The organism is Streptomyces sp. NPDC058464, assembly GCF_042721035.1.
In the GTDB taxonomy this organism is placed as follows: Bacteria; Actinomycetota; Actinomycetes; order Streptomycetales; family Streptomycetaceae; genus Streptomyces.
Genome location: NZ_JBHXMA010000007.1, coordinates 1 through 57671 on the forward strand (window position 1 = coordinate 1; position 57671 = coordinate 57671).

The 57671-nt window shown below is 70.9% G+C and carries 47 protein-coding genes and 4 pseudogenes; 27 read left to right on the forward strand and 24 right to left on the reverse strand.

The window, feature by feature from the left end; translation table 11 throughout:
* The 3 genes and pseudogenes from ACFWPQ_RS11655 to ACFWPQ_RS11665 all read left to right on the forward strand — a co-directional run.
* Window positions 1-507, forward strand: a 507-nt coding sequence (locus ACFWPQ_RS11655; RefSeq protein WP_384032343.1) for a DNA-directed RNA polymerase subunit alpha C-terminal domain-containing protein, incomplete at its 5' end; no start/stop codon positions are given.
* 238 nt (window positions 508-745) lie between these two features.
* Window positions 746-1390: a hypothetical protein gene (locus ACFWPQ_RS11660; protein WP_384032345.1), complete on the forward strand. Its 645-nt coding sequence runs from the start codon at window positions 746-748 to the stop codon at window positions 1388-1390.
* A gap of 488 nt (window positions 1391-1878) precedes the next feature.
* Window positions 1879-1980: pseudogene (locus ACFWPQ_RS11665) on the forward strand (DNA-binding protein); the annotation flags it as partial.
* A 240-nt stretch (window positions 1981-2220) separates the two neighbouring features.
* On the opposite strand, the gene ACFWPQ_RS11670 reads toward ACFWPQ_RS11665, so the two are convergent.
* The 6 genes and pseudogenes from ACFWPQ_RS11670 to ACFWPQ_RS11695 all read right to left on the reverse strand — a co-directional run.
* On the reverse strand, window positions 2221-3138 hold the full coding sequence (locus ACFWPQ_RS11670; protein WP_384032347.1) for a hypothetical protein: 918 nt from the start codon (window positions 3136-3138) through the stop codon (window positions 2221-2223).
* Between the two features lie 200 nt (window positions 3139-3338).
* A complete protein-coding gene (locus ACFWPQ_RS11675; RefSeq protein WP_384032349.1) occupies window positions 3339-3743 on the reverse strand; it encodes a hypothetical protein in 405 nt (134 codons plus the stop codon).
* Window positions 3744-3897: 154 nt separating this feature from the next.
* Window positions 3898-4629: a hypothetical protein gene (locus tag ACFWPQ_RS11680; protein ID WP_384032351.1), complete on the reverse strand. Its 732-nt coding sequence runs from the start codon at window positions 4627-4629 to the stop codon at window positions 3898-3900.
* Between the two features lie 274 nt (window positions 4630-4903).
* On the reverse strand, window positions 4904-6385 hold the full coding sequence (locus tag ACFWPQ_RS11685; RefSeq protein WP_384032353.1) for a multicopper oxidase family protein: 1482 nt from the start codon (window positions 6383-6385) through the stop codon (window positions 4904-4906).
* A gap of 291 nt (window positions 6386-6676) precedes the next feature.
* Window positions 6677-7104 (reverse strand): annotated as a pseudogene (locus tag ACFWPQ_RS11690) (DoxX family protein).
* Between the two features lie 477 nt (window positions 7105-7581).
* Window positions 7582-8598: pseudogene (locus tag ACFWPQ_RS11695) on the reverse strand (Ku protein); the annotation flags it as partial.
* Between the two features lie 128 nt (window positions 8599-8726).
* Here ACFWPQ_RS11695 and ACFWPQ_RS11700 point away from each other — a divergent pair.
* The 5 genes from ACFWPQ_RS11700 (at window position 8727) to ACFWPQ_RS11720 (ending at window position 15340) form a co-directional block, all read left to right on the forward strand.
* Complete coding sequence (locus ACFWPQ_RS11700) at window positions 8727-9890, forward strand: tyrosine-type recombinase/integrase (RefSeq protein ID WP_384032355.1); 1164 nt, start codon at window positions 8727-8729, stop codon at window positions 9888-9890.
* Window positions 9887-12373, forward strand: coding sequence for a hypothetical protein (locus ACFWPQ_RS11705; protein WP_384032357.1), 2487 nt, complete (start codon window positions 9887-9889; stop codon window positions 12371-12373). The genes ACFWPQ_RS11700 and ACFWPQ_RS11705 overlap by 4 nt, the downstream gene beginning before the upstream one ends.
* A gap of 20 nt (window positions 12374-12393) precedes the next feature.
* The gene (locus ACFWPQ_RS11710) at window positions 12394-12903 is read left to right on the forward strand and encodes a DUF6262 family protein (protein ID WP_384032359.1); all 510 of its coding nucleotides are present in this window, start codon (window positions 12394-12396) and stop codon (window positions 12901-12903) included.
* A gap of 94 nt (window positions 12904-12997) precedes the next feature.
* Window positions 12998-14044: a Ku protein gene (locus ACFWPQ_RS11715; protein ID WP_384032362.1), complete on the forward strand. Its 1047-nt coding sequence runs from the start codon at window positions 12998-13000 to the stop codon at window positions 14042-14044.
* A gap of 111 nt (window positions 14045-14155) precedes the next feature.
* On the forward strand, window positions 14156-15340 hold the full coding sequence (locus ACFWPQ_RS11720) for a serine hydrolase domain-containing protein (protein ID WP_384032363.1): 1185 nt from the start codon (window positions 14156-14158) through the stop codon (window positions 15338-15340).
* 282 nt (window positions 15341-15622) lie between these two features.
* Here ACFWPQ_RS11720 and ACFWPQ_RS11725 read toward each other — a convergent pair.
* Window positions 15623-15901 (reverse strand): annotated as a pseudogene (locus tag ACFWPQ_RS11725) (Ku protein); the annotation flags it as partial.
* Between ACFWPQ_RS11725 and ligD the strand changes: the two are divergent.
* Entirely contained in the window at window positions 15800-16681 is an 882-nt protein-coding gene (ligD, locus tag ACFWPQ_RS11730) for a non-homologous end-joining DNA ligase (protein WP_384032365.1), read from the forward strand. The pseudogene ACFWPQ_RS11725 and the gene ligD sit on opposite strands and share 102 nt — an antisense overlap.
* A gap of 66 nt (window positions 16682-16747) precedes the next feature.
* Here the strand turns inward: ligD and ACFWPQ_RS11735 are convergent, their stop codons facing one another.
* Window positions 16748-17551 carry a nuclease-related domain-containing protein gene (locus tag ACFWPQ_RS11735; RefSeq protein ID WP_384032366.1) on the reverse strand — a complete coding sequence of 268 codons (804 nt, stop codon included), beginning with the start codon at window positions 17549-17551 and terminating at the stop codon, window positions 16748-16750.
* A gap of 101 nt (window positions 17552-17652) precedes the next feature.
* Here ACFWPQ_RS11735 and ACFWPQ_RS11740 point away from each other — a divergent pair, with 101 nt between their 5' ends.
* The 7 genes from ACFWPQ_RS11740 to ACFWPQ_RS11770 all read left to right on the forward strand — a co-directional run bounded on the left by ACFWPQ_RS11740 (window position 17653) and on the right by ACFWPQ_RS11770 (window position 24937).
* Window positions 17653-18159 (forward strand): protein phosphatase, encoded by a 507-nt coding sequence (locus tag ACFWPQ_RS11740; protein ID WP_361290138.1) that lies wholly within the window; start codon window positions 17653-17655, stop codon window positions 18157-18159.
* 109 nt (window positions 18160-18268) lie between these two features.
* Window positions 18269-19021, forward strand: coding sequence for a hypothetical protein (locus tag ACFWPQ_RS11745; RefSeq protein ID WP_384032368.1), 753 nt, complete (start codon window positions 18269-18271; stop codon window positions 19019-19021).
* Complete coding sequence (locus ACFWPQ_RS11750) at window positions 19018-20253, forward strand: ATP-binding protein (protein WP_384032370.1); 1236 nt, start codon at window positions 19018-19020, stop codon at window positions 20251-20253. The genes ACFWPQ_RS11745 and ACFWPQ_RS11750 overlap by 4 nt, the downstream gene beginning before the upstream one ends.
* 231 nt (window positions 20254-20484) lie before the next feature.
* The gene (locus ACFWPQ_RS11755) at window positions 20485-20982 is read left to right on the forward strand and encodes an SH3 domain-containing protein (protein WP_384032372.1); all 498 of its coding nucleotides are present in this window, start codon (window positions 20485-20487) and stop codon (window positions 20980-20982) included.
* 43 nt (window positions 20983-21025) lie between these two features.
* Window positions 21026-22387 (forward strand): FtsW/RodA/SpoVE family cell cycle protein, encoded by a 1362-nt coding sequence (locus tag ACFWPQ_RS11760; protein ID WP_384032374.1) that lies wholly within the window; start codon window positions 21026-21028, stop codon window positions 22385-22387.
* A complete protein-coding gene (locus tag ACFWPQ_RS11765) occupies window positions 22384-23874 on the forward strand; it encodes a penicillin-binding transpeptidase domain-containing protein (protein WP_384032376.1) in 1491 nt (496 codons plus the stop codon). The genes ACFWPQ_RS11760 and ACFWPQ_RS11765 overlap by 4 nt, the downstream gene beginning before the upstream one ends.
* Window positions 23875-23998: 124 nt before the next feature.
* The gene (locus tag ACFWPQ_RS11770) at window positions 23999-24937 is read left to right on the forward strand and encodes a diiron oxygenase (protein ID WP_384032378.1); all 939 of its coding nucleotides are present in this window, start codon (window positions 23999-24001) and stop codon (window positions 24935-24937) included.
* 75 nt (window positions 24938-25012) lie between these two features.
* On the opposite strand, the gene ACFWPQ_RS11775 is transcribed toward ACFWPQ_RS11770, so the two are convergent.
* The 10 genes from ACFWPQ_RS11775 to ACFWPQ_RS11820 all read right to left on the reverse strand — a co-directional run bounded on the left by ACFWPQ_RS11775 (window position 25013) and on the right by ACFWPQ_RS11820 (window position 34967).
* Window positions 25013-26155 carry an NlpC/P60 family protein gene (locus ACFWPQ_RS11775; protein ID WP_384032380.1) on the reverse strand — a complete coding sequence of 381 codons (1143 nt, stop codon included), beginning with the start codon at window positions 26153-26155 and terminating at the stop codon, window positions 25013-25015.
* Window positions 26156-26294: 139 nt separating this feature from the next.
* Window positions 26295-26669: a hypothetical protein gene (locus ACFWPQ_RS11780; RefSeq protein ID WP_384032382.1), complete on the reverse strand. Its 375-nt coding sequence runs from the start codon at window positions 26667-26669 to the stop codon at window positions 26295-26297.
* Between the two features lie 10 nt (window positions 26670-26679).
* The gene (locus tag ACFWPQ_RS11785) at window positions 26680-27333 is read right to left on the reverse strand and encodes a TetR/AcrR family transcriptional regulator (protein WP_384032384.1); all 654 of its coding nucleotides are present in this window, start codon (window positions 27331-27333) and stop codon (window positions 26680-26682) included.
* A gap of 646 nt (window positions 27334-27979) precedes the next feature.
* Window positions 27980-28576 carry a ferredoxin gene (locus ACFWPQ_RS11790; protein WP_384032386.1) on the reverse strand — a complete coding sequence of 199 codons (597 nt, stop codon included), beginning with the start codon at window positions 28574-28576 and terminating at the stop codon, window positions 27980-27982.
* A gap of 69 nt (window positions 28577-28645) precedes the next feature.
* Window positions 28646-29074 (reverse strand): DUF3592 domain-containing protein, encoded by a 429-nt coding sequence (locus ACFWPQ_RS11795; protein WP_384032388.1) that lies wholly within the window; start codon window positions 29072-29074, stop codon window positions 28646-28648.
* A gap of 161 nt (window positions 29075-29235) precedes the next feature.
* Complete coding sequence (locus ACFWPQ_RS11800) at window positions 29236-30489, reverse strand: styrene monooxygenase/indole monooxygenase family protein (RefSeq protein WP_384032390.1); 1254 nt, start codon at window positions 30487-30489, stop codon at window positions 29236-29238.
* A gap of 42 nt (window positions 30490-30531) precedes the next feature.
* Complete coding sequence (locus ACFWPQ_RS11805; RefSeq protein ID WP_384032392.1) at window positions 30532-31167, reverse strand: ATP/GTP-binding protein; 636 nt, start codon at window positions 31165-31167, stop codon at window positions 30532-30534.
* Window positions 31148-31570, reverse strand: coding sequence for a DUF742 domain-containing protein (locus ACFWPQ_RS11810; protein ID WP_217561068.1), 423 nt, complete (start codon window positions 31568-31570; stop codon window positions 31148-31150). Before ACFWPQ_RS11810 ends, ACFWPQ_RS11805 begins: the two co-directional genes overlap by 20 nt.
* Complete coding sequence (locus ACFWPQ_RS11815) at window positions 31567-32070, reverse strand: roadblock/LC7 domain-containing protein (protein ID WP_361290102.1); 504 nt, start codon at window positions 32068-32070, stop codon at window positions 31567-31569. The genes ACFWPQ_RS11810 and ACFWPQ_RS11815 overlap by 4 nt, the downstream gene beginning before the upstream one ends.
* A complete protein-coding gene (locus ACFWPQ_RS11820; RefSeq protein WP_384032394.1) occupies window positions 32067-34967 on the reverse strand; it encodes a nitrate- and nitrite sensing domain-containing protein in 2901 nt (966 codons plus the stop codon). The genes ACFWPQ_RS11815 and ACFWPQ_RS11820 overlap by 4 nt, the downstream gene beginning before the upstream one ends.
* A 396-nt stretch (window positions 34968-35363) precedes the next feature.
* Here ACFWPQ_RS11820 and ACFWPQ_RS11825 point away from each other — a divergent pair, with 396 nt between their 5' ends.
* Window positions 35364-36152 carry a hypothetical protein gene (locus ACFWPQ_RS11825; protein ID WP_384032396.1) on the forward strand — a complete coding sequence of 263 codons (789 nt, stop codon included), beginning with the start codon at window positions 35364-35366 and terminating at the stop codon, window positions 36150-36152.
* A gap of 48 nt (window positions 36153-36200) precedes the next feature.
* On the opposite strand, the gene ACFWPQ_RS11830 is transcribed toward ACFWPQ_RS11825, so the two are convergent.
* Window positions 36201-36692 carry a MarR family winged helix-turn-helix transcriptional regulator gene (locus tag ACFWPQ_RS11830; RefSeq protein WP_384032398.1) on the reverse strand — a complete coding sequence of 164 codons (492 nt, stop codon included), beginning with the start codon at window positions 36690-36692 and terminating at the stop codon, window positions 36201-36203.
* Window positions 36693-36970: 278 nt separating this feature from the next.
* On the opposite strand from ACFWPQ_RS11830, the gene ACFWPQ_RS11835 reads away from it, so the two are divergent.
* On the forward strand, window positions 36971-37786 hold the full coding sequence (locus tag ACFWPQ_RS11835; RefSeq protein WP_384032400.1) for a lysozyme: 816 nt from the start codon (window positions 36971-36973) through the stop codon (window positions 37784-37786).
* A gap of 74 nt (window positions 37787-37860) precedes the next feature.
* Here ACFWPQ_RS11835 and lon read toward each other — a convergent pair whose 3' ends face one another.
* Window positions 37861-40281, reverse strand: a complete 2421-nt coding sequence (gene lon, locus ACFWPQ_RS11840; protein ID WP_384032402.1) for an endopeptidase La — start codon at window positions 40279-40281, stop codon at window positions 37861-37863.
* Window positions 40282-40465: 184 nt separating this feature from the next.
* Here lon and ACFWPQ_RS11845 point away from each other — a divergent pair, with 184 nt between their 5' ends.
* Complete coding sequence (locus ACFWPQ_RS11845) at window positions 40466-41269, forward strand: GNAT family N-acetyltransferase (protein ID WP_384032404.1); 804 nt, start codon at window positions 40466-40468, stop codon at window positions 41267-41269.
* A 393-nt stretch (window positions 41270-41662) separates the two neighbouring features.
* Window positions 41663-43198 (forward strand): sulfatase, encoded by a 1536-nt coding sequence (locus ACFWPQ_RS11850; protein ID WP_384032406.1) that lies wholly within the window; start codon window positions 41663-41665, stop codon window positions 43196-43198.
* A gap of 4 nt (window positions 43199-43202) precedes the next feature.
* Here the strand turns inward: ACFWPQ_RS11850 and ACFWPQ_RS11855 are convergent, their stop codons facing one another.
* Window positions 43203-44048 carry a rhomboid-like protein gene (locus tag ACFWPQ_RS11855; protein ID WP_384032408.1) on the reverse strand — a complete coding sequence of 282 codons (846 nt, stop codon included), beginning with the start codon at window positions 44046-44048 and terminating at the stop codon, window positions 43203-43205.
* A gap of 245 nt (window positions 44049-44293) precedes the next feature.
* On the opposite strand from ACFWPQ_RS11855, the gene ACFWPQ_RS11860 reads away from it, so the two are divergent.
* The 5 genes from ACFWPQ_RS11860 to ACFWPQ_RS11880 all read left to right on the forward strand — a co-directional run bounded on the left by ACFWPQ_RS11860 (window position 44294) and on the right by ACFWPQ_RS11880 (window position 51423).
* Window positions 44294-45010, forward strand: coding sequence for a spermidine synthase (locus tag ACFWPQ_RS11860; RefSeq protein WP_384032410.1), 717 nt, complete (start codon window positions 44294-44296; stop codon window positions 45008-45010).
* A 110-nt stretch (window positions 45011-45120) separates the two neighbouring features.
* Window positions 45121-45861, forward strand: coding sequence for a response regulator transcription factor (locus ACFWPQ_RS11865; protein WP_089098810.1), 741 nt, complete (start codon window positions 45121-45123; stop codon window positions 45859-45861).
* The gene (locus tag ACFWPQ_RS11870; protein WP_384032412.1) at window positions 45858-46967 is read left to right on the forward strand and encodes an ATP-binding protein; all 1110 of its coding nucleotides are present in this window, start codon (window positions 45858-45860) and stop codon (window positions 46965-46967) included. The genes ACFWPQ_RS11865 and ACFWPQ_RS11870 overlap by 4 nt, the downstream gene beginning before the upstream one ends.
* Window positions 46968-47293: 326 nt before the next feature.
* Window positions 47294-51121 (forward strand): multifunctional oxoglutarate decarboxylase/oxoglutarate dehydrogenase thiamine pyrophosphate-binding subunit/dihydrolipoyllysine-residue succinyltransferase subunit, encoded by a 3828-nt coding sequence (locus ACFWPQ_RS11875; protein WP_384032414.1) that lies wholly within the window; start codon window positions 47294-47296, stop codon window positions 51119-51121.
* Window positions 51122-51243: 122 nt separating this feature from the next.
* Window positions 51244-51423, forward strand: coding sequence for a DUF6104 family protein (locus ACFWPQ_RS11880; RefSeq protein WP_023586593.1), 180 nt, complete (start codon window positions 51244-51246; stop codon window positions 51421-51423).
* A 102-nt stretch (window positions 51424-51525) separates the two neighbouring features.
* On the opposite strand, the gene ACFWPQ_RS11885 is transcribed toward ACFWPQ_RS11880, so the two are convergent.
* On the reverse strand, window positions 51526-52320 hold the full coding sequence (locus tag ACFWPQ_RS11885; RefSeq protein ID WP_384032416.1) for a hypothetical protein: 795 nt from the start codon (window positions 52318-52320) through the stop codon (window positions 51526-51528).
* Window positions 52321-52533: 213 nt separating this feature from the next.
* On the opposite strand from ACFWPQ_RS11885, the gene ACFWPQ_RS11890 reads away from it, so the two are divergent.
* Together ACFWPQ_RS11890 and ACFWPQ_RS11895 are read left to right on the forward strand one after the other, a co-directional pair.
* A complete protein-coding gene (locus tag ACFWPQ_RS11890; RefSeq protein WP_384032418.1) occupies window positions 52534-53451 on the forward strand; it encodes a DUF4097 domain-containing protein in 918 nt (305 codons plus the stop codon).
* A gap of 1 nt (window position 53452) precedes the next feature.
* Window positions 53453-54580, forward strand: coding sequence for a helix-turn-helix transcriptional regulator (locus ACFWPQ_RS11895; RefSeq protein WP_384032420.1), 1128 nt, complete (start codon window positions 53453-53455; stop codon window positions 54578-54580).
* Between the two features lie 42 nt (window positions 54581-54622).
* Here the strand turns inward: ACFWPQ_RS11895 and ACFWPQ_RS11900 are convergent, their stop codons facing one another.
* Both ACFWPQ_RS11900 and ACFWPQ_RS11905 read right to left on the reverse strand, forming a co-directional pair.
* Window positions 54623-55588 carry a zinc-binding dehydrogenase gene (locus ACFWPQ_RS11900; RefSeq protein WP_384032422.1) on the reverse strand — a complete coding sequence of 322 codons (966 nt, stop codon included), beginning with the start codon at window positions 55586-55588 and terminating at the stop codon, window positions 54623-54625.
* 288 nt (window positions 55589-55876) lie between these two features.
* Complete coding sequence (locus tag ACFWPQ_RS11905; protein ID WP_384032424.1) at window positions 55877-57109, reverse strand: NADP-dependent malic enzyme; 1233 nt, start codon at window positions 57107-57109, stop codon at window positions 55877-55879.
* Window positions 57110-57671: the final 562 nt, after the last annotated feature.

A 57671-nucleotide genomic window follows, 5' to 3' on the forward strand; every position in this document is an offset into this window, starting at 1 on the left:
CTCAAGGTCACGTACAAGGTCGAGGCGACCCGTGTCGAGCAGCGCACCGACTTCGACAAGCTGATCGTCGACGTCGAGACCAAGCAGGCGATGCGCCCCCGTGACGCCATGGCCTCCGCCGGCAAGACCCTGGTCGAGCTGTTCGGTCTCGCCCGCGAACTGAACATCGACGCCGAGGGCATCGACATGGGCCCGTCCCCGACGGACACCGCCCTCGCCGCCGACCTCGCCCTGCCGATCGAGGAGCTGGAACTCACGGTCCGCTCCTACAACTGCCTCAAGCGCGAAGGCGTCCACTCCGTGGGCGAACTCCTGGCACGCTCCGAGGCCGACCTCCTCGACATCCGCAACTTCGGTGCGAAGTCCATCGACGAGGTCAAGGAAAAGCTCGCCGCCATGGGCCTGGGACTCAGGGACAGCCCGCCCGGATTCAACCCGACCGCCGCCGCGGACAGCTTCGGCGCCGACGACGCGGACGCCGGGTTCGTGGAGACGGAGCAATACTGAACGGTGCGCCGCACCGGTCGATCAGTCCTGGCCGTCTCCCGAGGACGGTGACGGGCCGGGACCGTCGCTGAGACTGGGCGGCAGGAACTGGGCGTGGTTGGGGAACGTGACGGTACGACGCCGGAAGCGGGCAGATGATCGGCGTCATCACCGCCTACTGCAAGGGCATGAGGAAGTGCCCCAACTGGATGAACCAGTCCGCCGCCGAGTTCAGGCGCTGAACAGGGAGACACCCGCAATGACGCCGTGGGAAGTGGCCGTGGCACAGGCCGATGTGACCGGCCATGTGATCCTCTACACGCAGGCACCGATCGTGAAGAAGATGCGCGTCCGCGGCGTCCTCCCGGGCCCCGGCGGGACGCCGGCCGTGCGGATCGCGCTCGGCCGGCGGAAGGCGACCGTCACCGATCTCCTCACCATCTACGAGATCCCGCTCTTCCGGCAGGACGAGGTGCTGCTCCCGTGGGAAGCGGTCAGCCGCGTACGGCACGAGGCGGGTGAGGTGCGGTTCCACTCCGGTGGTCAGGTGGACCACGTCTTCGACGCTCCGCTGATCAGGCTCTCGGAGGAGGTGCCTGGCGAGGAGGTGCCGGAGGACCGGGCGTACACGCTGCTGACCGCGCTGAACTGCCCGGTTCCGGGCTATGAGGAGCGGGAGAAGGCTGAGTCACTGCTGGTCGGCTTTCTGTACCTGAGCGAGGGCCGGATGCGGCTGTACGTACGCCATCAGGGAGACCCCGACGTCGTGGCCTGTGACGTCCGGCTCGCGGAGGCAGGGCCGGCCGTGATCGCGGAGGTTTTCTCCCGCTCGCAGGAGCGGGAGCTCTTCGAGGAGCCGGAGGACGATCCGCACTGCACGGCCGTGCTGGACCTGACGCACTGAGCAGACCGACGACGAATACCGCCAGCGCATCCGGAGGCACCGTCCCAGCTCACTGCTGCCGCTGATCGCCGCGTCGGCGGCCCGCTACGGCACACCCGCGCGGCCGCAGCCCTGGATGACAAACCCGTCGATGAAGTACACGCCCTGGGCTCTGGCTGACGCGGCCCGCGTCTGCCTGGCCTACGGCACCGAGTACCAGCGCTCCGACGCCACCGAGCGTGACCTGCTGGAGATCCTGGCTGCGTACTCCAGCCTGAAGGAACCCACCCTGCACGGCACGGACGAACCCACCGTCCGCCTGCGGGACTTCATGATGCGCCTGGGAGGCGAGCAGGGAGCCTGGCAGGCCCCGGAGTTCAACAGTCTCGCCCGTACCGCGGCGCTGTACCTGCACACCCCGTCCCCCGAACGCCGGCAACCCCGCTGCATGGTCCCGGGCTGGGACACCGAGGTGTTCGGCTGCCCGCTGCCCGACTACGTCGGCACGCGCCACCGCCCTCGCCGCCCCCGGCCCCGTCACGATCCTCACCTCGGACCCCGAAGACCTGGCCGCGCTGTGCGGCGGACACGCCACCGTGATCAAGATCTGACCCGGCCCCGCACGATCGAACAGCGCCCTTCGGTCCGGCCGCTGCTCACCCGGGGCGGATGCTTCGCGAGCGGAGTTCCGGTGAGTGCGGGAGACAGGGCGAATTCCGATAGTCCACCGCCACTACCTGCCCACACATCGAAAAGCCGCATCTCGGGCTGAAGCTCATGACTCCACACGACGGCCGCCCGTACCGACGACGGGGTCGGCTGCGGCCTCCACGCAAAGGTCCAAGACCCGGTCAGTCTGCTCCGGGGCCGTCGAGATGGACCGTCGGCTGGTCCCAGTCGGCCAGGATCCTGTCGTCGATGCGTTCGAGCACCGCGGAGCCGAAGAGCGCGACCGCCATGCGCACCGTGCGGGCGTCGTACGCCTCCGACGCCGGCCGCGTCGCCGGGTTCAGGTCCGCGAACCGTTCACGTGCCATGTGGAGCACCAGCTCCCCTTTGGCGGTTCTGGCGGGCAGACGTCGCGGAAGGATCGAGTCGCTCGGATTCGACGCGGCATCCAGCGTGAACGCGCCGATGAGCAGCGCCAGCACGGCTCGGACCCAGGCGTGGTCGAGGAGCAGTAGGGTCACCACCGGCACCGCCACCGCCGCGGCAGCCGTCGACCACCGGCCCCGGTGCCGCTGCCCGCCATCGCCGTCGCCGTCGCCGCCGCCGCCGGGAAGGAGTTCCCCCGGCTGCCGCGCGTAGTCTTCGCTGATCAACCGGGCCTCCGCCGCACGCGCAAGGCCCACGGGGTCCGGCAGGTCCCACAAGTAGTGGCCCCGCCGGCCGACGGAGTGGGCCCGGCTCTGTGCCGCCGCGGTCCACAGTTCGCGTTCGAAGTCGTCGGCGTCCTCGGGCAACCGGCCGCGGGCGACCCAGCGCTGCGGGCCGGGCCCGTCGGGCGGCAACCGGCGCAGCGCCCCGTCGGCCACCAGCCTGCCCACCACCCCCTGCTTCGCCGAGCTGGGGCCCGAGCTGATCAGACAGCCCAACTCCACCGGACCGAGCCGTTCCACGGCATCCGGTTCGACGACCGCGCTGCGGCGGTCCTCTGCCACGAACGCCTCCAGCCGGGCGTCTTCGGCATGCGCGCGCCCAATGCCGTCGATCGACATGGCGGTCACCGCGATCACCAGATAGCCGGCGAGTATGAGCCAGTCCGTCATGCGGGTCAGTATCCCCGGCCCGATGCCTGCCCAGTCCGCTCACTCACGACGAGCCACGGCCAACGCCAACGCCAACTTTCGAATCCTGCCGGGGGCACTTCGTGTGAAGTGCCCCCGGCAGACCCGGGACCGGCCAGCAAGGCACCCAGGCCACTTCAGACAAAGGGGCGGGCGGCCACACACCGAACTGCAACGGGCGGCTAACCCGCGGAGCAGAGGCCGTCGTTCGGGCAGAACACAACCCCCGTGTAGTTGTAGCCGGACCGTATGGCCACTGGATTCGGGTCGGGGGGAATGTTGACGTATGAACCCGCGTCAGCTGTGGCGTTGAAGTGGACCGTCGTCCCGATGGGGAAGCTCGCAGTGCAGGTGCCGGTCGGGTCGGGGGCCGGGTCACCGCCGTACGGATCCCACGCCGTAGTGTGGCAGTTGATCCCGGCGGGGTTGCTGGTGATGGTTCCGCCACCCCAACCGTCACTGACGTACGCGTTCAGTTGTGCGTTGGTCCGAGCCTGAGCCGGGGCGGCGAAGCCGATCGAGGCGGTCGTGGCGAGTGCGGCGATGGCTCCGATCGCACGCCAGGCGCGGTTTCTGTACCTGTTCATGGGCGGCCCCTCTGATCGAACCGACCCCCTGTGACTAGGCTATTCGCCCCCTTGGAGACCCACAAACCGGGCAGGTTCGCCGTCACCGTCGTGGCGATCCGGCGCTGACCGCGCTGGTGGAGGGACCGCCGGCAGAGGACGTGTCGGAGCGCAGTCACTGTCCGGGGATCGTCGCCCTCTCGTCCTGCCGACCGCGAACTCGGGCGAGCAGACGGTCGATGGCGGGGCGGAGGGGCGCGGACTGCGCGATGGACGCCCAGGTCTCCGTGTCCACGGGTCGGCCGCCGTCCCTCTGGATACCGTCCGCCAGGCGAGCGAGGTCGTCCTGATGGAGTGTGCCGTTGACGAAGAGGTAGGCGGCGCAGTCCACCTCTCGCGCCCGTCGTACGAAGCTGTCCGAGGACGTCGCCGAAATGTGGCCGGACTCGTCGAGGGCGTACGCGGCGAAGACGCCGATCCTGACGCCGTCGGGCCGTGCCACGAGGACGGCCAGTGGCTCGCCCAGCCCGCTGTCGGGATGGCGTTCCACCTGGTCGCCTTCGGATCGTGCGGCTTCGACGGCGTCGACGACCCGGTTCTCGAAGACAGTTATCTCCACGGCGTGCACCGCGGGGTCCCGGTCTGCGGCCGGGTCGAGTTGCTTGAGGACGTTCAACATGGCCTGGGCCTGATCGGTCTGCCCGGATCGGGCTTGTTCGGCCGCCTGCCTGCGCAGTTCCGACATCGTGAACTCCCAGTCGCCGATGCGCACGCTCTCGATGGTGCGACCGCTCACGGCCATCAGCAGAAACAGGGCGCCGATCAGGACCAAGGTGGTGCTGCCCGCCTGGTTCGCGGAGATGAAGACGGCTACTACGCCGGCCCCGGCGAACAGGCTCCCGGCCACGCCGGCCGCAGGCCGCTCCCACCTGTCGTCCAGAGGCCCCAGGCGAACAGGGCGTGCCCCGCCTTGCGCCCCTGTCGAACTTCCGATTCCTCTCGGCATGCGTGGATCCTATGATCCGGATTCCCGACCGGGCTCACTTCTTCCCCAACTCCCCACTGCACTCAGGTGTATCGGGCGTACGCCATCGGACGAGGACGCCATGGCCGGCGTGTCGGAGTCGGGGCCTTCGCGGTGGGCGACCGGGGTGGGCGACTGGCAGGGGCCCGCGCGGTGGTCACTTGCCGGGCGCGTCTCCGTGGGGCGCGACGATGTTCAGGACGGCCATCATCCCCATGTCCTCGTGGTTGAGGATGTGGCAGTGGACCACGGTCTTCCCGGTGAAGTCGGTGTAGTGCATCCGGATGACCGCCTTGCCGCGCACGGGCACGTCGATGGTGTCGTACCAGCCGTGGGCGGGGTCCTGGGGCTTCCCGTCGATGCTCATCAGCTGGAAGTCGTTGGTGTGGATGTGAAAGGAGTGGATCTCGTCGGAGTCGTTGCGGATGGTCCACTCCTCGACGGTGTCGAGGATGCCGGTGAAGTCGGTCCGGTGCGGGTCGTAGAGCCGGCCGTCGATGTAGAACTTCGTGCCCGCCTTGTTCTCCGTGAGGACGACGGTCCTGCGGGCCGCGATCTTCGCGTTGCCCAGGTCCTCGTGCGGGGCGATGCCGGTCGGCAGGGTGGCGGGGCGCACGGGCGTGCCGCCGGTGACGACGGTGGCGAGGTCGACCTGGGGGAACTTGTTCCCGGCCGGGCCGGTGTCGTACGCGAGGGTCTCCAGACGCGTCGTGCCGGGCCTGCCGCCCTGGACCAGGACGTCGAACCGCGCCCCGGCCGCGAGCACGAGCGTGTCCTGGTCGTACGCCGTGCGGACGGGGATGCCGTCCTGGGCGATCACGCGGAAGCGGGAGCCGGGGAGGTGGAGCTTGTAGTAGATGTTGGCGCCGATGTTGGCCAGCCGCCAGAGCTGGGTCTCCCCCGGCCGGATGCCGATCACCGGGTTCTGCTGGCCGTTGACGGTGCGGTTGGTGGGATCCCCGATCTTGAGGGGGTGCGTCTTGATCGAGTCGCCCTCGACCTGGAAGTCCTTGAGCGCGATCGTGTGCTCGGTGATGCCGCGCAGGGAGGGGGGCAGGTGCTGCTGGAGGCCCTCGACGACGATGATCCCCGACTCGCCGCCCGCGACCTGCTGCGCGGACATCATGTCCGCGTGCGAGTGGTACCAGAACGTGCCGGTCGGATGGTTGAACGGCAACCGGTACGAGTAGTGGTACGACTGGTTGTACTTGATGGCGACGAAGACGTCGTCGGAGGGGCTGTGCGGGGAGACGTGCAGACCGTGCGTGTGCACGTTGGTGTCTTCGTCGACACGGTTGGTCATGGTCAGGTCGATGCGGTCGCCGGGCCGCACGCGCAGCGTGGGCGGCATGTACGCCCCGTTGTAGGTGGTGGCGTACAGCCGGCGGTCGCCGACCCGCACCTTACGGTGTTCCACCACGATGGCGGCCTTGAGGAGGCCGTCGTGGCTGACCAGCTCCGGCGGGTCCTGCAGCCGCGGTCCGGCCGCGGGACGGTCGCCGGCCTCCGGCGCGGGCCGCCGGGTGCCGTGGGCGTCTCCGGCCGGTGTCAGGTTCCCGCAACCGGCCAGCCAGCCGGTGGTGAGGAGCAGGCCGGCGACCGGCAGGGCCAGCGAGGAACGGAGGCGGGACCGGGTCACGTCTCGGGGCACATCTCTCCCAGGGAAACCGAGCGACCGGACGGCGGTGCCACGCCCGGCGGGGCAGGGCAGGGCCGAGGCCATGGCGGTCGGCCGACCGGAATGTAGGAGAAATGTAGGAGGAACGGGCTCCGCCGCCGGGCGTGCCACGCGCGTCGGGCGGCGGCAACCGCGCCCGTCGGCCGGGCTTCCACACGGATGGCGGCAGTCCCGGCACCCAGGTCCTCAAATGCGTGGATACGCCGATATACAGGTACGCAGATTCGCCGATACGCACGTGCGCGGCAACCCTCAGATGCTCAGCGCGATCGCGGCACCGATGCCGCCCAGCCCGAGCGCGACGGCGGCGGCGGGCCAGCCGCCGTCGCGCCAGGGGAAGAACCGGTCGAGGGACAGTCGGCCCGAGCCGATGGCGGCGAGCGCGAGCACGACGACGCAGATGGCGACGCTGTACTCGACCCCGTTGTCCGGATCCACAGGCCGTTGGCACCGCTCGCGGTCGCCATGGCGTTGATCATCACGCCGATGATGGCCGCGGCCGCCAGCGGAGTGAACAGACCGACGGCAAGACCGAGGCCACCGGCGAGTTCGGAGAGACCGCCGATCGCGGCGAAGACCTTGCCCGGGTGGTAGCCGAGGGCGTCGAAGCTTCTGCCGGTGGCCGCCAGGCCCGGCCCGCCGAAGAGGCCGAACAGCTTCTGCGCACCGTGGCCGGCCATCAGCAGCCCGAAGGTCAGCCTGATCAGCAGCAGCCCGCACTCACCGGCGGACAGCAGGGGACGCGGACCGGCGGCATGCGTCCCGCCCGGCGGGCCCGAGGCGGTCCTGGCCCGATCGGGGGGCCTGCGGTCCTCCGCCGCGGGAGCCGCGGGGGCGCGTACCTGGGTCAGGGACAGGAGGTGAGTTCTGCCGAAGGGGTGGAAATGCAGTGCACGCATGACAATGCCTTCACGGGTGGGGACAAGCCGGTCTGTCTGCCCGCCGTGCGGCGGGCCCTCCCCCTCACCCAGCATTGCGCCATCCCCTCGCCATATCCAACGACATGTTGAAATATGCACTATTTCGATCGGCGATAACCGACCGGCCGAGGGAGCACGGTGCAGCTCGAAGCCGGGGATCGCCACGCGCGGTGATGAACCGTCAGGCGGGCGGGGAAGCGCACCCGTTGCAGGCCCGCGACACCCGGCAGGAGGCCTTCACGCGGAGCGTTTGCGAGCCGCCGCCGTCTTCTTGACCGGCGTCTTCCTGGCCGCCGCCCCCTTCTCCGCCGCCCCCTTCTCCGCCGACGTCTTCGCCGTCGACTTCCTGGCCGTGGACTTCCTGGCCGCGGACCTCTCCGCCGCAGCCTTCGCGGTCGCCGTCTTCACGGCCCCCGACTTCTTGGGCGAGGCCGCCGGCCTCTTCACCGCCGGCTTCCTGGCCACCGTCCCCTTCGCCGCCGCCCCGGCCGCAGCAGCCCCCCGCCGCTTGCCGCTCGCGCCCGGCAGCGACGCGACCTCGGCGCCCTCCGCCCTCTCGGCGCCCTCCGTCCCCTCCGCGCCCTCCCCCCTCGACTCCTTCGCCGCCCGCACGCTCTTCTCCAGGGCCGCCATCAGGTCGAGGACCTTGCCGCCCGCCGCCGGTTCGGGGGCCTCCGGCGGGGTCTCGCCGGCCGCCTTCGCGGCGATGACCTCCTCCAGGGCCTCTCGATACTCGTCGTGCAGGTCCTTCAGGTCGACCTCGCCGAGGGTGTCCATCAGGGCGTCCGCGAGGTCGAGTTCCTTGTCCCGGACGGTGACGTCGATGTCCGGGGCGACCCCCTCGGGGGCGCGGACCTCGTCCGGCCAGAGCAGGCCGTGCATGGCGATGGCGTCGCCGACCACCCGGAGCATGCCGAGGCGCTCGCGGCCGCGCAGCGCGTACTTCGCGATGGCCACCTTGTGGCTGCGCTTCAGGGCCTCCCGCAGGAGGACGTACGGTTTCGCCGCCGGGGCGCCCGAGGCCGCCAGGTAGTACGCCGCGTCCATCTGGAGCGGGTCGATCCGCTCGGCGGGGACGAACGCGACGATCTCGATCGTGCGGGCGGTGGGGATGGGCAGGTGGGACAGGTCCTCGTCGGTGATCGGGACGATCGTGCCGTCGGCGTCCTCGTACCCCTTGCCGATCTCCGACTGGGTGACCTCACGGTCCTCCAGCTCGCAGAACTTGCGGTAGCGGATGCGGCCGTTGTTCTCCGGGGGTTCCGAATATGTGGCGTGACGTAGCAGCGCCCTTCCTCGTTGAGCCTGCTGCGACGGTTCTCTGGGGGTGTTGCTCCGTGGTGGACCGTTGCAGCCTGTCCATGGAGCAAGGAGATCATCGGGTGCGTGCCTTTCCGGTCCGAATGCCGTCCGGTACTGCGTACTGGACAGTGGTCGATACCGAAATGCAGGTGGTGAACGAAGCCGACCGGTACTTGCTGGGTCTCAGGTTGAGCAGGGACCGCGCCGAGTCGACGACGAAGGCGTACGCCGGAGCGATCGCGCTGTTCCTGCGCTGGTGTACGGCGACGGGACGAGACTGGCACACGGCTGCCCGCGATTTGAGCTCCTTCATCCTCTGGCTGAAGTGGCAGCCGGCCGGGACGGAGGGGCAGGCGACAGTCGTGCCGGGGCCCGGCGGGAGGCCCGCACGGGAAGCACGTCGGATCAATGGCGTGCTCACAGCGGTTCGCGGATTTCTGGCTCACGCGGTGACGGAGCGGGAAGTCCCCGGCTGGGTGCTGGAGCAGCTCTACCAGCTCGGGGACAGCTTGGACCTCCCCCTTCAGGCACAGTCGGAAGACGGCAGACTCCGCTATCGACTCCAGGCTCAGCATCGCCTCCCGGAGACGGAGAGGGCTGTGGACCGGGCCAGCGACGCAGAGATCGTGGCAATGTTCCGGGCCTGTCGCTCGGCGCGGGACAGGTTGCTGATCCTGCTGCTGGCCCGAGTGGGGCTTCGCCGCGGGCAGGCGGCGGGCCTGCGCCGCAGCGACGCCCACCTGCTCGTGGACTCGACCACCCTGGGATGCCGTCTGGAAGGCGCCCACCTGCATGTCGTACGGCGACAGAACCCGAACAACGCCTGGTCGAAGTCGCGGCGTCCGGTAGTGCTGCCCGTGGACTTCCTGGTGGTGCAGGCGTTCGACCAGTACGTCCTGGAGCGGCACGAACGGCTCGGGACGGCAGGCAGTGATTTCCTGCTCGTGAACCTCTTTCGCGAGCCCTTGGGGTCGCCCATCACACCGGACGCGATCGGCGAGACCGTGGAGGCCCTGACTCGCCGCGCCGGGCTGGACCGGAAGGTCACCCCGCACATGATGCGGCACGCTTTCGCCAGCAATATCGCGGACTCCGGCGGGTCGTTGGACGAGATCCAGTCTCTCCTGGGCCATAAGAACCCGGACTCGGCTCGTCCTTACCTGCACCCCGCGCAGTCCCGGCTCCGCGAGGCGATCAGCCGTGTTCCCTCACCGAGGGATCTGGGCGGGGAGTCAGGTCGATGACGCTCAGCGTGGTCCGTCGCCAGTCCTTCGGGCAGGAGGCGGAAGACGGTGGTGCCGCAGACCTGTGGGCAGCGGTTGATCCGGAGTTCCTGGCCGTCTTCGGCTGGTCGCTGGACACCGGCGTGCTGTTCTTCCCCGCAGACCATCCGCTGTTGGGCACGCCGCTGTGCCGGGTAGAGGGCTGCGTGCAGACCAGCGTCGCCAGGCAGTTGTGCTCCGGCTGCCGGTTGCGGTGGAAGCAGGCCGGGGAGCCCCCGCTGGAGGAGTTCGCCGAGATGGACCGCGGCAACTGGCGGCAGGTCGGGGTCGAGGACTGCTCCGTGTCCGGATGCCAACGGCCATTCTCTTCCTGGCGACGGCCGTTGTGCTCGACTCACCTCACGCAATTCAAGCGCCGGGATGTGACGCTGGAGGAGTTCCTCACCCTCGGCGACGTAATCGCGCTGCCCGCTTTCGGCCCCTGTGAAGTCGCCGCCTGCCACCGGTACAGGGACGGCTTGTCTCCGTACTGTCACGCCCACCGGGAGCGCTGGAGGAAGGCAGTCGCCCGTGGCCTGAGCGAGGACGACGAGAAGGGATGGCGGCGCACGACAGCGCCCGTATCCGCGAACAACGAGGTCAGCCTGCGCGGGCTGCCGGATCGTGTGGTGGCGGAAATCCTCTACGGCGTCCAGGCCCGAACGCGCGAGGGACTCCACACCACTCAGTTCCTGCTCCGTACCCTGGCCAACCGGCTCCGCGAACTCGAACTGCCCTCGCTGACCGGGGTGGACCCGGCTCATGTCTCACGCGGTACGCGCGGTCTCTGCAGCAGCCTGGTCACGCTCGTAGACCGATTCGGATTGACGCCGGAGGGCGAGCGGACCAAGGACGTGTGGAGCGGTGCCGCGTTCGGGCACGCCGGACGCCTTGGGTTCACCGCGATCCACCAGCCCTGGCTGAGGGCCGCCGCGAAGGAATGGGCGTTCTTCTCCCTGCCTCAGCGGCGTGGCAGCGTCATGAGCAGCATCCAGGACATCCTCAGCGCGTTCGCCCTCCTGTCCGAGAGCCTGCGGCTTCAACGCGAGGATCATGGCGACGACATCCGCGCGCTAAACCGTCGGGACATCACCGCGTTCACCAACCGACTGGCCTTTCTGCACCACAGCGGGGACATCTCGGCGCGCAGACGGGTCAGGGTCGTCCGCTACATCCGTACCCATCTCGCCCGGATGCGGTCACTGGGACTGACCCGGCCTGGTCAGCCGCTGCACGGGCTGCCGGATGACTTCGCGATCCTCACAGAGGACATCCCCGATGATCCGGAGGACACCGAAGCTGGCAAGGACCTCCCAGCCGAAGTCATGCGGCAGATCTGCGAGCAGTTGCCTTCGATGGTCGGGCAAGCCCGGAACGGCAACGAGAACCGGGTGGCCGCCGAATTGCTGATCGACACCGGGAGACGGCCTCAGGAGATCTGCCAGCTGCGCTGGGACTGCCTCAAGCAGGACGCCGACGGGCAGCACGTGCTCATCTACGACAACTACAAGGCCAACCGTCACGGACGCAGGCTGCCGATCTCCCAGGCCACGGCAGGCGTGATCACCAGACAGCAGGAACTGATCCGCGCCGACTTCCCGAGCACACCGACCGACCAGTTGATGCTGCTGCCCACCCGGGTGGCCAACCCACACGGCCTCAAGCCCATCACACCGGGATGGCTGTCCGGCCGCCACCGCGAGTGGATCCGGTCCCTGCCCGAGTTCCTGGTGCCCACTCGGGTCGAGATGGACGGTCTGCCGGTCACCAGGATGATGCCCTTCGACAAGTCCAAGATCTTCCTTTACGCATACCGGCACACCTACTGCCAGCGACATGCGGACGCCGGGGTCGCCATCGACGTCCTCAGAGCCTTGATGGATCACCGACGTCTGGACACCACTCAGGCCTTCTACCGGGTGACCGAACAGCGGCGGCGCGAGGCCGTGGACCGCGTCACCGAGATGCAGTTCGACCGGCACGGCAAGCGTATCTGGCGCCAGGCCAAGGAACTGCTCGACTCCGAGCACGCCCGCCGGGCCGTCGGCGAGGTCGCCGTTCCCTACGGCGTCTGTACCGAGCCGTCGAACGTGGCGGCGGGTGGACACGACTGTCCCGTCAGATTCCGCTGTGTGGGCTGCGGTCATTTCCGTACCGACGTCTCCTACTTGCCCGATCTTGAGGCCTACCTCGCTGACCTGCTGCGTAACCGCGAGCGGATCGCCGCTGCGCTGGACGCGGACGACTGGGCCAAGGCCGAGGCGATGCCGTCGGACGAGGAGATCAGCCGAGTGAGACGGCTCATCAAGCGGGTCAAGGACGGCATGGACGACCTCGACGCAAACCAGCGCGCCGAGGTCGAGGAAGCCGTCTCCGTGGTGCGTCGAGGTCGGCAAAGCGTGCTGCTGGGGATGCCACGAGTCCGCCAGCCTCTCCCCGATCTGCGACCAGAGAGGCCGCTGTGAACAGCAAGAACAATCTCCCCATGGCCGAAGGGCGGCGTAGGGACTCAGCACGACGACGGCAGCGAGTCGAGGAGGCCATCAGCGTCGCGGTCAAGGAAGGCAGAGATCTCACCGTCTCCGGCATCGCCCGAACCGCCGGAGTCGACCGATCCTTCCTCTACCGCCACCGCGACCTGCTGCAGCACCTCCACACCGCAGCGACGGCACCGGCGTCCGGCGAAGGACACGCCCAGGTCAGCAGAGCCTCTCTGCAAGCCGACCTGGCGAACGCCTTGGAGCGCAACGCCCGGCTCACCGCCCGCGTCAGACAACTGGAGAACCGGCTCTCCCAGCAGCTCGGCGAACAGGCCTGGCGCGACTCCGGCCTCGGAGCGCCCGCCGACATCGACAACCTCCAGCGGCAGATCACCACGTTGGAACAGCGGGTGGTGGAACTCCAAGGTCAACTCGAAGATCGCGCCGAGGAACTACAGGCCGCGCGTGCAGCCAACCGAGAGCTGACCCGAACCCTCAACCAGACCCACCGCTGACCGCACCTCATCCTCCGAACCGTCCAGGTGGCGCATGCCGGGATGCGATCAGCAGCCACGGGATGTGCCATGGAAAACAGGAGGTGGGAAGGCCATGGCCCGAGCGGTCTGGAGCGGTGCTCTCTCATTCGGGCTCGTCGCCCTGCCGGTGCAACTGTTCACGGCGACGGAAAACCACACGATCCGCTTCAACCAGCTCCAACGCGGAACGTCCGACCGGGTGCGCAACAAGCGAGTCAACGAGCGCACCGGCGAGGAAGTCCCCATGGAGGAGATCGTCAAGGGCTTCGACATGGGGGACGAATACGTGGTCGTCGAGCCCGGCGAACTGGACGAGATCGCCCCTGGCCAGTCCAAGTCGCTGGAGATCACCGGTTTCGTCGACCTGGACCAGGTCGAGCCGGTCTTCTTCGACAAGACCTACTACCTGGCCCCCAAGGGCAAGGAGTACGCCAAGGTCTACGCCCTGCTCCACAGTGCCCTGGCCCACGCGAACAAGGTCGGTATCGCCACGGTCGTCATGCGCAATCACGAGTACTTGGTCGCGGTGAAGGCAGAGGGTGATGTCCTGGCGATGCACACCATGCACTGGGCGGACGAGGTCCGCGACCCTCACCGGGAGATCGGGAGTCTCCCGGAGGAGACGCAGGTCGCCGACAAGGAGCTGCAGACGGCGGTGCAGCTGGTCGAGGCGCTGAGCATCGACTGGAATCCGGAGGAGTACCACGACACCTACCAGGAGAAGGTGCTCCAGCTCGTGGAGGCCAAGCGCACCGGTCAGACCGTGGAGAAGGGCGAGCCGCCACCGCGCTCCACCAACGTCATCGATCTCATGGACGCGTTGCGGGCCAGCGTCGAACAGGCCGAGACGACGAGGAAAGGAAGCGGGAAGGGGTCGCAGAAAGCCGCAGGTACGCGTCCTCCGACACGGTTGAAGACAGCGGCCGAAAAACGCGCCGGCCGTACGGCAGGAAAGGCAGCGAAGTCCTCGAAGGTTTCGGAGCTGGAAGGGCTGAGCAAGGCCGAGCTGTACCAGCGCGCAGCCGAGGCCGACATTCCCGGTCGCTCATCGATGACCCGCGAGGAACTCCTCAAAGCCCTCACCGGCAGGAGAGGTCGCCGCACCACACGGGCGTCCTGACGCTGCTCACACTCGAAGCCAGGGTCACGGCCCGCGCTGGGGGGATATCCCCAGCGCGATCCTGGGGTGCGCCGGATCGCGCCGCAGGGAGGGCGAAATTAGCGTTCGTCCATGTCTTCGACTCTGCGAAAGCACCTCGCCGTGGCACTCGGTGTCGCTACGCTGCTCGCCGCCGAGGTGGGCACCGCCGTCGCCCAGCCCGCCGGTCCCTCTTCTGTGGAGCAGTTGCGCCAGGACACCGAGGCGATCCATGCCCTTGGTATCAGCGGTGTGCAGGCCAGAGGGATCGGGCCTGACGGTCGGTCGGCGGTCGCCACCAGTGGAACCGCCGACCTGAACACCGGCCGCCCGGTGCCTTCCGACGGCTACTTCCGCATGGCCAGTACGTCCAAGACGCTGGTCGCCACCGTGGTCCTGCAGCTGGAGGCCGCGGACAGGCTGTCTCTGGACGACACAGTCGACCACTGGCTGCCGGGAGTGGTGCAGGGCAACGGCAACGACGGCAACCGGATCACCATCCGCCAACTGCTGCAGCACACCAGCGGCATCCATGACGACCTGCCCGGATACACCACGCCGGAGGAGTACTACCAGCAGCGCCGCAACGTCTACGGCCCGGAGCAGCTGGTTGCCCGCGCCATGGCCCACGCGCCGGACTTCCCACCCGGCGATGGCTGGGAGTACTCCAACACCGGCTACGTCCTGCTCAGCATGATCATCCAGAAGGCGACCGGTCAAGCCGCTCACCAGGAGATCGAAGACCGCATCCTGCGCCCGCTCGGACTCCACCAGACCCGGTGGATGGGAACCTCGTCCACCCTGCCCCGGCCACACGCCCGGGCCTACCAGCTCTTCGGCCCCGGTTCCCGGGTGGACGTCACCGACCAGATACCGGTGGACTCCGAGAACCTTTCGTTCGCGACGACCACGCGGGACGAGAACCTCTTCCTCCGCGCGCTGCTCGCGGGCCGCCTGCTACCGACGCGACAGCTGGCCGAGATGAAGCAGACCGTCCCGGTGAGCGCGGAGGTCCAACAGCTGTGGCCCGGCGGGCGATACGGGCTCGGCCTGGTCGAGCGTCCCCTGAGCTGCGGAGGAACCTACTGGAGCCACGAGGGCGGGGACGGCGGCTACATCACCCTCAACGGCGTCACCGACGACGGCAGGCGAAGCGCCGTGGTCTCCATGTCCGAGGCACGCGGAGACACGCTGGAGCACATCCTGGACCAGGAGAACGCGGCCAGCGCCCTGATCGACCACGCACTGTGCGCCGAGGGCCCAGCACCCCGTGAGTGAAAGCGTCGTCACGTCGGCCGGTGGTCAGTGAGCTCGGTGCGGCGCACGCTGGTGCAGTGGATCAGCATTGCGTTCACCCGCCCACGGGCCCTTTTGGGCTCGCCTCGGTGCCAATGCGGGCCGTCGTAGCGGCGGATGCCACGCAGCGTCGTCGCGTAGACGGCCCCCTGAGCGCATCAGCGACCGGCACGCACCACAGATGTTGCAGGTAGCTCCACCCAGAGCAACAGCCCCCACCTGCACTGACACCACACTCCCCACCGCCAGAACACCTCACACCCCCAGAGAACCGTTGTTCTCGGTGTGGACCTGGCGGAAGGAGATCGAGTGGCTCTCCGTGGCGTTCACCAGCTTGATCGGGATGCTGACGAGCCCGAAGGAGATCGCGCCGTTCCAGATGGATCGCACGTGCGGTTTCCCTCCATCCGAATACCAGGATTTGTATGAGATTGTCATCGTATGACGCCGATCACAGAGGTGGACGGGCGCAGGGTCGCGCTCAGCAACCTGGAGAAGGTGCTGTATCCGGCGACCGGGTTCACCAAGGGCGAGCTGCTGCACTACTACGCGACGACGTCCGGGGTCCTGCTCCCGCATCTGCGGGACCGGCCGGTCTCGTTCCTCCGGTACCCGGACGGTCCTGACGGCCAGGTGTTCTTCACCAAGAACGTGCCGCCGGGTACGCCCGAGTGGGTCACGACCGCCGAGGTGCGCCGCTCGGAGGGGACGGCCCGGATGGTGCTGGTGCAGGACCTCGCGAGCCTGATGTGGGCGGCGAACCTGGTCACCGAGTTCCACACGCACCAGTGGCTGGCGGGGACACCGGACGAGGCCGACCGGATCGTCCTCGACCTGGACCCCGGTGCCCCGGCGACGGTGGTGCAGTGCTGCGAGGTCGCGCTGTGGCTGCGGGAGCGGCTGGCGGCGGACGGAATCGAGGCGTACGCCAAGACGGCCGGTTCGAAGGGGCTGCATCTGCTGGCGGCGGTGCGGGGGGCATCCAGCGAGCGGGTGAGCGAGTACGCGAAGGAGCTGGCCGTGGCGGCGGAGCGGGCGATGCCGCGGCTGGTGGTGCACCGGATGACGCGGAGTATGCGGCCGGGGAAGGTGTTCGTGGACTGGAGCCAGAACGCGGGGCGGAAGACGACGGCCACGCCGTACACACTGCGGGCACGGCGGGAGCCGACGGTGTCGGCGCCGGTGACGTGGCAGGAGGTCGAGGAGTGCCGGGCGGCGGCGCAGCTGGTGTTCCGGGCGGGGGACATCATGCCGCGCGTCCAGGATCACGGGGACCTGCTGGCCCCGCTGCTGGACACGGGACGCGCGGCGGCGCTGCCATGAAGGCACCAGTAGGTACCAGTAGGTACAGGTAGGTACCACTAGGTGCAGGTAGGTACCAGTAGGGTGCTACACCCTCCCCCACGTGTTGCGGTCCCGCGCCATGGCGTGCAGGGCCTCCACGTCCGCCGGCTTGAGGACGCCGCCCAGGCGGGACAGGCCGTCCAGGTCCCGGTCGCGGAGGATGCGGATCTCGCGCGGCGCGGCCGTCGTCCTGACGTCCGCCGGCTCGGTCAGGGCCAGCACCGGACGGACCTCCGCCGTGAGGGCGTACGAGGCCCGGTCGGCGTCCGCCCGCAGGCGGCGCAGGAGAGGCTGGGGCTCGCGCCGGCCCAGCGTGATCATCGGGTCGGCGACCAGGACCTTCAGCTTGCGGGCGTAGAGGGAGTGCACGCAGAACAGGCCGCCCGGCCCGATCAGCAGATGGTGCAGGCGGTCGCCGCCGGGCAGCGGCACGGAGTGCAGGGCGTGCCAGCCGGCTCCGTCGAGGTGGTCCAGCGCGTCGCCGACGGTCTGTTCCGCGGTCAGGGCGCGGCGGCGGGGGTCGGGGCGGAGGCGGTGGGCCGGACCGGGGTCCCGGTCGAGGGCGACCAGCAGCGCCTCGCCGGGGCGGTTGGGCGCCAGGTCGTCGTCGGGGTGCAGGGTCAGCCGCGCCAGTTCGGCCGGGGTGGGCACGGGGGGCGGGCCGACCGTGACCGGGCCGGTCAGGAACGGGCGCAGGGTCTCCAGCACGTCGTCCCGCCGCTCGTCGCTGAGCAGGTTGACCCGGCCCGCCTCACGGTCGTACCAGGCGATGTTCCTTCCGTCCGTGAGGCATACGTACAGTCGCTCCTGGCCGTGCCGCCAGGTCGGCACGACGCGCAGTCCGCTCATTGCGTCATCACCCCTCGACCATGGGAACAGGCGGGGTGCTCCAGGGGCAAGAACCCCGCTACCTTTGACAGGGGTTGGCGCGCGCAGCGGGGAGGCGCCGGGTGCGGATCCGTGGTGAGCAGTACGACGTACCGGCTCCGGACAGTCCATGGAGCGAGGTGCTGCCCGGGCTGTGGATGGGCGGCCACGAGTTCCGGGGGCGTTCGGGGCGGCTGGAGTCCGCCGTGGTGCGGGACGAGTTCGACCTGGTGCAGAGTCTGCTGCGGCTGCCCGGGCACGGTCCGCCCGCCGGGGTCGAACACCATGTGTGGCCGATACCGGACGGGCCGCTGGACGGCACCCAGCTGGCCGGCGTGATGCGGCTCGCGCTGGCGGCCAGCGAGGCCCTGGACACCGGGCGGTCGGTGCTGGTGCGCTGCTACAGCGGGTACAACCGGTCCGGGCTCGTGGTCGCGCAGGCGCTGGTCCACCAGGGGCGTACGGCCGAGGAGGCGATCCGGCTGGTGCGGGCCCGGCGCTCGCCCTGGGCGCTGCACAACGAGCTGTTCGTGGCCTACCTGCGGGCCGGGCTGTCCACCGCCCGGCTCCTGGAGGACCTCGCCGAGTAGCCTCTCCCCTGCACCGGCCCCCGGGGCGCAAAAAGGACTTCCCTACGAATCCACGAATTAAGGTGTCCGGGGCCGCCCCGCCCACCGACCCCGCCGAGCCAGGAGCAGCGTGCCAGCCCGTCGTCCCGTCCGTGCCGCCGTGACCGCGGCCGCCGTCGGCCTGCTGACGGTGACCGCGGCCGGCTGCGGCGACTCCGGCGGGCTGCGCGCGGCCGGGGCGACCCCGACCGCCATCAGCCCCGCGAAGCTCTGGCCCGACCTGCGGCCGGCGTCCAGCCCGGCCTGGCCCTACGACGAGGGCAGCACGGAGACCGTCAAGGGGATCACGGTTCCCGGCGACGACATCCGCCGGGTGGATCCGGTGGCCGTCGTAGGGGCGGAGATCGCCTCGGACCCGGCGGACTACGGCGCCGACGGGGCGTACCACGAGACCGCGGACCGGATGAAGCAGTGCACGGCGGGCGGCGGCGGGGCCCGGTGTCCGCTGCTGAAGCCGTACTACCGGGACCTCACCGGGGACGGGCGGGACGAGCTCACGCTCGGCTTCCGGCTGTACCCGACGAACCAGACCGCGCTGCGCGTGTACACCCTTGAGAAGCACCGGCTGGTACAGGTCCTCGACGACAACGACGCGATCATCGGAGTCGAGCTGGCCGGGCGGACGGTGATCGTACGGTCCCCGGCCGGGATCAGCGGCTACGAGTACCGGACGACCTGGGCGTGGGATCCGGAGCGGAAGGCGATGGTGTTCTCCCGGGACGAGTTCCTGCGTACCGGCAAGGGACGGCACACCCGCACGCCGGTGCCGTCGGCCTCGGCCCCGGCGTCGGCATCGGCGGGGGCGGGGGCGGGGGCGCGATGAGGCTCCCGCACTGGGCCGGGACGCTCGCGGCGAAGTCGGCGGCGTTCATCACGGTGATGTGCTGTGCGCTGGCCGCGCTGCTCGGCGTCCTGGTGCATGTGTCGGTCACCGACCAGACCGTCGCGCAGGCCCGTGACCAGGCGCTGTCCCGGCTCGCGGAGGCGACGACCGCCTACGAGGCGGGGGACGCGCTGCCGCGGGGCGCCCATGTCGACCCGCGGGGGCTGCCGCCGCGGCTGCGGGCGCTGGCGCTGACCGGGGAGCGCGGCACGATGGTCGCCAGGGACCAGGACGACGGTCACCCCGTGATGTGGGCGGCGGGCCCGGCCGACCGCGACCGGTCGCTCGCGGTGGGTGTCGACTACTCCCAGCAGGCCGGCACCATCGCCGGCCTGGACCGCTCCATCCTCTGGTCGTCGGCGCTCGCCATCGGGGCGACGCTGCTGGTCGGCTCGTTCGCGGTGACCCGGGTGACCCGGCGGCTGCACGGCACCGCCCAGGTGGCCCGGCGGATCAGCGCCGGGGACCTGGACGCCCGCGTGCACGACCCCCGTACCGAGGATCCGACCCGCCCGCAGGACGAGGTGGCCGCGGTCGCCGCCGCACTGGACGGGATGGCCGCGTCGCTGCAGAGCAAGCTGCTGAGCGAGCAGCGGTTCACGGCCGACGTGGCGCACGAGCTGCGGACGCCGCTGACGGGGCTACACGCGGCGGCGGAACTGCTGCCTCCGGGGCGGCCGACGGAGCTGGTGCGGGACCGGGTGGCCGCGTTGCGCACGCTCACCGAGGACCTGCTGGAGATCTCCCGCCTCGACGCGGGCCGGGAGCGGCTGGAGACCGACGCGGAGGCGCTGGGCACGCTGGCCGAGCGGGTGGTGCGGGTGTCCGGGACGGAGACCGAGGTGAAGGTCGTACGGGACGTGTGGGTGGAGACGGACCGGCGGCGGCTGGAACGGGTGCTGGGGAACCTGGTCGCCAACGCGCACCGGCACGGGCGGGGGCCGGTGGTGCTGACGGTGGAGGGCAAGGAGGTCACCGTGCGGGACCACGGGGACGGCTATCCCGAGTACCTGGTGGCACACGGCCCGCAGCGGTTCCGGACGGAGGGCGGGGCCAAGGGGCACGGGCTGGGGCTGACGATCGCGGTGGGGCAGGCGGAGGTGCTGGGGGCGCGGTTGTGTTTCGCGAACGCGATCGACGGTGGGGCGGTGGCGACGTTGACCCTGCCGTAGGGGTGGTGCCGGTGGTGGACACGGCGCGGGTGCGCGGGGGTTGCTCGCGCAGTTCCCCACGCCCCTGAAAGAAGGGGCACTGCGGTGCGCCCCCTCAGGGGCGCGGGGAACTGCGCGACAAGCCTCCACCGGCCCGCGGATCACTTTCGGCTCACTGCAAAGGGCGGCCCCGTCACAGCCCTCCTAGCGTGGCGGATAACCAGTTCGCACCGATCGCCCGCCGGAGGCACCATGCACCCCCGCCGCACCCTCATAGCCGTCGCCACCGCCCTCGTCACCCTCTGCGGCGCCGCGCCCGCCCTCGCCGACGACGGCTGGGGCAGTGCCGACCCGGGGACCGGCCAATACGGCGACCCCAATGACCCCTACGGCCTCAATGACCCCGACCACCTCTACGGCGTCGGCAACACCGGTGGCACCGTCGACGACTTCCTCGGCCCCGGCGGCCCCGACACCCCCGGCCTCCCCTACGACCCCGGTGGCAACGACCCCGCCCGCTACCGGGGCGTCGTCACCGCGCGGGACGGCGTCTGGCTGCGCGACCAGCCGGAGCGGGGCAGCCGGCGGATCCGGTTCGTCGCGAACGGCGAGGAGGTCTCCATCTACTGCCGGGCCCTCGGCGATCCCGTCGACGGCGACCGCGTCTGGTACCTGCTCACCGACGGCACCTGGGCCTGGGGCCCCGCCCGCGACATCGACACCCTCGGGCGCACGCCACGCTGGTGCTGACCCGCAGGACCCGCAACTCACACTATTTGGGTAAGTTCCGGACATGACCAAGGCCGGAACCACCCTGGCGGCGACCGCGACCCCCACCTCCGCCGTACGCCTCCCCCGGCGCCGTGGCATCGAACTCGCCCTGATCGTGCTGGCCGTCCTGCTCTCCGTGTACGGCTACTGCGCGGTCGGCCTGGCAAAGACCGGCACCGTCCCGCCCGGCGCCGCCGGTTACGGCGCCGGCCTCGGGGTGCTCGCGCTCGTCGCCCACCTCGCCGTACGCCTGCGCGCCCCGTACGCCGACCCGCTGCCGCTCCCGATCGGCGTGCTCCTCAACGGACTCGGCCTGGTCCTGATCTACCGGCTGGACCTGCAGACCCCGGGCGACCGGGCGGCCCCCGCCCAACTCGTCTGGTCCACGCTGGGAGTCGGCCTCTTCATCATGGTCGTGCTGATGCTCCGCGACCACCGCGTGCTCCAGCGCTACGCGTACGTCTGCGTCGCCGCCGCACTCGTCCTGCTGCTCCTGCCGATCCTCTTCCCGGCCGTCAACGGGGCCCGGATCTGGATCCGGTTCGCCGGATTCTCCATCCAGCCCAGCGAGTTCGCGAAGGTACTGCTCGCGGTGTTCTTCGCCGCGTACCTCGCCGCCAACCGCAACGCGCTCGCGTACGCGGGCCGCCGGCTGTGGTTCATGCAGTTCCCGACGGGCCGGGTGCTCGGCCCGATCCTCACCATCTGGCTGGTGAGCGTCGGCGTCCTGATCCTCGAACGCGACCTCGGCACCTCGCTCCTCTTCTTCGGCCTCTTCGTCGTGATGCTGTACGTCGCCACCGGGCGCACCGGCTGGATCGCCGTCGGCCTGCTGCTCGCCGTGTTCGGCGCGGTCGCCGTCGGCCGTCTGGAACCGCACGTGCACGGCCGGATCGAGGACTGGCTGCATCCGTTCGCCTCGATCGACGCGGGCCAGGGGCCGAACCAACTCGCCCAGTCCCTCTTCGCGTTCGCGGCCGGCGGAGTCCTCGGCACCGGACTGGGGCTCGGCCACTCCATCCTCATCGGCTTCGCCGCCAAGTCGGACTTCATCCTGGCCACCGCGGGCGAGGAACTCGGCCTCGCCGGGCTCTCCGCGATCTTCCTCCTCTACGGCCTGCTCGTGGAGCGCGGCTACCGGGCCGGCCTCGCCCTGCGCGACCCCTTCGGCCGGCTCCTCGCGGTCGGGCTCGCCTCGATCGTCGCGCTCCAGGTGTTCGTGATCGCGGGCGGGGTGACCGGACTGATCCCGCTGACCGGCATGGCGATGCCGTTCCTCGCCCAGGGCGGCTCCTCGGTCGTCACCAACTGGGCGATCGTGGCCCTGCTGATCCGGGTGAGCGACTCGGCCCGCCGCCACTACGACGGACAGGTCGCCCCATGAACACCGAGTACGGCCGCCGGCGGGCCGGCACGGCCAGGTACGTCCGGCGGGCCCGCGCCCTCTGCGCCCTGCTGCTGTTCGCCCTCCTCGTCAACGCCGCCCGCATCCAGGTCGTCCTGGCGCGGGAGTACGACGACAACCCCGCCAACCGCCGTAACTCGATCGCCCGTTACGGCCTCCCCCGCGGCGACATCCTGGTCGGCGGCGTGCCGGTCACCGGCTCCCGGGACAGCCGGGAGCAGCTGCGCTACGAACGCACCTATCCGCAGGGCCCGTTGTACGCCCCGGTCACCGGCTTCGCCTCGCAGCTGTACGGCACGACGTTCCTGGAGCACGCCGAGGACGGGGTGCTCTCCGGGACCGACCCGATGCTGGCGTCGATCCCGCTGTGGAACGACACGGGCCGGGCGGTGAACCCGGGCGGGAACGTCGTCACGACCCTGGACCGGTACGCCCAGGAGGCCGCCTACCGGGGGCTCGGCTCGCGCAAGGGCGCGGTGGCCGCGATCGAACCGGCGACCGGCCGGATCCTCGCCCTGGTCTCCACCCCCTCGTACGACCCCTCCCAGCTGTCCGGCAACGGCGCGGCGGTGACCTCGGCCTGGGCGCGGCTGAACGGGGACCCGGAGAAGCCGATGCTCAACCGGGCGGTACGGCAGACGTATCCGCCGGGCTCGACCTTCAAGGTGGTCACCGCGGCCGCCGCCCTCGACGCGGGCGTGGTCACCGACCTGGACGCGCCGACCCGCTCCCCCGACCCCTACCGGCTGCCGGGCACCACGACCCGGCTGACCAACGAGGGCGACGGCTGCGCGGACGCCTCGCTGCGGGCGGCCTTCGAGTGGTCCTGCAACACGGTCTTCGCGAAGCTGGGCGTGGACGTGGGGGCGGCGGACATGAGGGCGACGGCCGAGGCGTTCGGCTTCAACGACACCCGGGTGCGCATCCCTTTCACCGCCGCGACGAGCACCTTCGACACGAGCGTGGACAAGGCGCAGCTGGCCCTGTCGTCGATCGGGCAGTACAACACGCGGGCCACGCCGCTGCAGATGGCGATGGTCGCGGCGGCGGTGGCGGACGGGGGGCTCGCGCATCCGCCGTATCTGGTGGAGCGGACCGTGCGGCGGACCGGCGAGACGGTCGCCACCGGCGGTGCGGGGCAGGTGCGGCAGGTGATGAGTCCCGCGACGGCCGTGCGGATGAAGGAACTCATGGTCGACGTGGTCCGGGAGGGCACCGGCACCAACGCGGCGATCCGCGGCGCCACGGTCGGCGGCAAGACCGGCACGGCGCAGCACGGCCTCGGCAACTCCGGGGTGCCGTACGCCTGGTTCGTGTCCTGGGCGCAGGCGGACGGCGACCTGGAGCCGAAGGTGGCGGTGGCGGTGGTGGTCGAGGACGCGGCGGCCGACCGCGGGGACATCAGCGGCGGCGGGGACGCGGCGCCGATCGCCCGGGCGGTGATGCGGGCGGTGCTCGGCTTCTGAGCGGTCCCGTACCGGGGTAGACACGGAGTCAACAAGTCGCGCGCGAGGGATTGACCGGCTTGCTGACAAGCGGTCTCATAAGAGCGGACGACGACATACCCCCGGGTGACGAGGTGAGGGAGCCATGACGACCCTGACGGAAGCCGACGCGGTCGACGGACTGCGGGACGCGCTCGGCCTGCTCAAGGACCGCGAGCAGGTGGCCGAACGGCTGCTCGTCTCCTCCGCGAAGCACTCCTTCGACCCGGACAAGGAGCTGGACTGGGACGCGCCCTTCGAGGAGGGCAAGTGGTTCTGGCCGCCGGAGCTGGTGTCGCTGTACGGCACGCCGATGTGGCAGCGGATGTCCGAGGAACAGCGGATCCTGCTCTCCCAGCACGAGGCCGCCGCGCTGGCCTCGCTGGGCATCTGGTTCGAGCTGATCCTGATGCAGCTGCTGGTCCGGCACATCTACGACAAGTCGGCGACGAGTGCGCATGTGCGCTACGCGCTGACCGAGATCGAGGACGAGTGCCGGCACTCCAAGATGTTCGCGCGGCTGATAGCGCGCGGTGACGCGCCCTGGTACCCGGTGAGCCGGGCCCACCAGAACCTGGGCCGCCTCTTCAAGACGATCTCGACCACGCCCGGGTCGTTCACGGCCACGCTGCTGGGCGAGGAGGTCCTCGACTGGATGCAGCGGCTGACCTTCCCCGACGAGCGGGTCCAGCCCCTGGTCCGCGGGGTCACCCGGATCCACGTGGTCGAGGAGGCCCGGCACGTGCGGTACGCCCGCGAGGAGCTGCGGCGGCAGATGGTGACGGCGCCCCGGTGGTCGCAGGAGTTCACGCGGGTCACCTCCGGTGAGTTCGCGCGGGTGTTCTCGGTCGCCTTCGTCAATCCGGAGGTGTACACGAACGTGGGGCTGGACCGGCGGGAGGCGGTCGCACAGGTGCGGGCGAGCGGGCATCGGCGGGAGGTCATGCAGACGGGCGCGAAGCGGCTGACCGACTTTCTGGATGACATCGGGGTTCTTCGGGGGGCCGGTCGGCGGTTGTGGAGGAGCTCGGGGCTGCTGGCTTGAGGGTCGGGTACGGGTGCGTGGGGGTTGATCGCGCCCGCGCGGCGGAGCCGCACATCGGATACAGCCCCGCGCCCCTCAGGTGGGCGTCGGGGCTGTCGGCTGTGAAGTTCCGAATGCCTCGTCCGGGCCGTCCGTCGCCGCTTCCGGGAGCTTCGGGGGCGTGTAGCGGGGCAACGACCCGGCCTTCGGATCTGGACGTACCGCGCCCAGGATCGGGTTCGCCGCGATCGGGGAGACCTTGATCTTGGCGCCGGGGCGGGGGGCCTGGACCACCTTGCCGTCGCCCAGGTAGAGGGCTACGTGGGTGGCCTCGGGGAAGTAGACGACCAGGTCGCCGGGGCGGAGGCGGTTCAGGGGGACGTGGGGCAGGTCGGCCCACTGTTCCTGGCTGGTCCTCGGGATGGACGTGCCGGCGTGGTCCCAGGCCTGTGAGGTCAGACCCGAGCAGTCGTACGACGCCGGGCCCGCCGCGCCCCACCGGTACGGCTTGCCCAGCTGCTGCACCGCGTAGCGCACGGCACGGTCGCCTTCCGGGGAGGGGGGTGGCGTGGTGGTGCTCAGGGTGCCGGACGCGGTGAGGTTCCGCTGGGCGTCCGCCGTCTCGGTCCGCTCCAGGTCCGCCAGGGCGGTGAGCTGGTCGGGGGTGAGGGAAGCGAGCATGCGCTCCACGTCGGAGAGGCGGGCCCGTACCTCGTCACGCTGCTTCCTCTGCCCCTCGGCGAGGGCGAGTCGGGTGTCGAGTGCCCTGCGGGCCCGGCGGGCCAGGTCGGCCCGTCTGCGCTCGTCGTCGGCCAGCCGGCCCACCGTCTTCGCCCGCCGGCGTGCCAGTTCGCCGATGACATGGCCCTCGTCGAGCGCGTGCTGCGGGTCGCGGGCGAGGAGCAGGCGGAGGTACGGGGAGAGCCCGGTGGAGCTCTGGTACTGCTGCCGGGCCAGCCGGCCCGCCTCGTCCTTGCTGCTGTGCAGGGAGAGCCGGGCCTCGGCCAGCTCGCCGTTCAGCCGGTTCACCTCGGTGCGCTGCCGGTTCAGCCGCTCCTCGGCCGCGTTGTAGGTCTCGGTGGCCTGCTCGGCCTGCCGGTACGCCTGTTGAAGGTCCGTCAGCAGCTCGGCGACCGGCCGCCCCGGGTCGGGTGCGGCGAGTGCGGGCAGGGGCGTGAGGACCGCCTGGGCCGCCGCCACCGCGGCCGTACAGGCCAGACGCAGAAACCTTCCTGGCACGTCATCACCTCCGATGCGGGACGGTCTCTCCGTTCCACATCGCGATGATCACGTGATTATCAGACGTGTATGCGTGGCCCGCGCGGCGAGTGCGGCGATTCGGCCCAGTCATATCCCCCGACGGTGTCACCGGTCGGTGTCACCCGTGGGCGTCGTCCGGCCCGCCGGGTGGCGTCGCGTCCGGTGCGGGGGCCGGATCCGGGTCCGGCTTCGACCACGGCCACTTCGGCCTGCCGCCGCCCGCCCCGCCGCCCCTGCCCGTCGGGTCGTACTCGTACTTCCAGCCCTGGGACAGGCCCAGACTCCCCCACGCTCGGCTTCGCTCGCGCGGGGGGACCCCCACGCTCTGCCCGCGGGGCACGCGGCGGTAGACCAGGACCGTGGGCGGCCCGCCGGCCGGGTCCGGGACCGGGATGCGGTACGTCTTCGGTGGGTGGCCGGTCATGCCGAGCAGCACGGGCAGCACCCGCCCGTCCATGGGGCCGCCCTCGAAGGGGGTGTCCTGACTCTTCACGGCACCAGTTTCAGACATCCGCCGCGAGGGCGTCGACGAGGGCGGCGGTCTGCGGGTCGCGGCGCGCGGTCACGCTGAGTACGGCGGCGAACTGGTCGACCAGCCAGTCCCGCAGCTCGTCGACGGGCGGCTGCTTGTCCTCGTCGAGCCAGATGAGGGAGGCCGCCTCGACGGCGGTGATCCACATCCGGACGGTCATCCGCAGCCGGGGGCCCGGGGCGGCGACGTCCAGGTGGCTGAGAATGTGCTGCGCGGCGGCCCGCCGTACGCCGTCCACGATCGCCGTCGTCCGCGAGGTCTCGACCACGCTGCCGCCCTGGAGCAGGGCGCTGAAGCCGGCGTCGTGCTGGTCGACGAAGGCGAGGTAGCGGTCGAGGGCGCGGGCGAGACGGGGCAGGAGGGGGCCCTCACGGGGCTCGTCGAAGCAGTGCTCGAGCTCCTCGGCGGCCGACCTGAGGGCGGCCTCGTAGAGCTGCTGCTTGCCGCCGGGGAAGTAGCGGTACACCAGGGGGCGGGAGACCCCGGCCGCCTCCGCCACGTCGTCGAGCGACACGTCCTCGGGCACGCGGTGCGCGAAGAGGGAGAGGGCCGCGTCGAGCAGCTGACTGCGCCGCTCCTCGACGGACAGCCTGCGGTAGGCGGGGGTGGCGGCCTGCGGGGTCATGCGATCAGCGTATGCGCTGGGCCGGGGGCGCCGCGACGGGCACCGGCCGGTGGTCGGGTGCGGCACCGTCGTGGCTGGTCGCGCAGTCCCCCGCGCCCCTGACGGGGCGCTACGGCAGCGCGCCCCCGAAGGGGCGCGGGGAACTGCGCGAGCAACCACCACGCACCCGCGGCCGAGATCCGGCCGGATCAGGCGGCGCCTGCCACCGAGGGGAGGTACGCCTCTGCCCTCCCCGGTTCGGAGAGGCAAGCGGAAGGCCTCGCAAGGCTTATACCAGCGGCTTCCGCCGAACCGACCGGCTGCACACGGGGCCGTGGGCCGTCTGTGGGCCGTCTGTGGGCCGTCCGAGAGGATGCCGGCCTGGCGTACACCGCCGAGATCGCCGTCCGGGTCCTGAGCCCTGAGCGCGTCGGCCACGGGGCCGGGAAGCGGTACGTCCCTGGTCTTTCCGCCCTTGGGCAACGCGAACACGGGCTTGCTACGGCTGCCCGCTCCCGGGCCGGCCATGGTCACCGTTCCGGCAGGAGCGTCGGCGGTTTCCACCGACGGGCGGCGCCCAAGGCGGGGACGCCTCAGGTCACGTCCGTGGCCGGGGGATGCCGCGCAGGGACGGTTCGGAGGGAGGCAAGGCAGGCGGCACACGGTGTCAGAGGGCCGGCAGGGCCTCACCGCGGCGGGGTGCGCGGCGTTGGTCCAGCCAGAAGGTGTAGCCGCGCAGATACGCCTGCAGTCCGTCGTCGATGTAGGCGACGAAGTCCAGGTGGCCTTGGGCGGCGTCGTGATAGTGCTCCTGGAACTGGGCGGACCCGTTGCTGCCCCAGCCCGGGTGGGTGCCGGCGCCCCAGTCGGCCGCGATGGCCAGCGCCCACTCGCGGACGCGGCCTCGGTCGCGCCACCACGCGCGGACGGTGTCGGGGGTCCAGTGGTCGTCGCCGTCCCAGCCGTAACCGCTGTACAGCTCCAGGCGGGCAGCCGAGACCACTGCCTCGGTCTCCCTTTCACTCACGGGCTGGCGGTAGACGAACTCCGTTCCGAAGCCGTCCCCGTAGTCGTCGTCGTAGGCAATATGGTGCGGTGCATCCAGCCGGCCGGTGGCCATGGAGTCGGTGGCCGCACCGTAGAACGGGCCTGGGACGTTGCGCCAGTTCCGTTCCGCCCAGACGCCCGAGAAGACTTCCCTCGTCGATGCCGCAGCGACGACGAGTTGCCGTGCCGTGGGCAGCGGATCCCAGTAACCACGCACGAAAAACCCCCTCGATCGAGAGCACCCGGACGAGGTCGTCTTCCCCACCGGTGGACATGAGGACATGGCTCAGGCGGATCGCAGCAGGGAGACGATCGCCGAGAGTGCCCAGAGCAGTGCCATGGCCCCCAAGAACAGGGAGATCCCACCGTAGACCCAGATGTTCATGTGCCTGTCGTAGGCGATCAGGATGATCCGCTCGGGATCCTCCGGCCGGTACAGGAGCTCGACTCCGTCGCCCTCGGACAGTGGGCTGCGCACCGCGTGTGCTCCGCCCTCACCCGTGGCCTTCCGGCCGTCCGGGAGCGCGTAGCGGACCCGAGGGTACAGCTGTGCGTCCCCGTCCCCGTCCGTCGTTTCCCGGATGTCGACGACAGTGCCGGTCGTCCGGATCCCACGGCGGCGAACTCGGTGAACTCGCCGAGCATCACGCCCCATTGCAACGGTGGCACCGACGAACACCGCGCTGAGCAGGGCCTCCACCATGAACTCCCCCATGCGAGAACCCTAGGTCTCACATGGCCGGGTCGTCATCGTTCACGTTTCAAGGGAACTGGGCGTGCCGGACCACCCTCGGACCGTCTCCGGGCCGTCCGAGGGTGGCCGACGACGACCGATGACGACCGTCAACGACAGCTCGACCGCGGGTCGGAGAAGTGTCAGGCCCCGGCCACCGAGGCCAGATAGGCCTCCGTCTTCTCCGGCTCGTAGAAGAAGTTCTCGTAGTCGGAGGGGTCGTTGAAGCCGTTGGCGAAGCGGTCGGCGACCGGGGGGAGCTGGCCCGCGGCGCCGATCAGGTTGAGGATGTGCTCCGGCGGGGGCGCCAGCATGGCGTTCGTCCACTTGGTGACGTGCTGGGCCGTGTTCCAGTAGCGGTCGAACGTCTCCTGCATCCAGGTCTCGTCGAACTCCTTCTCGCCGTTCTCGAGGATGGAGGCGAGGTAGGAGGCGGCGCACTTGGCGGCCGAGTTGGAACCCTGGCCCGTGATCGGGTCGTTGGCGACGACGACGTCCGCGACGCCGAGGACCAGGCCGCCGCCGGGGAGGCGGCCGATGGGGTTGCGGACGGTGGGGGCGTAGCGGCCGGCGAGGGTGCCGCCGGCGTCGGTCAGTTCGACCTTGGTGGCCCGCGCGTGCTCCCAGGGCGTGTACCGCTCCATGAGTTCCAGGGTCAGGGAGAGGTGCTCCGAGGGGTCCTTGACGCCGTTGAAGACGTCCAGCGGGCCGCCGGGTATGCCCTCCCAGAAGAGGATGTCGGCGGGGCCGGAGGTGGTGAGGGTCGGCATGACGAAGAGTTCGCCCACGCCGGGGACCAGGTTGCAGCGGACCGCGTAGTAGTCCGGGTGCTCGGGGCGGGGGCCGAGGCCGTGGACGTAGGAGACGGCCAGGGCGCGCTGCGGCTCCGTGTAGGGGGAGCGGGAGGCGTCGCGGCCGAACATCTGGACCAGTTCGCCCTTGCCGGCCGAGACCAGCACCAGGTCGTACGTGCGGGCGAAGTAGTCCAGGTCGCCGACGGCCGCGCCGTGGATGACCAGCTGGCCGCCGCGCTGGGCGAAGGTCTCCATCCAGCCGGCCATCTTCACCCGCTGGTCGACCGACTGCGCGTACCCGTCGAGCTTGCCCACCCAGTCGATGGCACGGGCCGCGGGACCCTCGGCCCAGGAGCCGGGGGCGGCGACCGAGACGCCGAGTCCTTCGATCTTCGGGGCCTGGGACTCCCAGAAGTTCAGCTGGAGATCGCGCTCGTGCTGCAGTGCCGTGTGGAACATGCACTGCGTCGACATGACCCGCCCGGAGCGGATCTCGTCCGCGGTCCGGTTCGACATCAGGGTGACCTCGTAGCCGTGCGACTGGAGGCCGAGGGCGAGCTGGAGACCGGCCTGGCCGGCCCCCACGACGAGTATCTTCCGCATGCGGTGGTGGCTCCTAAGGGTTCAGAAGATCTACCCGGGGTGCTACTCGGGGGTTTCGTCCAGCGCGTGGGCGACCAGTGACAGCAGTGTCTCGATGGCCGAGATCCGACGGCGGGCGTCCATGATCATTACAGGTATGTGCGGAGGGATCGTCAATGCCTCGCGCACGTCCTCGGGTTCGAAGCGCTCGCTGCCGTCGAAGTGGTTGACCGCGACGACGTACGGCAGTCCGCAGCTCTCGAAGTAGTCCAGCGCCGGGAAGCAGTCCTTCAGGCGCCGGGTGTCCGCGAGGACGACGGCGCCGATCGCGCCGCGCACCAGGTCGTCCCACATGAACCAGAACCGCTGCTGGCCCGGCGTGCCGAACAGGTAGAGCACCAGGTCGTCGTCGAGCGTGATGCGGCCGAAGTCCATGGCCACGGTGGTGGTCGTCTTGCCGGGCGTGGCGGTGAGGTCGTCGGTCTCCTCGCTCGCCTCGGTCATCAGCGCCTCGGTCTGCAGGGGCGTGATCTCCGAGACGGCCGTGACCAGCGTGGTCTTGCCGACACCGAAGCCGCCGGCCACGACGATCTTCGTGGCGATCGGGGCCCGGCTGCGGTCCGTCTGCCAGGACCGCTCGTGCTCCTCCCCGTCGAGGAGCGGGTTGACGCCGGTGACGTCAGAGACGGCGTAGTCCACTCAGCACCCTTTCCAGCAGAGCGCGGTCCGGGCGGCCGGCGCCGTGCCCCGTCCCGGTGCCGTACACACGGATCTTTCCCTGGTCCGCGAGGTCACTGAGCAGGACCCGGACCACACCGAGCGGCATCTTCAGCAGCGCGGCGATCTCGGCCACCGTGCGCATACGGCGGCACAGTTCGACGATGGCCCGCATCTCCGGCATCACCCGGGTGTTGAGGGAACCATTCGTCAGTTCCTTGCGCTCCTCCGGGGCCTCAAGGGCGGCCACGAACGTCTCCACGAGGAGGACGTGGCCGAAGCGGGTACGGCCGCCGGTGAGCGAGTAGGGGCGGACGCGGGCGGGTTTGCGGTCGCCGCCGCGTACGGGGAGGTTCTGCCTGCGGTTCTTCGGCGCGTTGCTCATCGGCCGCTCCTCGGCGCGTCGGCCTCCAGTGACTGGCGTAGCTCGGTGCGGAGTTCGGGGGTGAGGACGTGGCCGGCGCGGCCGACGAACAGTGCCATGTGATATGCCACCACGCTCATGTCGCACTCCGCGCTGCCGTGCACACCCAGCAGCGAGCCGTCGCTGATCGACATGACGAAGAGGCTGCCCTCGTCCATCGCGACCATCGTGTGCTTGACCGGACCGAACTCCATCAGCTTGGCGGTGCCGACGGTGAGGCTGCCGATGCCGGAGACGATGGTGGCGAGGTCGGCGGAGGAGCCGCGCGGGCCCTTCCGCTTCTCGTTCCTGGCCTCGCGGGCCTCCTCGTTGCGGCCGGGGTCCGAGGAGAGCAGGAGCAGCCCGTCCGAGGAGACCACGGCGACCGACTGGATACCGGGCACCTCCTCGATGAGGTTGCTCAGCAGCCAGTGCAGGTTACGAGCCTCACTGCTCAGTCCGAAGGTACTGGGCGCGGTCAACTGCTTGCCTCCTCGACAGTGCCCCCCGTGGCTTCTTCGGATACGGCTGTTGCGGGTACGGCTCGTGCGGTGCTCGGCACCTTGTTCTGCCCCGTCTGCTCGGCGATCTCCGCCTCCACGTCACGCCGGCCGGCGTCGGCGCCCCGGCGGAAGCCGCCGAGCCTGCGGCGGAGGGCGTCCGCGTCGACGCCGGTGCTGCGCTGGCGGGGCGGTGGGGCGGGAGCGGTGATCCTGGGAGTGCGCTTGGGGAGGCCCTTGCTGGTGACCTCGTCGTCGTCCGCCTCGGCGTCCCCCTGCGGGGCGTACTCGCCGTCGGCGGGCGCGAGCCGCGGGCGGGTGTGCTCCTCGGCTTCGCCGAGGTCGTTCCCACCCGCACCACCCGTGCGGCTTTCGTTGTCAAGTGCGGGTGGCCCCAGCGGGGCAAGTTCACCGTCGGCGGCTGCGGGCTGCGGTCGCGTCCTCGTCTCGGCGTCGGCAGGGTGCGCTCGCTCCCCGGCCGCTCCCGCCCCCGCCCCCGCCCCCGCACCCGTCTCCGGCTCCAGCGGGACCAGGAGCTCCATCGTCGTCTCGGCGAACGTCTCCGCGGGCGCCTTCGGGCGGGCCGTCGGCTCGGGTGCCGCCGGCTTCGGCAGGGCCGCCTGTTCGTGGGCGGGCTGCTCGTCCGCCTCCCGTACCGCCTTCTCCGCCAGCGTCACCAGAGGGTCGCCGGACGTGGAGCGGCCGTACAGAACGTTGGAGTTGACCTCCGCGTCCGCGCCGGGGAGGGAGAAGGCGTGGGCGCCGGCCGGGGTCGTCGTGGCCGAGGGGACCGCCGGCGGGGCCTGGGCCAGCAGCGGTTGGGGCAGGACCACGACCGCGGCCACCCCGCCCTGCTTCTGCTCGCGCAGCTGGACGCGGACGCCGTGCCGGTGGGCCAGCCGGGCCACCACGTAGAGGCCGAGGCCGAGACCGTCCTCGCCCTCCTGGTCGTAGGGCGACTCAGGGTCGAACTCGGCGAGTCGGCCGTTGAGGCGGACCATGCGGTCGGCGGTCATGCCGATGCCCTCGTCCTGGACGGAGAGCATGACCTCGCCGCTCTCCAGCAGCCAGCCGGAGATCTCGACGGGGACGTCGGGCGGGGAGGACGCGGTGGCGTTCTCCATGAGTTCGGCGAGGAGGTGGGAGAGGTCGTCGGCGGCGAAGCCGGCCACGTGCGCGTGCGGGGGGAGGGACGCGATCCGGACCCGCTCGTAGCGCTCGATCTCGCTGACCGCCGCCCGGACGACGTCCACCAGCGGGATCGGGCCCGCGTGCTGCTGGACGTGTTCGGTGCCGGCGAGGACCAGGAGGTTCTCGCTGTGGCGGCGCATGACCGTGGCGAAGTGGTCGAGCTTGAAGAGGGTCGACAGGCGGTCGGGGTCCTGTTCGCGCTCCTCCAGGGTCTCGATGACCGCCAGCTGGCGTTCGACCAGGCCGAGGGTGCGCAGCGCGAGGTTGACGAAGGTGGAGCCGATGCTGGTGCGCAGCCGCTCCAGCTGGCCGGCGGCGTCGGTGACCTCGGCGCGCAGTTCCTCGCGGGCGTCGGCCATCTTCTGGCGCTGGCCGACCAGGTGCTTGCGGTCGGTCTCCAGGGTGGCGATGCGGTCGTAGAGCTCGGCGGCGTGCGCGTGCAGGGCGTTGACGGAGCGGACGACCTGGGCGAACTCGTCGTTGCGGCCGGTGAAGGCGATCGGTTCCGCGGTGCGCGGGTCCTCCGCCTCGGCGAGGCGGGCCGAGCCCCGGCGGAGCACGGAGAGAGGGCGGGTGAGGGTGCGGGCCATGGCCGTGGCGATGCCGACCGCGACCAGCATCAGGGCGCCGAGCACCGCGACCCGGATCTCCAGCGCGGTGACGTCGTCGTCGCGGAGGACCGCGAGGTCCTTGGTGCGGCGGTCGTAGAGGGCCGACTCCACGCCCCGCATCAGCTCGACCCGGGCGGTCAGCGCCGCGTCCAGCTTCTTGGTGCCGGTGCCGAGGTCGTCGTCCGAGAGGGTCGGCTGGTCGGTGAGGGCGGCCAGGTACTTGTCGGCGTCGTTGACGTCGTTGCCGGTGACCGTGGAGTCGTACGAGTCGACCGCCGTCTTGGGCGCGGTGTCGCGGAAGTCGGCGAGGGCCGCGTCGGCGCGCAGCCGGGCCTGCTGGGCGGCGGCGGCGAGCGCGTCGCGCTGCTTCTTGTCGGCCTCGGAGGTGGTGGTGCTGGTGGTGGGCAGACCGGTGATCGGGTCGATCGTGGTCTGGGTGGTGCTCGGGATGTTCAGGGCGGCGAGCAGCAGGCCCCGGGCCGCCGCGGACTGCTGGACGGCGGAGTCCAGTTCGGCGAGCGCGTAGGCGCCGGAGCCGGCCCTCGGGGGCATCTGCTCGGCCAGTTCCTCGGCGAGCCGGTGCAGTTCGGTGATGGTCTGCGTGTACGCCTCGTGGGTTTCGAGGGCCGTGCTCTTGCCGGTGAGCGCCGCGCGGCGGACGGCGGCGATGCCGTCGAGGTCGGTGCGCAGCCAGCCGGGGGCGTCGGTGTCCGCGCGCAGGTCCTCGACCTGGCGGTCGACACGGGCGCTGCGGTCCTCCGCGGGCGCCTTGGACTTGGGGCGGCCCGCCGCGATGTAGGAGGTGACCTCGTCGCGCTCGTCGGCCAGCGAGTTGGCGAGGGCCAGCGCGTCCTGGGTGCGGCCGGCCAGGGTCACCAGGTCCTGGGAGTCGCTCAGCTGCCCGGAGGCGGTGAGCAGGGCGGGTGCTCCGGCTCCCGCGATCGCGGCGGCGACCACGGCCACGGCCACGATCAGCCGGGTACGGACGTGCTTGGGGCGGCCGGTGCCGACGGGGGCCGCGGCGCCCGTTTCGGAGGCCGTCTTCTTGCCTGCGCGCCGAGGCCGCGTCTTCTGCACCGGTGCTCGCATTCCTGAACTCGTGTACCCAAGGGGTTGGGTGGCACCCCGTCATAATCCCCGGCATTTCGGTGCCAAGTGGTGCGTGCACCCGATTCGTACGGTCCCCGACCCTCCCAGCGCCGGTGGGCAGTGGTCTCGCATCACTCCAGCCGCCACCCGAAGGAGTGAACATCGGAGGGGAGTTGGCGGGCAAGTTCCGGCGGACCGTGCGGGTGCCTTTTCCGGCTGGCCGGTTGGACGCGGACGGCAGGCTTTGGCAGGATTCGCCACCGCACCTTCCCGGAGTGCGTCATTCCACCCCAAAACAGGCGGCTGACCTGCGGGACCGTATCAATTCCGGGGTCGTTGCCAGCCTTTGGTGAAGCGCGTGAAGGGGTCGTGCAGACTGGCCGAATGCGTACTGAAGTCGTTTCGGAACCCGGCGCCCCCGACCGCCCCAACGAGGACTTCGCCGGTGTCGGGCTTCCCGCCTCGGGACAGGGGGGTTGCCTGATCGTCCTGGACGGGGTCACCCCGCCGCGGGACGGCACCGGGTGTCTGCATTCCGTCCCCTGGTTCACCGCGCGGCTAGGCGGCGCGCTGACCGAACTGACCGTTTCGCGAGGAGATCTGACGCTGCGGGAGATCCTCGAACGGGCGATCGACCGCACAGCGGCCGCACACGGTGACACCTGTGACCTTTCTCACCCGCGTACGCCCCAGGCGACGGTCGTGCTGAGCCGCTGGTCCGAGGAGACGGTGGAGTTCCTGGTCCTGTCCGACTCCGCGCTGCTCCTGAGGTCCCCCGGCGGCACGGTCACCCCGGTCCTGGACGACCGGCTCGACCGCGTGCCCCGCGCCTCGCTCGCCTCGGACGCGATCGCCGACGCCACGGTCCGCAACCGGGAGGGCGGCTTCTTCACGGCCGCCGCCGATCCCTCGGTGGCCGCCCGCGCGGTCACCGGGACCGTGCCCCGCGCCGAGGTCCGCGCGCTGGCCGCGCTCACGGACGGGGCGACCCGCTGGACGGAGAAGTTCCGCGAGGGCGACTGGACGGCCCTCCTCGACGTCGTCCGCAAGGAGGGGGCGCGGGCGCTGGTCGACCGGGTGCGGGAGCTGGAGGAGGCCGACCGGGAGGAGCGGGTGTTCCTGCGGCGGAGCAAGACGCACGACGACGCGACGGTGGTGTACGTCGAGCTGTGAGGCTCCCGGCGACGGCAAGCCGTGCGGCTCCCGGCGACGGCGTGGCGGCTACTTCTCCATGACGCCGTTCAACTGCTGGAGCAGCCGGGCCAGTTCCGCGACCTCGCTGCGGTCCCAGTGGGCGAGCTGACGGACGTAGCGGCCGCGGCGGGCCTCGCGGACCGTGCCGACCCGGCGCCGGCCCTCGTCGGTGAGGGCGACCAGCCAGGCCCGCCCGTCGGCCGGGTCGGGCTCCCGGGCGATCAGGCCGAGCTCCTCCAGGGCGCGCAGCTGGCGGGACATGGTGGCCTTGCCGACGCCGATGTAGCCGGCCAGTTCGGTGGCGCGCTGGCCGCCGCACTCGTCGAGCCGCACGAGCAGTCCGTACGCGGCGGACTCCAGGTCGGGGTGGACCTCCCGGGCCATCTCGCCCTGGCTGGCCCGGGCGCGGCGCAGCAGCACCGTCAACTCGCGCTCCAGGGCCAGGAACTCCTGGTCCGCACCACTCGGCGTCAGCCCGGTGGCGGGGCGCTGTCCGTCGCCCTGTTCGTCCTCGTGCACGTCAGCACCCCTGATCGGTTTCACAGTCCTGAAAGTTTCCGTCAATCCCCGTCATCGCCGCAGCTCGCCAAGTATTCCGCAGGCTCAGACCAGCGGCAGCCTCCGGACCCCCTTCCCCGGGGATCCGGCCCGTGCGTGGCGTCTGCGCCCAGGAGACCGACGGCATGCCCACGCTGGCAGATGGCGGCACGCCGTGTGACACCGCGTCGTGTCGCACCGCGTTGACCGACCGCCTCTGGCATATCTGGGATCTTCACCTCACCCCACGGAGGCACGTCATGCCCGTGCACAGACCCACCCCCACGCTCCTCACCACCCTCTTCACGCTGCTGTTCGCGGCGCTCTCCCCGATCCCCGCCCACGCCGAGGCGTCCGGCCCGGCGGTCCCGGTCCGCGGCTCGGCGTACATGGGCATCGGCGTCCTGGCCCACGACGGCCAGAGCGGCACGCCCAAGACCGGCCTCGCCACCCAGACCGAGGGTGTCGACGTCGCCAGCTACCAGGGCGACGTCGCCTGGCCGACCCTGCTGAGCAGCGGGGTCAGATGGGCGTACTCCAAGGCCACGGAAGGCACGTACTACACCAACCCCTACTTCGCCCAGCAGTACAACGGCTCCTACGACGTCGGCATGACCCGCGGCGCGTACCACTTCGCGACCCCGGACACCACGGGCGGCGCCACCCAAGCCGACTACTTCGTCGACCACGGCGGCGGCTGGTCCCAGGACGGCCGGACCCTGCCCGGCGTCCTCGACATCGAGTGGAACCCGTACGGCGGAGCGTGCTACGGCAAATCCGCGAGCGGGATGGTCACCTGGATCACCGACTTCCTGAACCGGTACAAGGCCCGGACGGGCCGGGCCGCCGTCATCTACACGGCGACCAGCTGGTGGAAGGACTGCACCGGCAACTACAGCGGCTTCGGCGCCAACAACCCGCTGTGGGTCGCCCGGTACGCCTCGGACGTGGGCACGCTGCCGGCCGGCTGGTCCACGTACACGATGTGGCAGTACACCTCGACCGGACCGACGGTCGGGGACCACGACAAGTTCAACGGGGCCGTCGACCGAGTGGTGGCACTCGCCAACGGGTGACCGGCTGACGCGCAGGGCGAAGGCCCGGGTTCCCTCGCGGGGACCCGGGCCTTCTCTGCTTCCGGCAGCGTCCGTCACGCCGCTACCGGAACCTCCGGCGCCGCGCCGTTCACGGCGGGCGCGAGCGCCAGTTCCAGGACCTGCCGGACGTCGGTCACGGCGTGGACGTCGAGCTTGTCCAGCACCTCGGCCGGGACGTCGTCCAGGTCGGCCTCGTTGCGCTTGGGGATGATCACGGTCGTCACCCCGGCGCGCTGGGCGGCGAGCAGCTTCTGCTTCACGCCGCCGATGGGCAGCACCCGGCCGGTCAGCGAGACCTCGCCGGTCATCGCCACGTCCGTGCGGACCAGCCGCCCGGAGAGCAGCGACGCGAGGGCCGTCGTCATGGTGACGCCGGCGCTCGGGCCGTCCTTCGGGACCGCGCCCGCCGGGAAGTGGATGTGCACGCCCCGCTCCTTCAGGTCGCCGACCGGGAGTTCCAGTTCGGCGCCGTGCGAGCGGAGGAAGGACAGGGCGATCTGCGCCGACTCCTTCATCACGTCGCCCAGCTGACCGGTGAGGGTCAGACCCGCCGCACCCGTCTCCGGGTCGGCGAGGGACGCCTCGACGAAGAGGACGTCGCCGCCGGCGCCGGTGACCGCGAGGCCGGTCGCCACTCCGGGGACCGCCGTGCGCCGCTCGGCCGGGTCCTGCGCGGACTCGGGCACGTGGTGCGGCCGGCCGATCAGGGCCCGCAGGTCCTCGTCCGTGATCGTGAACGGCAGCTCCCGGTCGCCGAGTTCGTGCTGCGCGGCCACCTTGCGGAGCAGCCGGGCGATCGAGCGCTCCAGGGTGCGGACGCCCGCCTCGCGCGTGTACTCGCCGGCGAGCTTGCGCAGCGCGCTCTCGTCGAGGGTCACCTCGTCCTTGCCGAGACCGGCCCGGTCCAGCTGGCGCGGGAGCAGGTGGTCACGGGCGATGACGACCTTCTCGTCCTCGGTGTAGCCGTCCAGGCGGACCAGCTCCATACGGTCGAGCAGGGCCTCCGGGATCGCCTCCAGGACGTTGGCGGTGGCGAGGAAGACGACGTCGGACAGGTCGAGTTCGACTTCCAGGTAGTGGTCGCGGAAGGTGTGGTTCTGCGCCGGGTCCAGGACTTCGAGCAGGGCCGCGGCCGGGTCGCCGCGGAAGTCGGAGCCCACCTTGTCGATCTCGTCGAGCAGGACGACCGGGTTCATCGAACCGGCCTCCTTGATGGCCCGCACGATCCGGCCGGGCAGCGCGCCGACGTACGTACGGCGGTGACCGCGGATCTCGGCCTCGTCGCGGACGCCGCCGAGGGCGACCCGGACGAACTTGCGGCCCATCGCGTGCGCGACCGACTCGCCGAGCGAGGTCTTGCCGACACCGGGCGGGCCGACGAGGGCCAGCACGGCACCGCCACGGCGCCCGCCGATGACTCCGAGCCCCCGGTCGTTACGGCGCTTGCGCACCGCCAGGTACTCGGTGATCCGCTCCTTCACGTCCTCCAGGCCGGCGTGCTCGGCGTCCAGGATCGCCTTGGCGCCCTGGATGTCGTACGCGTCCTCCGTCCGCTCGTTCCACGGCAGTTCCAGCACCGTGTCCAGCCAGGTGCGGATCCACGAGCCCTCGGGCGACTGGTCGCTGGACCGCTCCAGCTTGTCGACCTCCTTGAGGGCGGCCTCCCGGACCTTCTCGGGCAGGTCGGCGGCCTCCACGCGGGCGCGGTAGTCGTCGGACTCCTCGCCGTCCTTCGCGGCGTCGCCGTTCAGCTCGCGCAGCTCCTTGCGGACCGCCTCCAGCTGGCGGCGGAGCAGGAACTCACGCTGCTGCTTGTCGACGCCCTCCTGGACGTCCTTGGCGATGGTCTCGGCCACGTCCTGCTCGGCGAGGTGGTCGCGGAGCTGCTGGGTGGCGAGCTTGAGCCGGGCGACCGCGTCGACGGTCTCCAGCAGCTCGATCTTCTGTTCGGTGGTCAGGAAGGGCGAGTAGCCGGAGTTGTCGGCGAGCTGGGACACGTCGTCGATGGCCTGCACCCGGTCCACGACCTGCCAGGCGCCGCGCTTGCGCAGCCAGGCGGTGGCGAGGGCCTTGTACTCCTTGACCAGTTCGGTGACATGACCGGGCACCGGGTCCGGGACGTTCTCGTCGATACGGGTGCCCTCCACCCACAGGGCGGCACCCGGGCCGGTCGTACCGGCGCCGATGCGTACCCGGTAGCGGCCGCGGATCAGCGCGCCCGGGTCGCCGTCGGCGAGGCGGCCGACCTGCTCGATGGTCCCGAGCACACCGGTGCCCGGGTAGGTCCCGTCGACACGCGGCACCAGCAGCACCCTGGGCTTGCCGGGCTCGGTGCGGGCGGCGGCCTGCGCTGCCTCCACGGCGGCGCGTACATCAGCGTCCTTCAGGTCCAGCGGGACCACCATCCCGGGCAGCACGACCTCGCCGTCGAGAGGCAGCACAGGGAGGGTGAGTGATGCGGACGTCGAAGCCATGATCTCCCCTTCGGCAGTCAACTTGAGTTATGCCGACTCAATGCATGTGAGCCACCGAATGTTCCCAAGCGTGCGTTCGCTGTCAGCGATCGGCTGCCGACCTGGCCGTACGGGAGATACGGCGGATGCCTACACCGCGAAAAACAGTTGATCGGCACGGGCGCATTCCCCGTACGGTCGGCCGGTGACCGACACCGACACCACCGCGGCCCTGCTCGCCGCCTACGACGGGCAGATGCGCGCCGTCCAGCCCGTCCCCGCGCCCGGCATCACCTACGAGCACGACGGCCCCGTCCTGCGCGTCGTCGGCCAGCACCGCGGCTTCGTGACCGGGCCGCGCGACTGGGGCGGGGTGCGCGGCCCCGAGTTGGACGCGCTGATCGCCCGGCAGCGGGACTTCTTCGCGGCGCGCGGCGAGGCGGTGGAGTGGAAGACGCGCGGGCACGACGACCCGGCGGACCTCCCCGACCGGCTGCGGGCGGCGGGCTTCGTGCCCGAGCCGCAGGAGACGGTCGTGGCCGCCCTGGTCGCGGACCTGGCCGTACAGTCCCCGGTGCTCCCTCCGGGGGTGGTCCTGCGCCGGGTCAGCGCCGACGCGGACCTGGAGCGGATCGCCGGGCTGGAGACCGCCGTCTGGGGCGAGGACATGGCGTGGGTCGCCGACTACCTCAGGGGCCGGCTCACGGTCGCGCCCGACGACAACGAGGTGTTCGTGGCCGAGGCGGCAGGCGAGGTCGTGTCGGCGGCCTGGGTCGCCTTCCGGCCCGGCACGGACTTCGCCATGCTGCTGGGCGGCTCCACGCTGGCCGAGTGGCGCGGCAAGGGCATCTACCGCGCCCTGGTGGCCCTCCGCGCATCCCGCGCGGCGGCCCGGAACGCGCCCTACCTCCTCGTCGAGGCCTCCGACGACAGCACCCCGATCCTGAAGCGCCTGGGCTTCACGGCGATGACGACGACAACGCCGTACGTCTGGACCCCGGCCGCCTGAGGCCCGCCCCACTCAAACGCACCCCACTGAAGCGCACCCCACTGAAGCGCACCCCACCACTGAAGCGCGCCCCACCACTGAAGCGCGCCCCACCACTGAAGCGCGCCCCACTGAAACGCGCCCCAAAGGGGCGCGGGGAACTGCGCGACCAGCCACGACGATGCCGCACCCGGCAACCGCCCGGCACCCACTACGGCGAGTGGCCCCGGCAGGCAGGCACCGCCGGACAACGCCGTCGGCGCTGGGCACCGTTGCGGCGGAAGAAGAGGGGCACTGCCATGACTCCGCAAGGCCACCGCTACACCACCGCAACGCAACTCACAGGAAAGAAGCCGAAACTGCCAGCAGATTCACAGTGAACGGCGGCGGCACACAACGGGGCTCGGGGGACACATGGTCGAGAAGCAGCCGGCGCCCAGGCGGCCGGCACGGCGTGCCGTGCTCACCGGTGCCGCCGTCGTCGCGGCCGGCGCCACCGTCCCGTTGACCCTGCGGGCCATCGACGACGACGGCACCGGCTCCCCCACCCCCGCCCGCACCGCCCCCGCGGCACCGGTCGCGAGCCGCCCTCCGGCGGCCCCGGCGGCCCCGGCGGCCCCGGCCTCGCCGACCTCGACGGTCTCCCCCCTCCCCCGCACCGACCCGCGCCCGAACATCCTCCTGGTCCTCACCGACGACCAGCCGAAGGAGACGGACTGGGCGATCCGCCGTACCGCCGACTGGCTGGGCGGGCAGGGCGTGACCTTCACGCGGGCGCATGCCAACACCCCGCTCTGCGCGCCCTCGCGGGCCTCGATCATGTCCGGGCGGTACGCGCACCACCACGGTGTCCTCGACACCCGCCACCCGTACCACCTCGACCAGCACACCACCGTGCAGCGCCAGTTGCACGAGGCCGGCTACCGCACCGGCCTGTTCGGCAAGTACCTCAACTACTGGCACACCGGCGACAACCCGCCGCACTTCGACGAGTGGCTGCTGCAGGAGCCCGTGGCCTACTACGACGGCCACTACAACGACAACGGCACCGTCCGGAACATCCCCGGCTACAACACCACCGTCATCCGGGACCGCGCCCTCGCCTTCATCGACAGGTCCCGGACCGACACCCGGCCCTGGTTCGCGTACGTCGCCACCCGCAGCGCGCACGAACTCAACATCCCGGAGCGGAAGTACGCGCACGCGCGCGTGCCGGAGTGGCCGGGCCGGCCCTCCGTGTACGAGGGCGACAAGAGCGACAAGCCGCCGTTCCTGCGCACCGCGCAGCACACCTACGACCAGGGAAAGGCGCTGCGCAGGCGCCAGTTGCGCACCCTGCTGTCGGTGGACGACGCGATGCGGGACTTCCAGGACAAGCTGCGCGCGCTGGGCCAGCTGGAGAACACGCTCGTGCTGTACACCAGCGACCACGGGCTGTGCTGGGCGGACCACGGCTGGCTGCGCAAGTCGGTGCCGTACCGGCCGAGCCTGGAGGTGCCGTTCTGGCTGTCCTGGCCGGCGCACGGCCTGGGCAGGGGCACCGTCGACGACCGGCTCACCGGGCATGTCGACATCGCCCCGACCTTCCTGGACGCGGCCGGCATCACCCCGGACACCTCTCACGACGGCCACTCGCTCCTCGACGCCCGCAACGACCGCGACCTCCTCCTCGCCGAATGGTGGTGGAACCGGCAGGACAAGGAGCCGATCCACACCTGGGCCACCCATGTCGGCAGGTCCACGCAGTACACGGAGTACTACCGCACCCGCCTCGACGGGCAGGGCCGGCCCACGCAGGGCGACGGCGCGGTCCTCTTCCGCGAGTTCTACGACCTGGCCGCCGACCCGTACCAGCTCACCAACCGCCTGCACGGCGCCACGGCCGAACAGGAAGCGGCCCTCGGCATCCCGGAGTCGGCGAAGGGCCTGGCGGCGGCGCGGCGCGCCTGAGGGCTCAGCCGACGACGGCGACGGGGACGGGGGCGGGGGCGGCGCCGGGGACGGCCGGGTCCTGGGCCCGCTCCTGCCGCCAGCGTCGTACCACCGGCCACAGCGTTGTCCCGATGGCCAGCGCGATCACGTGGCCCCAGTCGGTCATCGGGTCCTGGAAGGCGATGAGGTCGGTGACGAGGCTGTAGCCGACCAGGGCGAGCAGCGGCCAGCGCAGCCAGGGGGCGAGGAGGCCGGAGAGCGCACCGATGCTGGCGGCCACGCCGAAGCTGATGCCGTAGTCGAGGCGGTGCAGGGAGGTGTCGGGGAGGTGGCCGGCCAGGACCGCGAGGCCGACCGGGACCTCGGTCGCGAGCGTCGCGAGGACATGGCCCGTCAGGAAGACGAGGATCGCGCGGGCACCCCCTATCCGCCGCTCCAGCGCGGTCAGGACGAGCACGAAGGCCAGGGCGAACGGCGACAGCAGCCCGCCCGCGATCCACAGCGCGCTGGCCAGCAGGACGAAGACAGGAGTGCGCAGCAGGTGCGCGACATCGGTGCTGGAGTCCTGGTAGAGCGCGTGCAGCAGGCCGGGACTCGCGTAGCTCGCGAAGAGCGAGGTGAGGGCCAGGAGCGCCGTGTAGGTGAAGGTGACCGGGGTGCCGGTGGGAGTGGGGAGCAGCCGCCAGGGCAGCAGACGCCGGGCGGTCGGGCGCCAGGCGTACGACGGGAGGGCGGGGCGGGGGGTTGCCTGGGCGGTGGCCGCGACCGGGCCTCGCTGACGGGGCACGCCGTCGAGGAGGGCGGCGACGTCCCCGGCGGGAAGGGGCTCGGGCGTGGGCGTCGATGCGGCCCTCGCGGTCCGTTCCACGGTGAGGCGCTCCTTCCGTTTCACCCCACCCTTCGCCGTGCCAGGAGGCGCTGTCTATGACCGAGGCCACCCGGGGGACGATTCACAGGATTTTCTGAAGAACCAAGAGGGGTCAGGAGGAACCATACGAGCCGCATCCGGTCACCCTTGGGCGCGAAGCGCCGGGCGTCCCCTCGAACGGGTGACACCCGTGCGGCTGCCCGCCACCCGTAATTCGCGTGGCCGCAAAGCCCTGTTGGGGCAGGATGGCCGCCATGACCAGCTCAGCCTCCGCAACCTCCGCGCATGTCGGCCCTCCTGGTTCTCCCGTCGTCCTGGACCGGCGCGAGGGGCCGTACGGCGAGGTGGTGCTGCGCAGACACGGGGAGCTCCTGCAGATCATCGCCAACGGCTGCTTCCTGATGGACACCTCCGACGGCCGCTCGGAGCGGTTGCTCGTGGACGCCGCCCGCCAGGCGCTGGACGGGCGGAGCGAACCGGCAGTGCTGATCGGCGGGCTGGGCGTCGGGTTCTCGCTCGCCCATGCCGCACAGGACCCCCGCTGGGGACGGATCACCGTCGTGGAACGGGAGCCCGCGATCGTCGGCTGGCACCGGGACGGCCCGCTCTCTCCGCTCTCCGCCCGTGCGTTCGACGATCCGCGGACAACGATCGTCCAGAACGATCTGGTTACTTACGTCAATGAGACATCGGACACGTTCGACGCACTGTGCCTGGACATCGACAACGGCCCCGGCTGGACCGTCGACGAGGGCAACCAGGGGCTCTACTCACCGGCCGGACTCGCAGGCTGCGCAAGGGTGTTGAGGCCGGGCGGGGTACTGGCGGTATGGTCGGCGCAGCCCTCTGCGGAATTCGAGGGATCCTTGCGGAATGCCGGGTTCCAACGGGTGCGTACCGAAGAGATCCCGGTTGCCCGGGGCGTTCCGGACGTCGTTCACCTTGCCGTCCGCCCTGGATAGCGAGTGCGCCTCCTGTCACCGTAATGTGCATCCCTGACGCGGATCATTCAAGCGTCAATCGCAGTCATGGGATCACCCCACTGGTTCCGGAAAGCACACAGGGGCGGGCGATGGAGCAGACACACACCTCGCACAACGGCACGGCGACGGCCACTCCGGGCGCCCAGCGCCGGGTTCTGGTCGTCGAGGACGACCCCACGATCGTCGACGCCATCGCGGCCCGCCTGCGCGCCGAGGGGTTCCTCGTGCAAACAGCGGGCGACGGTCCGGCGGCCGTCGACACCGCCGAGGCCTGGCAGCCCGACCTGCTGATCCTCGACATCATGCTGCCGGGCTTCGACGGTCTGGAGGTCTGCCGGCGCGTGCAGGCCGCCCGTCCGGTGCCGGTGCTGATGCTCACCGCGCGGGACGACGAGACCGACATGCTGGTCGGCCTCGGGGTCGGCGCCGACGACTACATGACCAAGCCGTTCTCCATGCGGGAGCTGGCGGCACGCGTGCACGTGCTGCTGCGGCGGGTGGAGCGGGCGGCCATCGCGGCCTCCACGCCCCGCTCCGGCATCCTGCGCCTCGGCGAGCTGGAGATCGACCACGCACAGCGCCGGGTCCGGGTGCGCAGCGAGGACGTCCACCTCACCCCCACCGAGTTCGACCTCCTGGTGTGCCTGGCGAACACCCCGCGCGCGGTGCTCTCCCGTGAGCAGCTGCTCGCCGAGGTGTGGGACTGGGCGGACGCCTCCGGCACCCGCACGGTCGACAGCCACATCAAGGCGCTGCGCCGGAAGATCGGCGCCGAGCGGATCCGCACCGTGCACGGTGTGGGCTACGCCCTGGAGACGCCGACGCCATGAGCGGGGGGCCGGCCGGACCGAGAGGCCCCGGGGAGGAGCCCTGGGGCGCCGTACGCCCGTTCTCGATCAAGACCAAGCTGGGCGCGCTCGTCGTCGTCTCGGTGCTGATCACGACCGGTCTGTCGATCGTCGCGGTGCACACCAAGACGGAGCTGCGCTTCATCACGGTCTTCTCGATGATCGCCACACTGCTGATAACGCAGTTCGTGGCCCATTCGCTCACCGCGCCGCTGGACGACATGAACGCGGTGGCCCGGTCGATATCGCAGGGCGACTACACGCGCCGGGTGCGGGAGAACCGCCGGGACGAGCTGGGCGACCTGGCCGAGACGATCAACGTCATGGCCGACGAGCTGGAGGCCCAGGACCGCCAGCGCAAGGAGCTGGTCGCGAACGTCTCGCACGAGCTGCGCACGCCCATCGCGGGGCTGCGGGCCGTCCTGGAGAACGTCGTCGACGGCATCGCCGAGCCGGACACCGAGACGATGCGCACGGCCCTGAAGCAGACCGAGCGCCTCGGGCGCCTGGTCGAGACCCTTCTCGACCTGTCCCGGCTGGACAACGGGGTCGTACCGCTGCGCCAGCGCCGTTTCGAGGTGTGGCCGTACCTCTCCGGCGTGCTGAAGGAGGCCAACATGGTCGCCGGGGCGCGCGGGAGCATGGCCTCGGGCTCCGGGAACCACACCCGTACCGACGTCCATCTGCACCTCGACGTCTCGCCGCCCGAGCTGACCGCGCACGCCGACCCGGAGCGCATCCACCAGGTCGTGGCGAACCTCATCGACAACGCGGTCAAGCACAGCCCGGCGCACGGCCGGGTGACCGTGAAGGCGCGGCGCGGGCCACAGCCGGAGTCGCTGGAGCTGGAGATCCTGGACGAGGGGCCCGGCATTCCGCGCTCGGAGTGGCACCGCGTCTTCGAGCGCTTCAACCGCGGCTCCGTACGGCGGCCGCACGGTCCGGGCAGCGACGGCGGCACGGGGCTGGGGCTGGCGATCGCCCGGTGGGCGGTGGATCTGCACGGCGGCCGGATCGGCGTGGCCGAATCCGAGCGGGGCTGCAGGATTATCGTCACTCTCCCGGGGCTTTCATCCGTGCCAAGTTGACGTAAAGTTCGATCCGGAGCCTCAAGATCCACCTGTGGTCGGCACGGCCGTCCGCACAGCCGGACACGTGTGATCAGGTGTGGCGCCCGCGCATGTCGGGCCGGGTGCCGGAGCGAGGTGATCACCGGCGCCGCCGAGCCATGCCCGGTTCCGTCCTCTCACAGCGCAACCGCGTTTGTTTCCCGCCATATCAAGCCCCGAAACACAGTTTTCGATGTGACTTACGCGACGATGAACCGGCCCGACCTGACCTTCGCGGTCTTGGAGGCGTAGCCTTTATTCCCGCTGTCCATAACCTTGTGAAGCGGAAGAGGGCGGTTGCCGCCGTGTCGCCACAGTCCCCCAGTAACTCGAGCATCTCGACCGACGCAGACCAAGCGGGCAAGAACCCCGCAGCCGCGTTCGGACCGAACGAGTGGCTCGTCGACGAGATCTATCAGCAGTACCTCCAGGACCCGAATTCGGTAGACCGAGCCTGGTGGGACTTCTTCGCCGACTACAAGCCCGGGGCGCCCGCCGCCTCGGCTCCGGCGGGTACCGCGGCCGCGGGGGCCGCGGGCACCATCTCCACGACACCCGCGCCGGCCCAGCCGGCGGCTCCGGCGCCCGCAGCGGCCGCTCCCGCCGCCCAGGCGCCCGCAGCGCCCGCCCCGGTCGCGCCTGCCGCTCCCCAGGCCGCAGCGCCCGCTCCGGCGCCCGCGAAGCCCGCCGCTGCCGCTCCGGCTCCGGCCGCCGCGAAGCCGGCACCGGCCGCCGCGAAGGCCGCGCCCGCCGCCGCTGCGCCCGAGGGTCCCGATCTGGTCACCCTGCGTGGTCCCGCCGCCGCCGTCGCGAAGAACATGAGCGCCTCGCTGGACGTGCCGACCGCCACCTCGGTGCGCGCGGTCCCGGTGAAGCTGCTGTTCGACAACCGCATCGTCATCAACAACCACCTCAAGCGCGCCCGGGGCGGGAAGATCTCCTTCACGCACCTGATCGGCTTCGCGATGGTGCAGGCCCTCAAGGCCATGCCGTCGATGAACTACTCGTTCGCGGAGAAGGACGGCAAGCCGACCCTGGTCAAGCCGCCGCACGTGAACTTCGGCCTGGCCATCGACCTGGTGAAGCCCAACGGCGACCGCCAGCTCGTCGTGGCCGGCATCAAGAAGGCCGAGACGCTGAACTTCTTCGAGTTCTGGCAGGCCTACGAGGACATCGTCCGTCGCGCCCGCGACAACAAGCTGACGATGGACGACTTCACCGGTGTCACGGTCTCCCTGACCAACCCCGGCGGCCTCGGCACCGTCCACTCGGTCCCGCGCCTGATGCCCGGCCAGTCGGTCATCATGGGCGTCGGCTCCATGGACTACCCGGCGGAGTTCCAGGGCACCAGCCAGGACACCCTGAACAAGCTCGGCATCTCGAAGGTCATGACGCTCACGTCGACCTACGACCACCGGGTCATCCAGGGCGCCGCCTCCGGCGAGTTCCTGCGCCAGGTCGCCAACCTGCTCCTCGGCGAGAACGGCTTCTACGACGACATCTTCGAGGCCCTGCGCATCCCCTACGAGCCGGTCCGCTGGCTCCGGGACATCGACGCCTCGCACGACGACGACGTCACGAAGGCCGCCCGCGTCTTCGAGCTGATCCACTCCTACCGGGTCCGCGGCCACGTCATGGCCGACACCGACCCGCTGGAGTACAAGCAGCGCAAGCACCCCGACCTGGACATCACCGAGCACGGCCTCACCCTGTGGGACCTGGAGCGCGACTTCGCGGTCGGCGGCTTCGCCGGCAAGTCGATGATGAAGCTGCGCGACATCCTCGGTGTGCTGCGCGACTCGTACTGCCGCACCACCGGCATCGAGTTCATGCACATCCAGGACCCGAAGCAGCGCAAGTGGATCCAGGACCGCGTGGAGCGCCCGCACTCCAAGATGGAGCGCGAGGAGCAGCTGCGGATCCTGCGCCGGCTGAACGCGGCGGAGGCCTTCGAGACCTTCCTGCAGACGAAGTACGTCGGCCAGAAGCGCTTCTCCCTGGAGGGCGGCGAGTCCGTCATCCCGCTCCTGGACGCCGTCCTGGACTCGGCCGCCGAGTCGCGTCTCGACGAGGTCGTCATCGGCATGGCCCACCGCGGCCGCCTGAACGTCCTCGCGAACATCGTCGGCAAGTCGTACGCGCAGATCTTCCGCGAGTTCGAGGGCAACCTCGACCCGAAGTCGATGCACGGCTCCGGTGACGTGAAGTACCACCTGGGCGCCGAGGGCACCTTCACCGGCCTGGACGGCGAGCAGATCAAGGTCTCGCTGGCCGCCAACCCGTCCCACCTGGAGACGGTCGACCCGGTCATCGAGGGCATCGCCCGCGCCAAGCAGGACATCATCAACAAGGGCGGCACGGACTTCACGGTCCTGCCCGTCGCCCTGCACGGCGACGCGGCCTTCGCGGGCCAGGGCGTGGTGGCCGAGACCCTGAACATGTCGCAGCTGCGCGGCTACCGCACCGGCGGCACGGTCCACATCGTCATCAACAACCAGGTCGGCTTCACGGCCGCCCCGGAGTCCTCGCGTTCCTCGATGTACGCGACGGACGTGGCCCGCATGATCGAGGCCCCGATCTTCCACGTGAACGGCGACGACCCGGAGGCCGTGGTCCGCGTGGCCCGCCTGGCCTTCGAGTTCCGCCAGGCGTTCAACAAGGACGTGGTGATCGACCTCATCTGCTACCGCCGCCGCGGTCACAACGAGTCGGACAACCCGGCCTTCACCCAGCCGCTGATGTACGACCTGATCGACAAGAAGCGCTCGGTGCGCAAGCTCTACACCGAGTCCCTGATCGGTCGCGGCGACATCACCCTGGAAGAGGCCGAGCAGGCCCTGCAGGACTACCAGGGCCAGCTGGAGAAGGTCTTCACCGAGGTCCGCGAGGCCACCGCGCAGCCGGCCGCCGCGCCCGCCCACGAGCCGCAGGACGGCTTCCCGGTCGCGGTCCCGACGGCGATCTCCACGGAGGCCGTCAAGCGCATCGCCGAGTCCCAGGTCAACATCCCGGACTACTTCACCGTCCACCCGCGGCTGCTCCCGCAGCTGCAGCGCCGGGCGGCGATGATCGAGGACGGCACGATCGACTGGGGCATGGGCGAGACCCTCGCCATCGGCTCGCTGCTGATGGAGGGCACCCCGGTGCGCCTCTCCGGCCAGGACTCCCAGCGCGGCACCTTCGGCCAGCGGCACGCCGTCCTGATCGACCGGGAGACGGGCGCGGACTACACCCCGCTCCTCTACCTGTCCGAGGACCAGGCCCGCTACAACGTCTACAACTCGCTGCTCTCCGAGTACGCGGTGATGGGCTTCGAGTACGGCTACTCGCTCGCCCGTCCGGACGCGCTGGTGATGTGGGAGGCGCAGTTCGGTGACTTCACCAACGGCGCCCAGTCGATCGTCGACGAGTACATCTCGGCGGCCGAGCAGAAGTGGGGCCAGACGTCCGGCGTCACCCTGCTCCTCCCGCACGGCTACGAGGGCCAGGGCCCGGACCACTCCTCGGCCCGTATCGAGCGCTTCCTGCAGCTCTGCGCCCAGAACAACATGACGGTCGCGATGCCGACGCTCCCGTCGAACTACTTCCACCTCCTGCGGTGGCAGGTGCACAACCCGCACCACAAGCCGCTGGTCGTCTTCACCCCGAAGTCGATGCTGCGTCTGAAGGCGGCGGCGTCCAAGGCGGAGGAGTTCACGAGCGGCCAGTTCCGTCCGGTCATCGGCGACTCCTCGGTCGACCCGAACGCGGTCCGCAAGGTCGTCTTCTGCACCGGCAAGGTCTACTACGACCTGGAGGCCGAGCGGCAGAAGCGCGGCGTCACGGACACCGCGATCATCCGCCTCGAGCGCCTGTACCCGCTGCCGGGTGCGGAGCTCCAGGCCGAGGTCAACAAGTACCCGAACGCCGAGAAGTACCTGTGGACCCAGGAGGAGCCGGCGAACCAGGGTGCCTGGCCGTTCATCGCGCTCAACCTGATCGACCACCTGGACCTGGCGGTCGGCGCGGACGTCCCGGCCGGCGAGCGCCTGCGCCGCATCTCGCGCCCGCACTCGTCGTCCCCGGCGGTGGGTTCGGCGAAGCGCCACCAGGCGGAGCAGGAGCAGCTGGTGCGCGAGGTCTTCGACGCATAGGCCTCACCGGCATGCCGAAGGGCCCGGTTCCCGTCGCGGGAGCCGGGCCCTTCGGCGTCCGCCTAGGCTGGTAGACGTCCACCACCGGGCACCCACACATGCAGGCAGCAGGAGAGCAACCCATGTACTTCACCGACCGGGGCATCGAGGAACTGGAGAAGCGGCGCGGCGAGGAAGAGGTCACCTTCGAGTGGCTCGCGGAACAGCTCCGCACCTTCGTCGACCTGAACCCCGACTTCGAGGTCCCGGTGGAGCGCCTGGCGACGTGGCTGGCCCGCCTGGACGACGAGGACGAGGAGTAGGCGCCCCGTAGGGGCGCTGGGGGTACCCCAGCCTTCGGCTGGGGGAGGAACTGCGCGACCAGCCCCCACCGGCCCGCAGCCGAAGTGCAGGCCGGCCGTCGCTCAGTCCCGCGGAAACACCGTCTCGTACGACAGCTCCAGCGCCCCGTGCACCGTCAGCAGCGCTCCCACGGCGGCCCACCCCACGCTGCGCCGCCGCATCCCCCACGCGGCGGCCGGCAGCCCCACCGCCACCTCGGCCAGAGCCAGCCGATGGGCCCTCGGCAGCCCTCCCTCCGCCCCGCTGCCCGCGACGCCTTCGACATGCCGTACGCAGGCCCCCGCGCCGACCACCTCGCAGAGGCGTTGGCCCGGTTCGCCGGGCGCGAGGTCCTCGGGCAGTGCCACCCCCGCGCGCGTGAGGACAGCGGTCAGCCCTCGCAGCCGCGCGCCCGCGTCGGCCGCCGGATCCGGCGTGGTCAGCCGGTCGAGGTACTGCATGTCCAGCACCGGGTCCAGCCCCAGACGCGCCGCGAACGTGTGCATCGCCTCGGTCTCCCCGGCCGGCGTGCCGTCGGCGAGCCACACGTAGCCGACCGGGCGGCGGAATCCGGCGGCGAGGGTGAAGCCGGCGCGGTCGGCGTCCCACCACAGCGCGAGCACAGGCCACGCGGAACCCACGGCGAGTGCGGTGGCCCAGCCGGTCAGGACGCGGTCGACGGGCTCGCCCGCGCGCAGCCACGGCGTGCCCTCGGGGACGAGCAGGCTCCACTCGCCGGCCTCGGTCAGCAGCATCCGTTGCCGCAGCAGAGCAGCGAGCGGGGTGACGGCGTCGAGAGCGGCCCGGCAGAGCAGCAGGGCGCCGGAGGAGGGGGCGGAGGCAGGCCGGGAGACGGCCTTCGATTCGTCCGTCGGCATGAACACACGCTAAGCAATTCACCCGGTTATCGCCCGATATAGGGCTTCACCGACCCCCGTGAGGTCAAGTTCGAGCCCGACCCGTCACGCGAAAGAGTGTCTTGACTTCCCTCAGCCACGATATATCGTGTTTCACGGGAGACGCGATATGGCGCGAGCCGGGCCATCGCGTTCGCATCCAGCCGCCGTGTCCGGCCCGAGGAGGTCCGCACCATGTCCAAGTCCGAGTGGTCCGTCGCCGAGCCCAGGAAGCTCGACTTCGACGCCCCCGTGAGCGACCTGCACGTCCGCATCGTCAACGGAACAGTCAACGTCGTGGGCACCGACGAGGGTTCCACCCGCCTGGAGGTCTCCGAGATCGAGGGCCCACCCCTGATCGTCACGCAGGAGGGCGGCACCCTCACGGTGGCCTACGAGGACCTTCCCTGGAAGGGCTTCCTCAAGTGGCTCGACCGCAAGGGCTGGCGGCGCAGCGCGGTGGTCTCCCTCGCCGTCCCGGCGGACACCCGGGTGGAGGTGGGCGTGGTCGGCGCGGCGGCCGTGGTCTCCGGCATCACCGCCACCTCGGTGGTCAAGGGCGTCACCGGCGACACCACCCTGGTCGGCCTCTCCGGCGAGGTCCGCGCGGACACGGTGTCCGGGAACCTGGAGGCCCAGGCCGTCACCGGCAACCTGCGGTTCAACTCCGTCTCCGGCGACCTGACCGTCGTCGAGGGCTCGGGCTCCGCCGTGCGCGCCGACTCGGTCAGCGGCTCCATGATCATCGACCTGGACCCGGAGGGCCCGACCGATGTCCGGCTCACCAGCGTCTCCGGCGAGATCGCCATCCGGCTGCCGCACCCGGCCGACGCCGAGGTCGAGGCCAACACCGCGAGCGGCACGATCTCCAACGCCTTCGACGGGCTGCGGGTGCACGGCCAGTGGGGCGCCCACAAGATCACCGGCCGCCTCGGCGCGGGCACCGGCAAGCTCCGCGCCACCACGGTCTCCGGCTCCATCGCCCTGCTGCGCCGCCCGCCCAAGGAGGACGAGAACGTCGAGGACGTCATCGCGGACGGCGCCACCGGCGACACCGCAGACGACACCACCGGCGGCACGACCGGCGGCACGACCGAAAAGAAGGTGCTCTGACATGCCCCCCGTCTTCGCCCACGGCCGCCTCCGCCTGTACCTCCTCAAGCTGCTGGACGAGGCCCCGCGCCACGGCTACGAGGTGATCCGGCTGCTGGAAGAGCGCTTCCAGGGCCTGTACGCCCCGTCGGCGGGCACCGTCTACCCCCGCCTCGCCAAGCTGGAGGCCGAGGGCCTGGTCACCCATACCACCGAGGGCGGCCGCAAGGTCTACGCCATCACGGACGCCGGCCGGGCCGAACTGGCGGACCGCAGCGGCGAGCTGGCCGACCTGGAGCTGGAGATCCGCGAGTCGGTGGCGGAACTGGCCGCCGAGATAAGGGCAGACGTGCGCGGCGCGGCCGGCGATCTGCGCCGCGAGGTGCGTGCGGCCGCCTCCGAGGCCCGGCACGGCGGCGGGACGGGCACCGGGGAGTTCGGCGACCTCGGTGACAAGGAGTCGTGGCGGGCCGCCAAGGAGGAGATGCGCCGGGTCAAGCAGGAGTGGAAGGAGCAGGCCCGCCGCGCCAAGGACGAGAGCCGCAGGGCCCGTGACGAGGCCCAGCGGGCCCGCCGGCAGGCTCAGGAGGCCCAGACCCGGGCGCGGGCCCAGGCGCAGGAGGAGATGCAGCGCATCGCCCGCCGGGTGCAGGAGCACGTCCAGGACCACTTCGCGCGCGGCGACTGGCCGACGGGAGTCCGCGAGGGCCTCACCGAACTCGCCAAGGAGTTCGGTGAGTTCGGAAAGGACTACGGCAAGGACTTCGGCAAGGACTTCGGCTTCACCGGCCGCACCGAGCCGACCCCGGACACCGGTGCTGGTACCAGCACCGGCACCGGCACCGACACGGGCACTGGCACCGGCACGGGCCCGGACCTGCGCAAGCAGCCCCCCGCACCCGCCCCGGAGTACTCGCAGACCCCGGAGGACTTCCCGGCGCAGTACGCCCCCGTGTGGGCGCACGGCGACGAGACCGACACCGGCGACCCGGCCCGCGACCTCGACCGGCTCCTGGACCGTTTCCGCGACGACATCCGTGACGCGGCCCGCGACCACGGGGTCACCACGGACCAGCTCCGCGAGGCCCGCCGCCACCTGTCGACGGCGGCGGCCCACATAGGAGCGCTGCTGCGCACCCCGAAGCCCTGAAGCCCTGAAGCCCTGAAGCCCGGCCCCCGGCCGTCCCCACCGTCAGGAGTTGGTCAGCACGATCTTCCCGAACTGGTCGCCGGACTCCAGGCGTTCGAAGCCCTCGCGGGCACGGTCGAGCGGGAGCAGCTCGTCGATGACGGGTCGTACTCCGGTGGCGGCGCAGAAGGCGAGCAGGTCCTCCAGTTCGTCCTTGGTCCCCATGGTCGAGCCCACGACCTTCAGCTCGAGGAAGAAGATCCGGGTCAGCTCGGCGTGCGAGGGACGGTCACCGCTGGTGGCGCCGGAGATGACGATGGTGCCGCCGGGCCGCAGCGACTTCACCGAGTGGGACCAGGTGGCGGCACCGACGGTCTCGATGACGGCGTCCACGCGCTGGGGCAGCCGGGCCCCCGGCTCCACCGCTTCGACGGCACCCAGCTCCAGGGCCCGCTTGCGCTTGGCCTCGTCGCGGCTGGTGGCGAAGACCCGCAGCCCTGCGGCCTTGCCGAGCACGATCGCGGCCGTGGCGACACCGCCGCCCGCGCCCTGCACGAGGACCGAGTCGCCGGGGCGTACGCCCGCGTTGGTGAAGAGCATCCGGTAGGCCGTCAGCCAGGCGGTCGGCAGACACGCGGCCTCGGCGAACGACAGCTCCTTGGGCTTGGGCAGGATGTTCCAGGTGGGCACGGCGACCTGCTCGGCGAAGGTGCCCTGGTAGCGCTCGGTGAGGATGGACCGGGGCTCGTTCGGCCCGACCCCGTGGCCGCTTTGCCCGATCACGGAGTGCAGGACGACCTCGTTGCCGTCCTCGTCGACACCGGCGGCGTCACAGCCGAGGATCATCGGCAGCCGGTCCTCGGGCAGACCGACGCCGCGCAGGGACCAGAGATCGTGATGGTTGAGGGAGGCGGCCCGAACGCTGACGGTACTCCAGCCGGACCGGGCCTCGGGGGCGGGACGCTCCCCCAACTCAAGGCCGGAGAGCGGCTGGTCGCGGTCGATTCGGGCGGCGTAGACGGCGAACATAGGGCCGACGATAGGTTCCCGACGCCGGGCGCGAAACCGGGGACCGTTGTGACACATCCCCTCTTGCGCACGGCACTCCGTGAGGGGGCACGCACAGCGCCCCTTCAGGGGCGCGGGGCTGTGCCGATGTGCGGCTCCACCGCGTGGGCGCGCCAAGCCCCCACCCACCGGCACCCGACCACGGCCCGCACCACCCCAACGGCCACCTCTTGAGGCACCCGAACGGGTGGGCGGGTGGGCAAAGAAGCAAAGAAATGGCCCCGCACCAGAAGCGCGGGGCCATTCGGGTCACCGTCGGGCGACCCCTTCGGCCCGCGCAGCCGCGGCCACCGCCGCAGTCACCGCAGGCGCAACCCGCTCATCGAAGGGAGACGGGATGACATAGTCGGCGGCAAGATCGTCGCCGACGACCGACGCCAGCGCCTCCGCCGCCGCGATCTTCATCCCCTCGGTGATCCGGGAGGCCCGCACCTGGAGCGCGCCCGCGAAGATCCCGGGGAACGCCAGCACGTTGTTGATCTGGTTCGGGAAGTCCGACCGCCCGGTCGCCACGACCGCCGCGTACTTGTGGGCGACGTCGGGGTGCACCTCCGGGTTCGGGTTGGCCATCGCGAAGACGAAGGCTCCCTCGGCCATCGAGGCGACGGCCTCCTCCGGGACCGTGCCGCCGGAGACGCCGATGAAGACGTCGGCGCCGGCCAGCGCGTCCTCCAGGGTGCCCTTGAGCCCGGCCTTGTTGGTGAACCCGGCGACCTCGCGCTTGACCGCGGTGAGGTCGTCGCGGTCGGCCGAGATGATGCCCTTGCGGTCGGCGAGGGCGACGTCCCCGATGCCGGCCTCGACCAGCATCTTGGCGATGGCGACCCCGGCCGCGCCGGCGCCCGAGATCACCGCCCGCAGCTGCCCGATCTCCCGTCGGCTGAGCCGCGCCGCGTTCCGCAGCGCCGCCAGCGTCACGACGGCCGTACCGTGCTGGTCGTCGTGGAAGACCGGGATGTCGAGCCGCTCCTGGAGCTTGCGCTCGATCTCGAAGCACCGCGGTGCCGAGATGTCCTCCAGGTTGACGCCGCCGAAGGAGGGGGCGAGCCGGACGACGGTCTCCACGATCTCGTCGACGCCGGTGCAGGCCAGGGCGATGGGAACCGCGTCCACGCCGCCGAACTGCTTGAAGAGGATCGCCTTGCCCTCCATCACAGGGAGGGAGGCCTCGGGACCGATGTCCCCGAGGCCGAGCACGGCCGTACCGTCGGTGACGACGGCCACGACGGACGACTTCCACGTGTAGTCGTTGACCAGGTCGGGCTGTTCCGCGATCGCGGTGCACACGCGTGCGACTCCGGGCGTGTACGCGAGGGAAAGGTCGTCCTTGTCGCGGATCGGCACGGTGGCCTGCACGGCCATCTTGCCGCCGCGGTGCAGTGCGAACGCCGGGTCGAAGGAATCGAGGGGCTCGGCCCCGCCGTCCTGGTCCGTATTGCCCGACGCGCTGTCGCTGCGAGGATTGACGATCTCCGCTGCCACTTGTCTTACCCCTTAGGTATGCATGGTTTGAGGGTCGGCCACTCCCGGTGAGGGAGTGGGCGGGCACCGCGCAGGGCCCGATCACTGATACGTACGAGTGGCACGTACGAGCACCTGCGCGACGGGCGCGCCGCACACGCGCCCTGAGCCCCGGATGAGGGGTGTAAAGAACCTTCTTACCGGACGGACAGCGCTCCCGACGAGTCGAATAGGCGCAAGGTCACATCACGGATGTCGTAGACAGCCGACAGATGAGCGGCTGGGTGACCGGCGGACGATCATCGGGACGGCCCGGGATGAACCGGCGGTGAACCGTAGATCTTCCGGCCGGAAGGTCGGATTCCCGCAGATGTGCGGGGTGGCGGGCCGAGGAAGGACCGGCCTGACGCGTCACGGGGGTCACCCGTTATCCGATTTTGACATGGCGGCAGGTCTGGTTGGAGCAATCCCAATGGCAGGATGCCGTAAACCCACGAGGTCGCGACACCCGAAGGTGTGTGTTTCCGTCGACCCAACGGCATATCGACATATCAGACACATCGGTATATCGGCTTGTCCTACC

Bases quoted from the DNA above. Each gene is read 5' to 3' on its own strand.
- ACFWPQ_RS11660 (WP_384032345.1), top strand. From the start codon at position 746: ATGACGCCGTGGGAAGTGGCCGTGGCACAGGCCGATGTGACCGGCCAT.
- ACFWPQ_RS11670 (WP_384032347.1), bottom strand. From the start codon at position 3,138: ATGACGGACTGGCTCATACTCGCCGGCTATCTGGTGATCGCGGTGACC.
- ACFWPQ_RS11675 (WP_384032349.1), bottom strand. From the start codon at position 3,743: ATGAACAGGTACAGAAACCGCGCCTGGCGTGCGATCGGAGCCATCGCC.
- ACFWPQ_RS11705 (WP_384032357.1), top strand. From the start codon at position 9,887: ATGACGCTCAGCGTGGTCCGTCGCCAGTCCTTCGGGCAGGAGGCGGAA.
- ACFWPQ_RS11710 (WP_384032359.1), top strand. From the start codon at position 12,394: ATGGCCGAAGGGCGGCGTAGGGACTCAGCACGACGACGGCAGCGAGTC.
- ACFWPQ_RS11715 (WP_384032362.1), top strand. From the start codon at position 12,998: ATGGCCCGAGCGGTCTGGAGCGGTGCTCTCTCATTCGGGCTCGTCGCC.
- ACFWPQ_RS11720 (WP_384032363.1), top strand. From the start codon at position 14,156: ATGTCTTCGACTCTGCGAAAGCACCTCGCCGTGGCACTCGGTGTCGCT.
- ligD (WP_384032365.1), top strand. From the start codon at position 15,800: ATGACGCCGATCACAGAGGTGGACGGGCGCAGGGTCGCGCTCAGCAAC.
- ACFWPQ_RS11735 (WP_384032366.1), bottom strand. From the start codon at position 17,551: ATGAGCGGACTGCGCGTCGTGCCGACCTGGCGGCACGGCCAGGAGCGA.
- ACFWPQ_RS11750 (WP_384032370.1), top strand. From the start codon at position 19,018: ATGAGGCTCCCGCACTGGGCCGGGACGCTCGCGGCGAAGTCGGCGGCG.
- ACFWPQ_RS11755 (WP_384032372.1), top strand. From the start codon at position 20,485: ATGCACCCCCGCCGCACCCTCATAGCCGTCGCCACCGCCCTCGTCACC.
- ACFWPQ_RS11760 (WP_384032374.1), top strand. From the start codon at position 21,026: ATGACCAAGGCCGGAACCACCCTGGCGGCGACCGCGACCCCCACCTCC.
- ACFWPQ_RS11765 (WP_384032376.1), top strand. From the start codon at position 22,384: ATGAACACCGAGTACGGCCGCCGGCGGGCCGGCACGGCCAGGTACGTC.
- ACFWPQ_RS11770 (WP_384032378.1), top strand. From the start codon at position 23,999: ATGACGACCCTGACGGAAGCCGACGCGGTCGACGGACTGCGGGACGCG.
- ACFWPQ_RS11785 (WP_384032384.1), bottom strand. From the start codon at position 27,333: ATGACCCCGCAGGCCGCCACCCCCGCCTACCGCAGGCTGTCCGTCGAG.
- ACFWPQ_RS11795 (WP_384032388.1), bottom strand. From the start codon at position 29,074: ATGGGGGAGTTCATGGTGGAGGCCCTGCTCAGCGCGGTGTTCGTCGGT.
- ACFWPQ_RS11800 (WP_384032390.1), bottom strand. From the start codon at position 30,489: ATGCGGAAGATACTCGTCGTGGGGGCCGGCCAGGCCGGTCTCCAGCTC.
- ACFWPQ_RS11810 (WP_217561068.1), bottom strand. From the start codon at position 31,570: ATGAGCAACGCGCCGAAGAACCGCAGGCAGAACCTCCCCGTACGCGGC.
- ACFWPQ_RS11825 (WP_384032396.1), top strand. From the start codon at position 35,364: ATGCGTACTGAAGTCGTTTCGGAACCCGGCGCCCCCGACCGCCCCAAC.
- ACFWPQ_RS11835 (WP_384032400.1), top strand. From the start codon at position 36,971: ATGCCCGTGCACAGACCCACCCCCACGCTCCTCACCACCCTCTTCACG.
- lon (WP_384032402.1), bottom strand. From the start codon at position 40,281: ATGGCTTCGACGTCCGCATCACTCACCCTCCCTGTGCTGCCTCTCGAC.
- ACFWPQ_RS11850 (WP_384032406.1), top strand. From the start codon at position 41,663: ATGGTCGAGAAGCAGCCGGCGCCCAGGCGGCCGGCACGGCGTGCCGTG.
- ACFWPQ_RS11860 (WP_384032410.1), top strand. From the start codon at position 44,294: ATGGCCGCCATGACCAGCTCAGCCTCCGCAACCTCCGCGCATGTCGGC.
- ACFWPQ_RS11865 (WP_089098810.1), top strand. From the start codon at position 45,121: ATGGAGCAGACACACACCTCGCACAACGGCACGGCGACGGCCACTCCG.
- ACFWPQ_RS11870 (WP_384032412.1), top strand. From the start codon at position 45,858: ATGAGCGGGGGGCCGGCCGGACCGAGAGGCCCCGGGGAGGAGCCCTGG.
- ACFWPQ_RS11880 (WP_023586593.1), top strand. From the start codon at position 51,244: ATGTACTTCACCGACCGGGGCATCGAGGAACTGGAGAAGCGGCGCGGC.
- ACFWPQ_RS11885 (WP_384032416.1), bottom strand. From the start codon at position 52,320: ATGCCGACGGACGAATCGAAGGCCGTCTCCCGGCCTGCCTCCGCCCCC.
- ACFWPQ_RS11890 (WP_384032418.1), top strand. From the start codon at position 52,534: ATGTCCAAGTCCGAGTGGTCCGTCGCCGAGCCCAGGAAGCTCGACTTC.
- ACFWPQ_RS11895 (WP_384032420.1), top strand. From the start codon at position 53,453: ATGCCCCCCGTCTTCGCCCACGGCCGCCTCCGCCTGTACCTCCTCAAG.
- ACFWPQ_RS11900 (WP_384032422.1), bottom strand. From the start codon at position 55,588: ATGTTCGCCGTCTACGCCGCCCGAATCGACCGCGACCAGCCGCTCTCC.